This is a genomic window from Burkholderia sp. MS455, from assembly GCF_016899445.1.
Taxonomy (GTDB): Bacteria; Pseudomonadota; Gammaproteobacteria; order Burkholderiales; family Burkholderiaceae; genus Burkholderia; species Burkholderia pyrrocinia_C.
Map to the genome: position 1 here is coordinate 57672 of NZ_CP041780.1, position 56652 is coordinate 114323.

Sequence of the window (56652 nt, forward strand, 5' to 3'; positions counted from 1 at the left end):
GGCGCGACGCGCAGGCGCGCGCGACGGCTTCTGCGCGATCCGGTGTGGCCGACTGGTCGGCCACCGCGCCCATCACGTCCTGGCGCGACAGCGCGTGGCTTGCGCGCGTGACGCCCTCCGGGCTTGCCTTCGTCTCCTCAAGTCAGGCGACCTGGGCAGCAGCCAACCATGTCGACAAAGCGACGCGTCAAGCAACTGATGCGGCCCGCCGACAGGTGCGTGGAGACACGATGTGGGCGGCCAGCCGGGGCGCGTGCCTGACCTGGTCCGACGACGCTGGATGGCACGTGATCGACGCGATCGCGCCAGCCAATGGCGATCTGCGGCGGCGCAGACTATTGGGGCTGCCTGCTGGACGCCCTTGGTGCTGGCTCTATCGGGCCGCCGACGGTCGCTTTGTCGCGCGCGTGGAGGGTGCCCGGTTGCAGGTGCTGGCCGCCACGCCCGCCGCAGCGATCATGGCGCTCCGGCGTTGTGCGACGGTCTATCGCCGCGTCTGCCAGGTTGCGCTGCCGCCCGCGACGTCGGTACCGCTTGTTGTACCCGAGCCGCTCGCCGCACGATCGGCGGCGGATTATCGGTTTTTCGTGGCATGTGTGCGGGGCGAGCGAGGGTTCTGGGACGACGCGAGCAAGCTAGCCGAGGCGGCACGTTGCTATCGCCGCGCGCAGGCGCAGGTAGTACGTCCTGAACCGTGACGCGTAGCGGTTCCTGTTCCGTCACGGGAGAACCACTCCCCCACTCCAACAGTGTTTTGCCACGCATCTCCAGCCGAAAGACTGCCCACGGCGGCTCCGCGCCCTACCGATGACCGGTAGTAACAAAATTAGTTGAAAACTAGTAACAAATTTAGTTGTGTGAGCGGGAACCCGGCCGCGGCCGGGTTTTTGTGGCGCGCGGTCAATGCCGATAAGTCCTCTTATCGGCATTGCGTTTAATGGAACAAAACCCCCGTCGTGCGATTCGCAGCGCCATTTTCCCCTGTTCTGTACTGACATTGTCAGTACGAGGCGTGTATACTGAAGCCCTTGTTGACCGGAGAATCCTTCATGTCCGCGACCCACAGCCCCCCGACCAAGCGCGACACCCTGAACCTGCGCGTGCAACCCGACGAACGTGAGCTGATCGATCGTGCCGCTGCCGCGCGCGGGCAGAACCGCACCGACTTCATTCTGGCCGCCGCACGGGCCGCTGCTGAGGAGACGCTGCTCGAAGCCACGCTGGTGCGCGCCCGTCCCGAGGTCTATGCCGCGTTCGTCGCGCGGCTCGAGGCGCCGCCGGCGCCCAATCCCCCGTTGCGGCGCACGATGCAGACGCCCGCCCCCTGGGACGGCCCCGCGGGACCGGTTGCATGACATTGCGCGCACCCACACCGATTACGCCGGAACACGCGCAGGCCGGGGCGTTGGTAGCCTTCGACTCGGGGGAACCGAGCCTGGACGACTGGCTCAAGCGACGGGCGCTGCGCAATCACGCGAACGGTGGGTCGCGTACCTTCGTGGTCTGTGACGACCAGCGCGTCGTCGCGTACTACGCGCTCGCGTCCGGTGCGGTGGATGTCGCGGCCGCGCCCGGACGGTTTCGCCGCAACATGCCGGACCCGGTGCCGGTGGTGGTGCTCGCCCGGCTCGCGGTGGACCGTGTCTGGCAAGGGCACGGGCTGGGCCGAGCTCTGGTGCGCGACGCGGGACTGCGCGTGATGCAGGCAGCCGACACCATCGGGATTCGTGGGTTGCTTGCGCATGCGCTGTCGGCCGACGCGCAGCGCTTCTATCTGCAGGTGGGGTTTGAGCCATCACCGCTGAATCCGATGACGGTCATGATTACGCTGGCCGACTTGCGTGCGGCGTTGACATAACCCACTCGCGGAATGGCCAATTGTCCTCAGCAGCTGGCGCAGCTGCAACTGCGCACCTACAGCCGGACCGAGTTCACCGCGCTGCGCGCGCGCATGAAGGGCTGGCTGATCGAGACGATGCGGCGGCTGTCCTTCGATCCCGACCCGGAACCGCCGATCGACGGCGAACAGTGGGCCCGCGTGTGCGGCTACATCGCGCTCGGGCTCGCCTGGCACCACGGGCCTCGACCGATTGCCCCGCACGCGGTGGCGTCCGCGAACAGGTTGACGTGACCGGGGCAGGCAACGTTCGAAGACCGGTTGGCGCGCTGCGAGGCCGGGGGCCGCGTCGAACATACGATCGGAAACGGTGTGTTCGAGTACCGTGGCGTGTACCTGCGCACCAATCCGCGCATCACCTTATGGCAGATGAAGTTCTTCGGTGGGGTCGAGCTTGGCAGCCATCGCCAGCGTGGCGAGACGGCACGCAGCCGGTGCGTCGCGACCCACGACGCGCGGGATGGGATCGCGGCACGCAATACGCGCCGGGTGCCGGGGCGCGCACCGATAGGACTCGGTGCGGCCCACGGTGCACCGGCCGGACCAGCGTGATTTCGCTGCCAGGCCGCAACGATTGTGACCACGACGGCTTTCACCAACCCACCACGAGGAAACCCTCCATGATCGAAGTCCAGCGCCTGCAGGCCGGCGTCTCACTCGAAGGCCCGCATTACATGATCCAGCTGATCCCGGTCAGCTCGGCCGACGTGCTCGGTTCGCCGACCGTGATCGTGAGCGTGCTGGCGCGCCCCGCGCTGACTGGGGACGATCGGAATGTGCGCCTTGAGGCCTACGACGTTCGGCACGCGTGCCGGCTGGCCGACATCGCCGTCGACGCGCACGAAATGCGCTGCCTGCGCATCGCATATGACCGTGCGCCGCTGTTCCGCGAGGGCTTCACGCTGGCGCTCGAGGAAGGCATGGCCGAGCAGCTGGCGGCCTACCTGCCGCGCATCGACCTGATCAGCCTGGTCGCCACCGGCGTGAGCGAAGCCATCAAACCGAAGCTGGGCCGTGCGCCGGCACCGCACGAGCAGGCGGTGATCGCGGACGTCGTGGCCAGCACGGTGCTCGACCACAGCACCCCGGCGCAGGCGATGGCGTTCGCGATGGGTTGGGGCAGCGCATGCGTGTTTTCAGAGACGCGGGGCGACCATCCGGACTATGTCGCGCTCGGGGCGGCCCTGCGCACCCCGCTGTCGTCGCCATGCTTCAGGACGCCCAGCGAGGCCGGTGATGCGCGCCGCGCACCCCGTCGCAACGCCGTCGGCCGAACGGCGGCGGATCCAGCTCACACACCACGGCGCCGACGCGTGCCCGGTGCGTCTGCCACAGGAGCGGCAATCATGATGTCGTATCCGTAGTTCACGGAACTCGCCGAGTGGCAGATTCTCGGCGACCGCGCACGCTCCAATCCGGTGGGAGGAAACGCGGCGCTCGTGCCCGACCTCGCGCAGGCCATCGCACGTGGCGCGTTCAACCGGTGGCGGGCCAGTGCGCTGCAAGGATTGGCGGCCGCCGAGCGGCCAACCTATGACGTGGACGTGGCGCGCCTGGCCGCCGCGGTCGACGCGTCGTTTCTCGAACCACGTTGACTATGCGAAAAGCTTCTTCACGCGGCCGCCGGCCGCTGACCAAGGCGCAGCTGCTGCCGATTCCGGCCGGTGAACTGCGTCGGATCCAGCTGAAGTACCATGTTGCGCTGGCGGCACTGCGCGACGCGCACGACGACGTCGCGCAGCTGGCGACCCTGATGAACGCGATCACCCTCGCGTACTTCCTCGATCCCATCGATCCAGGACCGTATCGACGGGCCGAGGCGGCCCTCCGAGAGTGCGTCGGCAGAGCGGAGCGGGGCGAGTCGAGCGCGCTGACCGACCTCGAGCGTGCCACGGTCGAGCACGGGCTCGCACGCCTGGACGCGCAGCTGGCCGCGGTGCCGATGCACCGCTACGTCGCGGCATTCGAGCGGCTTCAACGCGTCACCGCGGCCGAGGTGGTCGTCTCCCCCCTTCCTGCGGGCTGAGCCATGGCAAACCGCCCCCAGCAACTGGCTCAGATGCCCTTGCGGAGCTACAGCCGCACTGAGTTCACGGCGCTGCGCGCACGCGTGAAAGGCCTGCCGATCGAGACGATCGAGCGGCTGTACTTCGATCGCGACGCCGCCGAGCCGGTCGATGTCGCGCAGCTGCTGCGCACGATGCGCGATGACCTGGTGGCAGCCGCACTGCGCGACGGGTCGCCGGTATTGCAATCGCACCTGCAGGCGGCGATCGCCAAATACGGCGAGCCGCGCCTGACCCCGGTGTCGCTGCAGCTGATCGAGCAGGTCGCCGCGCAGTGGGCGGTCGCGACGCCACGGGCCGAGCATTCGGTCGGCCGATGGTTCCGCTCGCTCGTCGCAGCACGCCTGGAAGGCGAGGGCATCCGCACGCTCGGCGAGCTCGTCGCGTTCGTGAACCGCCGCGGCGGGCAATGGTGGCGATCGGTGCCGCGCGTTGGCGTCGGTCGCGCCCGCGTGCTGGTCGCCTGGTTGAGACGTCACGAAGCGTCGATCGGTGTGACCGTCGAGGTCGACGTCGACGCCAGCGACGCACTCGCACCCACGGCGGCAGGCGTCACCGCCGGCGCCGGGCAGCTGGCCCCGCTCGAGCGTTTGACGCTGCCTGTCGAGCTGTCCGGTGCCCACGGGGCGAACCGCGCGCCCGTGTTCGCGTATCTCGGGGCTGCGCACGATCTCGATGCGGTGCGGGCGTACCTGCATCGATACGACGACCGGCCCGCGACGCAGCGGGTCTACAAGAAGGAACTCGAGCGCCTGGTGTTGTGGTGCGTGGCCGAGCGGGGCGTGGCGCTGTCGTCGATGCGGGTCGAGGATTGCGAGGCATACAAGGCGTTTCTCGCCGCGCCGGGCGAGCGCTTCACGGGGCCGCCGGTCGCGCGCACGAGTCGCCAGTGGCGGCCGTTTGCGCCGGGCGGCTTGGCGCCGGAAAGCCAGCGCTATGCGGTGCGCGCGATTCGCGCGGCATTCACGTGGCTGGTGGCGGTGCGGTATCTGGCCGGCAACCCGTGGGCGGCCGTTTCGGATCCCAGTGTCATCCGGCGCGTGCGCAAGCTGCAGGTCGAGCGGGCGTTATCGCTCGACCTCTGGACGCGAGTCCGCGCAACGCTGGCCGAACGCAGCGAGCTGCAGGGCCCGAGCGGGCCGCGCTGGCGCGCCGCGCGTGCGCTGCTCCTGATGATGGGGGATGGCGGTCTGCGGATCGCCGAGGCGGCCGCGGCGACGCGGGGCGCGCTGGTCTGGATGCCGGCGGAGGACGACACGCCGGCCAGCTGGTTGCTCGAGGTGATCGGCAAGGGCAACAAGCAACGCTACGTGCCGATCAGCGACGCGTGTGTCGACGCGCTACGCGCGCACTGGTGCGATCGCGGCCAGGATCTCGACGCTGCGGCCGCAAGTGAACCGCCCGGCTTGTCGCTGGTGGCGCCGCTGGTCATTCCGCCGACGCCGCGGGCCCGCGAGAAATTCGGCGAACCCGCCGATGCCGGCGAACCTACCCGCGGCACGACAATGGGCGGCTATTCGGTGCGTGGTGCGCGCGGACTCACGCAGTGGGCGACCAAGCAGCTGCTCGAGGTGATGCCGGACCTGAACGAGGCCGAGCGGCGCAAACTGGCCAGTTCGTCGCCGCACGCGTTCCGGCATACGGTCGGCACGCAAATGCTGGCCGCTGGCGTCGCACTCGAAGTCGTGCAGCGCACGCTCGGGCACGCGTCGCTCGGCACGACCTCGATCTATGTGTCGCCGGAAGAGGCACGGGTGCGGCGGGAGGCAGCGAAGTACCACGCACGCCTGGCGAGCCGGAGTGGCGAGTAGGGTACTGCTGCGCGCTTCGCTTTATCGCAAGCTGTCAAACGAAGAAAAGTTGATACGAATTTCCACTAAAGTTGAGACTTTCACGATCAAGCGACGAAAACCGGATGAGTGAGCCTTTTGTGGTAAGGGTTTTCGGTCGATTGAAGTAAAAATGCAACGTGCGACCTGAAAGTCGCTTGAGTTTCTGTTTCACGGGAGAATTGATGACTTGATGAAACCGGTTGTTCCATCAACCGTTCCCTACCTGGACATGCTGAGCCGGTAACAGTTCGGTGTGGAGCTTCAGGGACAATGTAACCACCGGGTTTCCGGCACACCGAACCGTGAGGGGAAGTGGAATCTGCCAGCACGAAGGCGGAGAGGTGCTAGGGATGGGCGGCTACGACCAACACATGTGAACTTCTGATAAACGTCGTTATTTACAACAAGCCAAACGTGCTGAAAGGCTTGAACCAAAACGGTATGCGGTATGGAGTGGCCACTGTTACATTGGCCACCATGGACGAAAGCCGCCGGCGAAAAGGAAGGGTCCGCCCCGCTCGGAAACTCATGCGGAACAGGGTAAGCCCATCGCGCTGCCGGCAACGGCAGGTGAACCGCAAGGAACACTGTTGGCGCGGTGGGTAAAGGATTGCGGAGAAAGCGAAGAGCTATCGTTGAAAGTGGTGTATGCGGCGTAGGGTTGAGGCAGGAGAAGGCGGTGGCGATTGAAGGAGAATGTTGCTTCTCACGGTAACACTTCCTCAATCGAACTCCACCACCATGGCGAAACTTACGCAGGATACGAGCGGCAGTCAAACAACAGAAGCAGACATCAAGGGTACGCCCGGCCTGGACGATCTGATCCAGCAAGGGGCGCGGCGGATCATCCAGCAGGCAATCGAGGCGGAACTGGCGGCAATGCTCGAACAGTATTCGAATGTGAAGACGATCGATGGCCGGCGCGCTGTCGTGCGCAACGGGTACCTGCCAGAGCGCGAGATCGTCACGGCAGTCGGTCCGGTGCCCGTTCAGGTGCCGAAGGTCCGCGATCGTTCGGGCTCCGGCATCAAGTTCAATTCGACGATCGTGCCGCCCTATGTGCGCAAGTCGCCGCGCGTGTCATCGTCGCTGCCGTGGCTGTACCTGCGAGGAGTCTCAACCGGCGACATGGGCGACGCACTGTCCGAGCTGCTCGGCGAACAGGCTAAAGGGCTGTCAGCGAGCGTCGTGAGCCGCCTGAAGGCCGCCTGGTCAGAAGAGTACGAGAAGTGGAACAAGCGCGACCTGTCCACCTCGCGCTGGGTCTACTGGTGGGCCGACGGCATCCATACGCAAGCCCGCGCAGAGGATTCGGACGGGCAGTGCCTGCTGGTGATCATCGGCGTGAAACCGGACGGCAGCAAGGAGCGCGTGGCGCTCAACGACGGCTATCGCGAATCGAAGGAATCCTGGAAAGAGCTGCTGCTCGATCTGAAGAAACGAGGTCTGCAGGCGCCGCCGCTGCTTGCCGTCGGCGATGGCGCGATGGGGCTGTGGGCGGCGCTTGAAGAGGTGTTCCCGCAGACACGGCACCAGCGCTGCTGGTTTCACAAGATCGGCAACATACTCAACGTCATGCCCAAATCGCAGCACGGCAAGGCCAAGGTTGCGCTCGCCGAGATCTGGAATGCCGCGACAAGAGCCGACGCAATCGCCGCGTTCAACCAGTTCGTCGACACGTACGCGGCCAAGTACCCAAAGGCCGTCGAGAAGCTCACGAAAGACCGCGACGCACTGCTCGCGTTCTACGACTTCCCGGCCGAACACTGGCAGCACGTGCGGACCACGAATCCGATTGAATCGACGTTCGCGACGGTGCGCCACCGCACGAGCCGCACGCGCAACTGTCTGTCGCGCTCGACCTTCCTCGCGATGGCGTTCAAGCTGATCGAAGCGGCCGAGCAGACCTGGAGGAAGATCCGCGGCGTCGACAGGATCGAACCGCTTCTGAAGGGCATTCCCTTCAAGGACGGCACCCCGGTGATGGAAAGCACACCGGCTCCTCAAGCGCTAGCCGCCTGATCATGCCGCCCGACCCGCGTACACCAGTCTTGACGATTGCTCAAAGCGAATGCCTGTCTGTAATGGACGGGATACGGGTTGCGACATTACCCGACGCGAAAGCGGGCAGACTTCCGCATGGTCATTCATGGCGAAAGAACTTTGACAAATCGTTATACGGGGGAAAGCAGATGACGGTGAGCGATGCGACAGCGTCCGGAACTGGTGCACCCTCGCGCGCTGCACCGATGTGGGATCAGGCAAACTGGCCGCACATCGAGGCAGAGGTGAAACGACTTCAGGTGCGCATCGCCAAGGCCGCTCAGGCCGGCCGGTGGGGCAAGGTGAAAGTCTTGCAACGCCTGCTGACCCGCTCGCACCACGGCAAGATGTTGGCCGTGAGACGAGTGACGGAAAATCGTGGTAAGAGGACGCCGGGGGTGGACGGCAGAATCTGGTCATCTCCGGCAGCCAAATGGAAAGGAGTGTTGTCGCTGCGCCATCGCGGTTATCGTGCGCTGCCGTTGCGACGTGTTTATATTCCAAAGAGTAATGGGAAAAAGCGTCCGTTAGGAATCCCGTGTATGCGGTGCCGGTCGATGCAAGCTTTGTGGAAGCTCGCCCTGGAACCCATCGCGGAGACCCTCGCTGATGCCAATTCCTACGGCTTTCGGCTCGAGCGCTCGGCCGCCGACGCCATCGCACAGTGCTTCATCACTCTGGCTAAGCGTAAGTCACCGGAGTGGGTTCTAGAGGGGGATATCCGAGGCTGTTTCGACAGCTTCAGTCATTCGTGGTTCCTCGAGCACATACCGATGGATAAGGAGATCCTGCGCAAATGGCTTGAAGCCGGATATATCGATGAGGGAACCCTGTTCGAATCACGGGCTGGTACACCCCAGGGGGGTATCATTTCGCCAGTGATCGCGAACATGGCGTTGGATGGGCTCGAAGCTGCAGTCTACGCAAGTGTGGGAACATCCACACGGGCCCGCCAAGCGGCCCAACTCAATGTCGTCCGCTATGCCGATGACTTTGTGGTGACTGGTGTATCGAAAGATGTGCTGGAACTCAAAGTGCTTCCCGCAGTCAGGCAGTTCATGGCTGCCCGAGGTCTGGAACTCTCGGAAGAGAAAACCAGAATCACACACATAGCGACGGGTTTCGATTTCCTCGGCCAGAATGTACGCAAGTACAACGGCAAACTGCTGATCAAGCCAGCGAAAAAGAGCATCAGGTCGCTGACTGAGAAGGTCGGGGCGATCATCAAGGACAACGCGAGCGTCACGCAGGAGGTGTTGATACACCAGCTTAACCCGGTTATCCGCGGATGGGCACAGTATCACCGCCACATCGTGTCGAAAGCGATCTTCTCCTCGATAGACTCGCACATTTGGCTACGGCTCTGGAATTGGGCGAAGCGTCGCCACCCCATGAAAGGAGCCCGGTGGGTTAAGCAACGGTACTTCCGGCACAACGGGAACCGGGACTGGATTTTTGCAACGAAGGGCCAAACCGCGGGTGTTCCCCACGGTCTGCAACTCTTCCGCGCAGCGACGGTTGCGATACAGCGACACGTCAAGATCCGTGGATCGGGCAATCCGTTTGACCCGGCATGGGACACGTACTTCGTCCGCCGTCGAACCACGAAACGCTCCGGTGAGTGGTCCGGTGCCCACAAAGGTGCTGACGGAATGGCTTGAGCCGTATGCGGGGTGATCCGCCCGTACGGTTCTTAGGGGGCGGCGGCGCAGCAATGCGCCGCTGCTACCCGACTCTTCGGATTGGCGATCGCGGCTGGGATTCGCTGTTTTCACCGGTCACGCGCCACAACACTTCTTGTGCTTCTTTCCCGATCCACATGGGCAGGGATCATTTCTGCCCACCTTCGGTTCGGCCTTGGCGGGCGCCACGAGGCGTTCGCCCATCGCCTTGACGAGTGTGTCTCGATGCGAGAGACGCTCAAGGTGTCGTGGATGTCGCAGACGGAACGCGTCCCAGAGTTGTTCGAGACGCGCGCGGTCGCGATCCGTCTCAGGCTCGAGCCGGATGTTGCCGCCAAGATGGACATTGACGTGCCCCGGCGAGGACGTTTCTCCGGGAAGGGTCGGCTCGAAGTGCAGGTTCACCTCCGCACAGTCGCAAGTGGGAATCGGGCAATGGAAATCCCAAGCCTCATAGACATGATCATCGAGCACGTACAGATCCTGCCTGACATCTTCGTACATCTCGTGCCAGGCCAGTTGCCCTCCGCGTTGCCAACCGTGAATCTTTCCAGGGGCGCTGAGCGCTGCCTCGACTGGGTCGGGCAGGCCCTTGCCGCGATACCAGAGGCGTCCGATGGCATCGAGCAGTTCACCGTCGATGTGGCCCACAATGGCGGCGACCTCGGGATGCTGCGCCAGATCCAGTCGTTCGTCGCTGTGCGGTTGCAGCGCTTGCGCGGTGTCGATATCCAGACCAAACACGACGAGATCCGCGCATGTCCGGGCCACCTCGCGATAATGTCTGCCCTCGGTCACCCATGCCTGCCAGACCGGCGCGCCTCGCGCTTCGAGCGTTTCTCGTCCTTCGTGCGTTGCTAGCACCAGCGCGCTGCGGCACGGGCATCGCGGCGTCGGACATGTATGCACCCATATCCAGGGCGAGTCGGTTCCAGCCAGCCTGAACAGGCCATCGTCGGGCGAGAGCCGGGTAGTTCTCTGATTCATGTTGGCATCTCAGTCAAGAATATCGAGTCCGTTGTCAGCGCACCATTGTCTCATCGCTTTTTCGACCGAGTCGGCTTCAAACGCATACCAGTGCTCCAGAACGCCCTCGCGCTCGAGTAAATCCTTGAAGCGTGCGTAGGCCCCTTGCCGCCGGAAAAATCCTTCGACCTGATCGTAACGCGTAGGCAACTGCTCGGTGGCAAAGCGCAGGGCGAGACTTGTGCCAAGATCGAGCTCGTTCTTATGCGGTATCGCGAGGTAGTGATTTGAAGTTTCGAGATCCTCAGGAAGGTCCTCATCGAACGCGTCACTGAAATCGGAAGCCCAATAGACTTGGCCCGTCTCGAGCGAGACATACGCGTGGTGCTCCATCGGCGCGCCATAGCTGACGAAGTCAAAGGCCGCGGAGAGATCATCGTATTTGACGGCAACCATGACGTCGCGCTCATTTGGACGTTTTGGATTTTTGCCGGGATGTTGGCGTCGCCCGCGAACGGGCGGGCGATTTTTGCGAGGCGGTCGAACGGGTCACCTTTGGCGTGTCCGCGCCTGCCTTGCCAGTGGGTTTTGCCGGAACGACGGACTTGACCGCTGCTCTGGGCGCCGCCGCTTTGCCTTTCGTGGTCGATTTCGCGCTCGCTACCGGTTTCGATCGGGGCGATGATGTGGGGGGGCGACTCGTTCGCGCAGCGGATTGCTTGCTTGCCCGTTCGCGGGCGGCAGGTGGTTCGGCGAGCGGCCCAGTGTCGATTTCGATACCGAATACGTCACCCAGAGCCGCGTGGTCGAGGAGCTTGCCCGATGCCGGTGCACTTCCGGTTCCGGACAACTCGGTCCCCTTGCTGTTGACGAGCTCGACGGGATCCACGCCCCGGAGCGTGAAGAGCAGCTCGGGCTGCTGGTCGAGCCGGGCACCGACACCATACAGCACCGCAGCGACATGCTTGCACATCGACGCCCAGTCCAGGCAATTGCAACCGAACTGGATATCCTTCGGTGACGGAAAGAGCCCCGTGCCCGGCTTGCAGATCCGTTCCATCACGGCGCTCGACAGCTTGCCTTGCAGCAGCTCGACCATCGAATCGATCGATGACGCACGGTCAGTGCTCAGCGCACGCCAGTGTTGAGTGGGACACGCCATGACGTCGATCTTGATGGTGTAGAGGCTCGACCCCATGACCTGCGCGTGGATTTTGCCCACCGTGATTTGTAGATCGATCACCGAACCGTTGCGCACGTAGGTGCGCCCGCGCGGCAAGCGACTGTCGTAGTCGCTGTAGCGCTCCAAGTTATCGCACCACGCCTTGCCCCAGAAGGTTTTCGCGATGGCGCCGCGATACGGCGGGATGGGCGACAGGGTCTTACCGGCCTTGATCGCCTTGGCGACCAGCTGTTCGGCTTGTCTCCGGCGTTCCGCCACCGGGACATAAGGTTTCCATCCACCGTAATAGCCCATCACATTCCCTGATCAGTTTTCCTGCGCGCAATGTATGTCGAGCTTGACGAGATCGAGCAACTCCCGATCGCTCATCTCAGTCAGCAGCAGCTCCGCGCCCCCTTCGAGTACATCTTTCACCAGTTGTTGCTTGGTTTCGATCAACTGGTCGATCCGATCCTCGACCGTGCCTCGGCAGACGAACTTGTGCACCAGAACGTTCTTGCGCTGGCCGATCCGAAAGGTCCGGTCCGTTGCCTGATTTTCCACGGCCGGATTCCACCAGCGATCGAAATGAATCACGTGGGAAGCGGCTGTGAGATTCAACCCCGCTCCGCCCGCCTTGAGCGACAGCACAAAGAACGGTGTCAATTCGTCTTCCTGAAATTGCTTGACCAGCTCGCGCCGTTTTCCGACCGGAGTGCCGCCATGCAGAATCAATCCCTCGCGGCCGAACAACGATCCGAGAAACGCTGCCAAGGGCTCGGTGGTTTCGCGAAACTGCGTGAAGATCAGCACTTTCTCCTGTTTCGCGGCAATCACTTCGACCAGTTCGCGTAGGCGCGCAAATTTGCCGCTGGCTTCGGGTTTCCATGCCGCGTCGCCGAGCCACTGGGACGGATGGTTGCATATTTGCTTGAAGCGCATCAAGTAGCTCAACACGATCCCTTTGCGCTCGATGCCTTGCGTACCGTCGAGCGCGGCGGCCAGGTCTTGGACCGCACGCTCGTACAGCGCGGCCTGGACGGGGCTCAGGTGGCACCAGGTCTTGAGCTCGGTTTTTTCCGGGAGATCGGCGATGACGTGTTTGTCTGTCTTCAGGCGGCGCAGAATATACGGTCGCACGAGCGCGCGAAGCGGACCGAAGTGCCCGGCTTTCGCGAGACGTTTGCTGAATCCGGCAAAATCCTTCGCCGAGCCCAACAATCCCGGATGCGTAAAATCGAAGAGGGACCACAAGTCTGCCAGACGGTTTTCCACCGGGGTGCCCGTCAGCGCGATGCGCGCCTGCGCCTGAAGCTTCTTGACCTGCTGGGTCTGTCTGGCACCGGAATTCTTGATCGCCTGCGCTTCGTCGACGATCGCGAGGCGCCAGCGGATCGTCGCCAGTGCGGGTTGACGAAGCAACGCGCCGAAACTGGTAATGACGAGATCGGTCTGGGCGAGCCCTGCCTCATCGAGGCCGCGCAGGTCCTCGGCCGGCGTGACAGAAGGGTGGGCGACTAGTATGCGCAGACTCGGCGCAAAACGTTCGGCCTCCGCGACCCAGTTGGCCAATAAGGACGCTGGCGCGACGAGCAGGCTCGGGCGGGGATCGGGTTGTTCGCGCTTCAGGATCAGGAGCAGTGCGAGGATCTGAATCGTTTTACCGAGCCCCATGTCGTCGGCCAGACAGGCGCCCAGCTCAAGTCGGCTCAGGAGGTAGAGCCACTGCACGCCAGCGTGCTGGTACGGTCGAAGCTGCGCGCGCAGCTCGGGGCCCGGTTCGACACGCGCCAACCCTTGCGGTTCGCGCAGGTTCTGAAGGGTCTCGGCCAGCCAGGGACCGGCCACGACCTGCGCCCAGTCGCGTTCTTCAGGCGCTTCAGCATCATCGCCCGACATGCCAGCCAGCAGGCGCAGCGCGTCGTTAAGCGGCAGCCCCGATTGCGCGGCTTGTTCGAGGTCTTCGAAGCGTTGCAGCAGGCGGCCAAGTTTTTGGGTATCGATCTCGATCCAGCGGCCACGGATCCACTGCAGGCCATCGGCGCCCTTGAGCAGACTTCGGACTTCGGCAGGGCTTAACGGTTCGCCTTCGAGCGAGACGGCCAGGTTGAAATCGAGCAACGCATCCTTGCCGACGAGCGACGGCGGTTTCGTGCCGACACTGGCCGTGACGCTCGGCCGGGCGGGACGGCCCGTCGTCCACGTACCGGGCAGCCGGACGATGATGCCCGCGGCCTCGAGCGCCGGTAAATCGTTGAGCAGGTGCCAGGCATCGGCCGGGGTCCAGCGCAGCGGATGATAGATCTCGCGCGATTCGAGCATGGAGCGCACCCAGTCGCAGCGCTCGGCTGCCCGCTGAACGGGGACCAGCAGCGACAGGAGCTGCGCCTTGTTGCGCGCGCCGGCGAATTCCTCGAGTGAGCGTGACAGGGGCTGATGCTGGGTCTTGCCATGCGCGGAGAGGCGTGCCGTATAGGTCGCCAGAAAGGCAAAGGGAGCGTCAGGGTCCTTTCGATTCTCGGCAAGGTTGAAGTGGACGCGCCCCACCAGATTCCAGGTGGGGTGACGTGACTTGAGAAAGGCCTGAAGCGAGCCCCCAGTCTCGTCCATCTCCTGCCGCAGGGCGGTCTCGATCTCGCCCCACAATGTCGCGAGCACTTCCGGCGTGAGATATTCGACGCCCGTCATGGGGGGCGCATCGTTGATCAGCCGTTCGAGGTCAATGGCGTTTGGTTCGGCGACGGCGATGTCTTCGTCGTCGGCCGTCGTGCATAACGCGGTGACGTAACGCACGGCAAAGTCGCGCCACCAGCCCCAAGCGGGCGGCAGTGCGCGTCCGATTGCCGTGCTGCCAAGATAGAGCAGGCCGGAGCCAGCGCCAGCGTGGAAGGCGTCGCCGAGCGTGAGACCCTCCGGCAGAGGGGGAGCATCGGTTTGCGGCACGGCGAGAAGATGGCCTGCCGGCGTGATGTTGGGCGCAAGACGATCCGTTTCGTTCAAATGCATGATGGTCGGGAAGTGTCACCAGGAGAGCGGAAAATCCTCATCAGCCGGGCCGCCGTGGCGCAGCGCGCGAACGGAACGCCGCGGCGATCTGGCGGTCGCGCTTGAGGTCGTCACCGTGCAGGTACATCGAGGTCGTTGCGATCGAGGCGTGGCGCAGGTTATCGCGCACGCTGGTAAGCTCCGCGCCATGTGCGAGGGCATGACTCGCATGCGTGTGCCGCATCCAGTGGGGGCTGGCGCGGCGCAACTTTTCCGCGAGGTCCGGATGATCGTCGTTCAGTACTTCGGCGGTCTTCAGGAAGAACCGACGCATCACGCGCCACAGGTGCGCGCCGGTAATGCCGACGCTCCCGTCATCGCCGAGACTGGCGAGGATCGGCGTGGTAGGGTTCCAGCGTTCCCGCGTGAGCGGCAGGCGCCGCTCGAGCAGATACTGGTCGAGCGCACTGGTGGCCAGCGGTGGCAGCGCCACCCTGCCGGGCGTGCCGCCTTTGCCAATGAGGTGGAGCCACGGTTCGCCGCGTTCGCCGGGGCGAATGTCGCGCAGCACGGCACCGACGAGCTCGCTTGCGCGCAGGCCCGTCGCGTAGCCGAAGTCCAGCAGGAAGCGCAGCCGCTGTGCGGCTGGCCCGGACCAGCCATACGACCATTCGAGCCCGTCCGCGACGGCCCGCAGCAGCAGCCACTCGCCTTCGGAGAAGCCGCGCGCGGTATCGAGCGCCGGGCGCATCACGTGGCCGCGCACCTTGATGCCGGCGAACGGGTTGGCTAGCACGTAGCGCTGCTCGATGAGCCAGCGCAACAGCGCCGAGAGGACTGTCAACGCGTACGCGGTCGAGCGTGCCGACAGGCCGCCCGTGAAGGGGCGCCATTCAACCGAGTCGCGTGGTCGCGGCGGACCCACCCAGCGCTCGCGCGGTGTGGGACGCCGCACGAAGGCACGGTACGCGATCGCATCGTCGGTCGTGAGCGACGACAGCGCGCGGCCACGCTCGACGATGGCCCAGAGGATCAGCCGCTCCGCCTCCTTGCGATAGGCGCGTTGCGTCGTCGCCGTCTCGTGCAGCGCGAGCCAGGCCTGTACCGCTTCGTAGTCGTTTGTTGCGTTGAGTGTGCACGCATCGCGCGGTGCCCGGAACGTGCCCTGTGAGCCGTTGACCTCGTGCGGCAGGCGCAACCGTTCCCACGGCACGATACCGACTGGCTGGGCAATCGCAATCAACGCACGGGCTCGTTCGGTCAAGGCAGGGCATGCGGCGAAAAAGGCTTCGATGGCTTGCGCGCCGGTCGCCCCGAGCCCCTTGATCCTGGTCCACCATTGGCGCCGGCGCGGAATGCGTACGGTCAGATCCGCGAGCGTGCGGATGCCGTGGACATGCAACGCGCTGACCGTGCGCGGCGCGAGCCACAGCGCGACATCGTCGGTGACCTGTGGCTGCGGCGCTGGCAGGGATTGCAGCGTCCTGATCGCCCGCTCAGCCGCGCCCGCACGGTCGTGTCGTTCCGCTATCGTGTGTTCGAAGACGGCGGCCAGATCGGGCCGATGGCGGCTGTGTGCAAAGGCAACCAGTTGCCGACGGATATTCCCGATGAGACCGCGCGAGGATTCACCGGCTGCCCTGCGCCCGGACAGGTAGCGGGCCACCGCGGCGCGCGAGGACAGGCCCGCATACCAGCCGCGCAGTGCGGCAAGCGAGTCAGCGTCGGGGAAACCCTGATCGACACAGCCCTCGGTTTGACGCGTTTTCATGACATGAACTTACGGATCCTGATATCAGTGATTCGATAATAATAATTATCTCACTGCTTCGAATTTTTCGACATTTCGCTGAGCGGAAAAGGCTGTGCACCGCTATGAAAAGGCGAGTGCAGGCGTGCCAGTTCGGCGGGCCGCACAAGTTGCGCATGAAACAGATATTTTCCACGGGCGCGCATGAACAGGACGATGCGCGACCATACCCAGGCTGATCTCGCCAGGTCTTCCGATAGCCAGACGAACATCTGGTCCCGCCAGCGATCAGGTGGAACATCAACGGGACGGTGTGGTGCGTGGGCCAGCCACCCGGTCAGGCCAACGGCTGGCATCGAAGGCGCGTCGACCGGTGAGTATATTCGGGAGAAGCCGTACCAGCTGATTGACCAGCCCAGTGCAGTGGCATGATCTGCGTCCATGTCCTGAGTGTGGACGACAACTTCATCGCAGCGATTCGCCCCGGGCAGACGTACGGGGAGAATTCCTCGGGTATCACCAAAGAGTGCGTGCCCGACATGCTTCAGAACCTGTTCGTACGCCAGAAAATCGTTGCCGAAATGTGGCCAGTCGTCACGGGCATAGGGCATCGTGCCGGTTTGCCTATCTTCGTCTGGCAACGAAAGAACCTGATTTCCCCACGTTATGGCGACTTCGCTGAAAGGTCGCTCCAGCAGTTCCATCGGTGACGGAGGAGGTACCTCGTAAAGTCGGTTCAAGAGCCGTATATGCCGGGCCCGGCATGCCATCCGGATTTCGATTCCTGCCGCCGGCGGAGAGACGAACCTACCCGTTACCTGATCACGTGGCTGGGACGGCGTGATCGCGACGGGCATCATCGTGTCAGCGACATGGACCTGCCAGCGTTTGAGGATCCGGGCCGCGCGGCCGGTGATCGGCACACAACGTCCGGCGTGAGTATTCCACACTCATCCGAGCGCAGATTCCACGAGCATCCGAGCGCACTTTCCACGCGTAAGCGAGCAGTAAGCAGACGAGATCCGACGCGGGATAACCCGTGGCACGCTGGACGATTTTTTGTCGAGCGTTCACATGAAAAGGTTATCTATGCGGCAAATCAGGGAAGTCCTTCGCCTCCAAGCCGGCGGGCGTAGTCATCGCGAGATCGCGGCGGCGCTGCGGCTGTCGCGCGCGACGGTCTGGGAATATCTCGAGCGCGTGCGGCGTGTGCAACTCTCAATCGAGCAGGCGCTCGCGATGAGCGACGACGCGCTCGATCGTCTGCTGTTCCCGCCGGTGCCGGGCTCGAACAACAAAAGTCGCCCGCTGCCGGACTGGTCACGACTTTTCTTCGTGGGACGGCCGTGGAGGTACTACGACCTTGGTCACGGGTTGTGCTCATATGAGTTCTTTGACCGATGTCCACATCGCATGGCGTGTGCGCGTTGCGACTTCTACATTCCGAAGGATTCATCCCAGGCCGACTTGCTCTCTTCGAAGGCGGGCATGATCAGGATGTTGCAGGAAATTCCACTCACCGATGACGAACGTGCGGCAATCGAAGGTGACCAAGAAGCTGTCGAACGTCTGCTTCGGCACCTCGAGGGGGTACCGGCACTCGACTGGCTCACCGTCCCAAAAAGGAAGAAACAAAGGTAGAAAAAACCCTCAATTCCATATAATGACGACCAACAAGCCGTTCAAGGAGTGGTCGGACGTGTTCTCGAACGCCGCCTGCGTGGTGTCACTGGTCGACCGCCTGGTGCATCGCGCCGAGGTGATCTCGATCGAGGGCGAATCATACCGGCTCAAGGAAGCGCGCGAGCGTAACGAGGCCCGGGCCCGGCAGCGCAGAACCCGCAGGCCTGCGGCGAAGAAGGTGGCAACATCATGAACCGCACGCCACTGTTGCCTTCGGGACGCCGGCGCGGTCTACCGTTCGTCGTGCCTGACGACTGGACGCCTGAGCAGGCGCTGGCCGTGTTCGAGCTGCTTGATGACCTGCTCGCGACGATTACCGATTTCTACGGTGATCAGCTCCACGAACAGTTGCGCGAACTGCGCGCGTCACGAAACGTTCGCACGCGAAAACGCGATCCGCCGTTCTGAACGGCACCGAGCGCATCACATCGAAGGGGCCGCGAGGGCCCCTTCGTACTTGAGCAAATTACTCGACATTGCGCCGCCGTTTAAGCGCGGTTCTAGACCGCCATCAACACTCCTCCAGGCTCCTTCATCGTTGGACAGTACTTGCTGACTACGCAATCCAAAATACAAGATATTTCCTATCCAAATTATTGCGACAATGTGATTGCATCTCACGATGCTCCGCAACATCTCTTTTTCGAGAAAGTATGAGCCGCTCAGTCGTCTGCTTCTTTTACTTCCAGGTTGCTACTGTTAATTCGGCATCCATATTTCTACTTGCAATGAACTCCACGGAAACGCTGATGTTGGAAACGAATTCTGTGCGTAGGCTTGGAATGGGGAAGTTGGGCTTCTCAGCCAAAGCCGTCTTCAGCCGCGGTTATCGTCCGGCCGGTGCCACGGAAACAATCGCGATCGCCGTCACCGACTACGAAATGCATTGTTGGGGCGCTCGTGTGGGAGAAACTGCCGTTCGCGAACTTACGAACGAAGACGAGGACGCGGGGAGCGCTCCCGCTATCAACCAGATGTGGAAAACCATCGAACCGAGGAGTAATTTTGATGTGTTTCGAGATAAAATCTGCCAATTCCCCTTACCTACAAAAACATCTTTTTTGACCAATCCGCTTACGCTGTATGTCAAAGGTAATCTTGGCAGTATTCTCCGCCTCTGCCGGAGTGTGCCTTTGCACTGGCTATTTGCGATAATGGCGATAGGCGATGTTGAGGAGTCTATAGGTCGAAATGCGCAAGCACAGGAAATGGCAAAATCTTCTGCCAATTATTTGAAGGGGAAAATCGATTTTCCTAATGTTGTTGCGAAATCGGCTATCTATCAGTTTCGTTATGGCAATGGACACGTTGATCTCGGTTGGCTTGGGACGATTGGATTGATGTCACGCCCTAGCGAGCGACTCGTCACTCTCGTTAATATTCAAGGAGTCGCACTTCAAGCGTGGCCGCCCCCAATTGGTGAGGTAGTAAACAATGGCGATCGGGAGTACATTATCAATCAGCTCAATTTTGCAGTGGACGATTTATATATCGGTACGCCCGCAATTGGACGAGTGCCTAACACGCTGACACTGCAATTTACCCGGAAAATTTTCGATCGGGATGATCGAGTGGCCGGTGCTGTTGTGTCGGAACCGACCGACTGTTACACGAGAAGCTTCGCGAATCAGACGAATCTTGGGGCCAATGGCCAACTACTTGCGTTCCGTATGGACGGCCGACTTCTCGTCCGCGCATCGTCAAATAGGCAGCCAACTTCAAGCGGAAAATCCCTTGACCAATATCCATTAGGCAAGCCACGGGGTGTATTTGCACGGGATCCACTTGATCATCGCCTGCGCCTCTATGTTCGTGAATCGCCTCCCGGTTATCCAATAACTGCAGCAGTAGCGTTATCGAAACAGGATATATGTGGCGACTACGAGCTAACGCTTTAGCAATTTCTATAACACTCGGTTTTGTTTACGTTGGGGATGGTATGGCGAAGGATCGCAAGAGCAAGGTCGAAGGATCAAAGGAATTTTGGATCAAGAAACTTGGCCTCGAAGCGCACCCCGAGGGCGGCTATTATCGGTTCGCATTCGGTTCAGACGTGGTTCGAAAGACAGCAAACGGCGCTGAAAGAAGGGATTACAGCGGAATCTATTATATGGTGACGCATGATAGTCCGTCACATTTTCATCAGATGAAGTCCGATGAAATCTGGTATTACCACTCCGGAGCTCCGTTGACGATGCACTTCCTCGATGGGGCCGGGAAGTACCATACCGCGCGACTCGGCCCCAATATCGAGCACGGCGAGGCTCTGTCCATTGTCATGCATGGAGGGTGGATTTTCGGTGCATCCGTCGATTCGGGCGATTTTACCTTGGTGAGCTGCGCGGTCGTTCCAGGGTTCGACGATGTGGATTACAAAATACTTACGCAGTCGAAACTGTTGGGAAAATATCCGGAATATCGGGATGTGATTTTGAAAATGGCATACCAAAGCCTACCCAGATGAACATGCTGGCGCCGCGTTAAGGTTGTAGGTAGTGTTTTTTGGTGTCGTTTGCGTGGATGGATTTCGGACGGGGCTGATCATGTCAACAGCGAACAGTATTCCAACCTGCCAAGTAGAGGCGGTTCTTCCAAAAGATGGCGGGAAACGGCTATCGATTGCAAGAGTGCGTGTAAATGAAACAGGCGTATCTTTGAAGCTTCCGGTTGCCGAGTTGCTTGAGGCCGACTGGATCGGAAAATTCTCGGTCAATGACGTTGCGCTACTCGCCACCGTAAACGCCAACGACGTGAATATAAAGAACATCACAGAACGGAAGCCCCATTTTCCGTACGCGATAATCTACCTCACCGCATTGTTTAGCATCATGCTGGTGACCACCAATCTGATTGGCGATAGCATTTCCACCTTCAGACTGCCATTTTTCCCTGAGTACAACGTGCTGTTTCCTACAGCCCTCGTTGTCTTTCCATTGACATATTGCTTTGGCGCATGTGTAACCGAGACGTATGGTTTTGTTGTAAGCAGACACGTGATTTGGGGCGCATTTCTGGTAAACATCCTTGTCGTTGCAATTATCTTGTCCCTTGAGAAGGCAGGGCTGCTTGGGGGAAGTATCCTCGGTGTATCGCAGCAAATGGCAAGGGCGTTAGGGGCGTCCGCGATTGGCTATTTTGCCGGGGAGCTTTCTAACTCGCTGGTGGTGTCTCGGTTGAAAATAACCTTGAAAGGCCGCGCACTGATCTTCCGCTTCATTGCGGCCAATGCGGTCGGCGCAATTTTGGACAGCATATTGTTTGGCACTCTTTTGTTTTATGGGGTTGTGCCACTTGAAGTGTTGATAAAAATTGTCATTGCGCAAATAACAATAAAAATGATATATGAAATGGTGTTTTCGGTCTTGTTCTCGAGAATCGTCGTTTGGATAAAGTCGCGAGATGGTGTCGATCACTACGATTACAAAGTGAACTTCATCAGAGGTTAGCGTCCAATTATGATTTCCAGAACTTTTCCAACAAGAAGTTGCTTTTGAATTACGACGGAGCGCCGCTTAGATGTCGACTCGATATCGAAACCGATCAGCGCCGCTCCGTCCGTTATTTTTATGATCGAGAATGTTTTTTCGTCGATTTCTACCAGCACCAAATCGCCTGAGTCAAGCGATTCATGGTCTCCGATGACCAAGATAGCGTTGGGCGGAAGGGGCTCGGTGCGGCTTTGCGGGGCGAGTGTAATGGCGAAACGGCTCGAATTGATGTTCGACACCTTCAACCAATGCTGATCATGCCGCGGGGCCGCAGCCAAGTGGGCCGCGCGGAGGCTGCGCTGCTCGTAGACCGGCACGAAGCCCCTATTCTCCTCGCCGAACAGCGTGGACATCGGAACCCCAAAGAACTTCGCGATCGCCGAGATCGTGCTCAGTCTCGGATCGGTTGTCTCCCCCGACAGAAGACGGCTTAACGTCCCGCGGTCTAGATTGATCGCGCGCGACAACTCCGCGTCGGTGACGCCAGCCTCCTGCTGCAGCTGCTTGACCGTAGCCACGAAGGTGGCCGCCAGGGTCGCTAGATCTTCCTTATTCTTCACTTGTTGTAACAGACCCTAAATTTCGGTTCGACAAAGTAGTTGAAAATTTTCAACAGCCTGTTAGAGTTGGTGACGCCGTCTACTGTTGGGGCAGCCGGCAATGGTCACGGTGAAGGGGTGATCATGGTCTGGTAGGAAGAATTGCAAAATGTATTGTTTTGCATTGCTATTTGTGTTGTAATGCACTGCGCATAGATAGGCAGTGCAAGAAATTGAACAGAACCATCCGAATCGGTAGCTATCGCTTTACTATCTTCCAGTTAAGCACATTGGAGGGTGGGTTGAGCAAGATCACTGAGGCGGAATTCAGGGATGCGGCGAAGAACAATGCCATCAAGCATGCGTCGGTGGTACGCACAGATGAGGGTTATCTCTTTGTCGTAGAGCTGTCTTGGAAAGAGGGCATGCACACACTGTATACGTTTCGGAATGAACCGAGAACGTGGGCAAGTCTGGACCGAATGATGAAGTATTTCGAGAAGCACGAGCTGAACGTGAACGTGATCAGCTTGCAGTGGAATCTGAAAAAAGGCGATAAGTAAGTAACACGCTGATAGTGATAAAGGCGGTCGGCACCAGTGCTACCAACACTGCGCCGACCTAGCCACAGCGGCGCTCGTACGAGAACGTAGTGAGTTCTGAGCGAGGCCCAATAAGTAATCGAGCGAGGCCCACCAATGGCTGGCTATATTGTATGCGATCTTGGACGCTACAGGGTTTTCCTGGTATCCGTAGTCGTCCTTAATTCGTTATTGTTCGTAACGAACACCCGTGCTGACTGCATTGACGACGCGGCGGCCTATCACCACATCAATCCGTCGCTCGCGCGCGCGATCGCAGCGGTCGAATCGAGCTTCTCGCCGGTTGCGTACCACCGCAACTCGAACGGCAGCGAAGACATCGGGCTGATGCAGATCAACTCCAGTTGGCTCCCGACACTGTCGCGCTTCGGCATCTCGCGCGCTTCGCTTTTCGATGCCTGCGTAAACGCCTACGTTGGCGCCTGGATCCTTTCGCAAAATATCTCGCGCCTCGGGCTGACTTGGGATGCTGTGGGCGCGTACAACGCCGCCTCACCGCGAAAGCGCGTCCAGTATGCGCGGCGCGTCTACGCCGAGCTTCTCCGCTTTGTATCAGGTTCACCGGCGACTCGCTCGGTTGCTTCGGTTGCGAGCACTGCGGTGCCGACAGCCGTCGACACGGCCCGCAGATTGGGACCCGAAGCGGAATAGGCGAGAGCGATGAAAGCAATCACGTCTGCGGGATTCAATCAATTCATAAGTATTACTAATCGATTGGACGAGTCGGGCGCATCCGAAGCACATCTCGCGCAGACCCATCGTCCGACATTGCGTGCCTCGTACCCCGTCAGTCCGACTCCCCTCACTGTAGGGCTTAACGGTGGCTTCGCCAGACCAGGTGCTTTCGGATTCGCGTCTGGCGCTTTTTATATCGCGCGCTACTTGCGATTTGTGCAGGTCGCGATCGCAAGCCGTTACCGATATCCCGGAGATCCGATGAAACGGTCACGCCTCTCGCGCATGTCGTTCGCTGGCGGTCTTGCTGCGTTCGCCATGATTGCCCTGTCCGGCTGCGCTGCCGGCGGTGACAGGGCGACGGCCGATTGGGCGCCCGCCGCTCGTCAGACCACTGGTCACTATCAGCGGGTCTGCTCGCTTCCCGCGAATACCGCGGCTCAAGCTCATGCGCCCGGACAGTCGCGCGGATCGCTTGCTACGCAGGTTGCGGCCGCACTCGCGCCCGCCGGGCCGGCCTTCGATCTGCGCGCGGACGACAAGACGCTGGCGATCTCGCTCGCGCGCTGGACAAGCATGACCGGTGTGGCGATGCGCTGGATGACGCCGCTGCAGGTGCCGGTAACGGCCGATAGCCGTGTCGCGGGTGATCTGCAGACCGCAATGAAGTCAATTTTCGCGGCGGTTACCGAGGCAGGCTATCCGCTCACGATCCTGCAGGTAGCCGACGGCAAAACTTGGATCGTCACGGACGCGAGCGAATTCAACGGCAAGCCTCTGTTCGGGAATCCGTCGACGAATCTGGCTCCGGTGCCGAAGGGGGCGAGCGATGCGAAAGCACATTAACGCGTCGGTGCGCAGCGCGGTTGTGGCCGCTGTCGCGCATGCGATGAGTCCAGCTGCGATCGCTGGGGATCTGCAAGCTCAACCCAATGCGCCGGCGATCCATCTCGCGCCCTATCTCGCGCGCTACAACGCGCCGGCACAGGTGGGGTCCGCCGGCACCGCCACAAGTCCGCTCGCGCTCGCGTCGTCGGGTACAGCGATTACCCCGCTGTCGTCGGATGCTCCGCTCCCTTCTGCCGCTGCGAGCAACGTAGCACCGGCAGCGTCGCTGTCGCTGTCCGAAACGGTTATTGCTGCGCCGGTCGTCGATGTACCGTCCAAGCCGCTCCACCATCTCGTTGGCGGAGTGTCACTCGAATCGCAACTGCGTCAGTGGGCTAAATCGGATGGATGGTCGCTGTCGTGGAACGTGGGGCCGGACTGGATCGTGCCGAATGACGCGGACTACGCCGGAGACTTTCCCGAGGCCGCGACCAAAGTACTTGAGGACCTGGCCGCGAATGGCGCTGACGTTCGCGGAGATGGTTACTTGGACAACCGGACATTCGTCGTCCATGAAGCGGGGAACGACTAAATGCGACCTTCCTTCTTGTCTCCCGCGTTTGCGCTTGTGCCGGCAGTAGCTTTGACGCTCACCGCATGCGCGATTCGCGACATCCGTACGGAACAGCAAGCGGCGACGGACCAGGCCCGCGCTCAGATCGCTCAAGCGCCGGCGAGTCGCGCCGTCGTCAAGATGCATAAGCGTGCATGGCTGATGGGCGAACAGATCGTCGCGGGCAAGCCGCAACCGGCTATCTACGACAAGGCAGCGTCGTACACGTATCCCGCTGGCTCGCTTGCCGAGGTTGCGCAGTGGATTACGCGCACCACCGGCGTGCCCACCGAGCTTGACTCGTCTGTCACGAGCTCGACAGCGACGCCGTCGGCATTTCCTGCATCGAGTGGGGGTGCGATGCCGTCGCCGTTGCCCCCGGGCATGCCTGGTGTTCCGGCGGGCCAGCCCATCATGACGGCCGCGGCTGCTTCGGCGAACATCGACTCTGCGCGTGTGCTTACCTACAAGGGAACGTTCAAGGGGTTCCTCGATCAGCAGCAGGCTCGGTTTGGCGTATGGCATCGCTACCGCGACGGCGTCATCACGTTCTTCAAGCGCGAAACTCGGGTGTTCTCGTTGCCGGCGCTTTCGGAAACGTCGGGAATGGAAAGTTCGATTACGACCAGTTCGAACTCGTCGAACGGCGCAAACGGCTCTAGCGGTGGCAATTCGGGCAGTACGTCCGGTGGGAATTCGCAGCTCTCGACGCTGAAAGTCACGATTGCGCCGTGGAAACAATTGCAAGCCACTGCCTCGGCCATCGCCGGCACCGGTGCGACGGTGACAGCGGATCCCGACCTCGGGGTGCTGGTCGTGAACGGCACGCCAGCGCAATGCGACGCGGTTGACGGGTGGATGAAGTCGCTGACCGCGATGTACAGCAAGACGATCGCGGTGGACATTCATCTGTATTCGGTGCAGGCGGACCAGAACGAAAACTACGGTGTGGACCTCGCACTCGGCTACAAGAGTGCGACGGGCCACACTTCGGTCGGCATCACCGGTGCGGCCGTGCCTACGATCAGCGGCGGCGGCTCCGGCATGAGCTTCGGCGCGAGCATCCTTTCCGGCCCGTTCTCTGGCACCAAGGGCGCTATTAAGGCCCTGTCGAGCCTCGGCAACGTGACCACGCTGCTGTCGAATGCTGGCGTCACGCAAAACGGCAAGAAAGTCACGCTGCAGGACGGCGAACAAATCCCGTACTTGCCGCAGACTCAGAGCACGCTGGCCGCGAACGTCGGATCGTCGTCGTCTGCGACCGGGCAGTTCCAACCGGTCGGCTTCACCGGCCAATTCCTGCCCAAACTCGTCAACGGCACGATCGTGATGGATTTCTCGCTCACGCTGAGCCGCCTGATCGAAATGGTATCGCTGCCGCCGGGATGCTCCTCGAACAGCACGCAGTCGTGCCTGACGATGCCGCATCTGAAGAACTACGACCTGCAACAGATTGTGCCATTGAAGTCAGGTGAATCGCTCGTGCTCGTCGGCATGCAACGCTCGGATAACAGCACGCAGGACAACGGCGTAGGTTCACCCTTCAATCCCATCCTCGGTGGCGGCGTCGACGCTCGTCAGCAGCGCACGCTGCTTGCGATCGTGATCACCGCGCGACTGTTGTGAGGCATCGAATGAACATTCGCTCGCATTTTTATCCGACATCCGTTCGCGTGCCCGTGCTGACCGGTTCGGTGCTTGCGTTTGCGTTGCTGCTCGCTGTCCATCCGAGAGCGATCGGCGCGCCGGCGCTGCCGGTGCCCGCCGGCGCAGTGCCGGCATCGCAAGCCAGCAGTACCATCGCCGCAGCTGTCCACGCGTCGACGCCTACTGCAGCCATCACCACGACCGACAGTGACGAGCTTGCCTTACTGCAGTCGCGCTTGCAGGTTTTGCGCGTCAAGAAGGAGATCGCCGAGGTCGAAGCGGCGATCGACAAGGCAAAACAACCGGCGTCGAGCGGTATACCACCCGCATTGAGCGGCCCATTGCCGGCCGCGGGTTCGCCCATCCCAGGCACGCCACCCACCGACATTCGGATGTCGGCGGGCAGCGATATGACGCTTGTCGGGACGGGTTCGTATGATGGCCGGTCAATGGCGACGCTGGTGATCGGCGGCGTTGCGCGCGATGTCCGGGTTGGCGACACGCTCGACGATGGCTGGAATGTCGCGCGAATTGAAGGCAACCGCGTGCAGCTGACGCGCGCGGGCCGCGTACGGTGGGTGAGGCTTTGACGATGCTCACGATCGTGACGCTTCCCGAATTGTCCGCGCGCTTTGCGCTCGGCCTCACATGGGAGCATGAGCCAGTCAAGCCGAAGCCCGCATCGGTACGCGAGCGAGCAAAGCGGCTCGGCCGTTTCGGTGTTGTGCGCCACACGGCAACCGGCGTGTACCAGGTCGGCTATGGCGAACTGCCGCCCGGCACGAAACGCGCGAGCCGCATTCGGGCGCTCGCGAGTCTCGCGGCCGAGCAGTATCCGTCGCCGTGGATGGGCGTGTTCAAATTGACCGACGACGCGTATTGGCTGATCGCTGTTCGCGACGGTGAAATCGTCCCTGGTGGCGATCACTTCGGCGATCGGGACGATGTAATCGCCGCCCGCAATGCTCTTCGGGCGCAAGAAAGCTGGCACGAGCGCGATGGTACCGTCCTGCAGCTGGCAGAGATCGTCGGGCTTGCGACCCCTGAGCGCGGATTGCGCGATCTTCAGGCGGCGGTGCCGCAGGTCGTCTGGGCTGTATCAGCGGCGGTGGCCGCCACGGTCGTCGGTGTGGCGGTCGCTCTGTGGTTCGCGCACCAACAGGAGCAGCAGCGACTCGCGGAGTTGCAGCGGAAGGCCGACGCCCGGCGTGCGCAGCGCGAGGCCGAAGCGGCGATTCTGCCGTGGACGAAGCTGCCTGCACCGTCGGCGCTGCTGAGTGCCTGTGCAAGCGCTTGGCACGATCAAAAGCTCGCGCGTCGCGGTTGGACGATCGCCGCCTGGCGCTGCGAGCAACAAGGTGAGACGCTGGCGCTCACCGTAAATTGGACCCGCGCGGGCGGGACTGCGCTCGACGCGCCCGGTGTGCTGGTGGATGCTGACCATTCGCAGGAGTCAGAGACGCGACTTGCGGCCTGGTCGTCGTCATCGGCACCAGCCGTCCTTGCCGATCTCGCCCGCCGCACGATCTTGACGTTCTCGCAAACGCGCGACGTGGTGCTCACGCTGGAACCTCCGCCGAAGCCTGATACGAATGGGAAAGCGGGCGACGTGGAAGTGTTGCCCTGGCAAGCGCGTGACGCGGCTTTTACCTCTGATGCACCGCTTTGGGTCCGACGCAGCGCGGACCTTGATGCGGTGCCCGGCCTGCGGCTTGCGTCGGTCGGATACGACGTTGCCAAGTCCGCGTGGACCGCCAAGGGCACTTTGTACGCGTGGACGAAGCTCCCTGCGGTATCTGCCGCGCCGCAGCCGTTGCCGGTTCCTGCAGGAGCAAAGACATGAAGTCGCCACGGACGCTGATGGCAGCGGATACGATGGCGCTGATCGCGCCGGACGTCTCCGCGTCATCGCCAGTGAACCTCGCGCAGGAGCACGGCACCCGGCCCGATCGGGTCGACGTGCCTGAGCATCTGCAGGCGAGTGTTGTCGTTGCGATCCCGAGCGACGCGGATCGGGCTGAATCCGTAGTGATGTTGCAGATCGACCATCGTGTCAAGAGTTCCGCCGCTGTTCGAACCTGGCTGAAACGCCTCGACGAGCTGGCTATCAGCTATAGGACTGAGTTCGTTACGGTCGACGCGCTCGAGCGGGCGCGTCGTGAACACGTGAGCGTGCGGCGCAGCGACCCGACGCAAACCACGCAGGCCAGAGCGCTTTCGCTGTTGTCGCTGGCCGCGGCCGCCGGCGCCAGTGACGTCCACATCTTCGTCCGTCGCTGGCATACGGATGTGCAGGTGCGAATCAATGGCGACCTGTACACATCCGATGAATTCTCGATGCACGCGGAGGAAGGCCGACGACTGCGTGGTGCGATTTTTCAGGGCCTTGCGACGAACAAACCGCCAGAACTGAAACCGCTCGATTTTCAGGATGCGCAGATCGACGGCGAGAAACTCGCGGGCACCGGGCTATCCACGGTTCGAATCATCCGCGGGCCGTGCGTGCCAATTGAGCACGGCGGCGAATTCCTTGTGGCTCGCCTGCAACGCCGCCCGGGCTTGGGCACGACCATGTCGCGCCGGGACGCACTTCGAGCATTGCGGCTCCGAACCCCGACACGCCCCGAGCAACCAGAGAATGACCCCGCTTGGAAGGGGTTCGCGCCGGCACAAATTGACCGGTTGCGGCGGATCGCGCACCGGCCGAACGGGCTGGTCGCGCTGACAGGCCCAACCGGCAGCGGCAAGACGCAGGCGATCTTTCATATGGAGCGCTACTTGGCCCAGCGCTTCCCGGAACGTCGGCAGATCGCGATCGAAGACCCGCCCGAGTTCGAGAAGGAATGGGGCGGGCAACTAGTGGTTGGCGTGCATTCGTATATGGATTTGCTGCGCGAGACGCTGCGTATGGATCCGAACACGCTGATGATCGGCGAGCTGCGCGCGCCGGATGAGGCGCACACGGCGCTTGAAGCGGCGCTAACGGGCCGTCTCGTGCTGACCACGCTGCACGTCATCGACCCGTATTACTTCTTCGAGCGCCTCGAGGACATGGATCCGGAACGTCTATCGCGCCGCAATGCGTGCAACCCGGAAAAGGTAATCGCCGTGATCGGCATGAGGTTGCTACCGCGGTTGTGCGAGCACTGTCGCGTTCCGCTCGTCGACGCCGCAGATGATGCGGTGCCGGACGAAGTGCTCCGTGCACTCAACACGTGGGGCGACACGTTGAACGTCCATGTGCGCGGGCCCGGGTGCGAGCACTGCGATGGCCTGGGGACGGTCGGACGCGTGGTCGCTGCCGAGATAATCGAGATGGACGTCGCCTCGATGGCGAACCTCCGTACGCTGCCGGTCGACGAGGTGAAGCGTCGGCACCGGGCTCGGCCGGACGCTGACTATTCGATGCTGGCCTATGCGGTCGCGAACGTGCTGGCCGGGCGTGTCGATCCGAACGCAGCGCAATCTCAATTGAGCGTTGAGGCGCGCAACGGCGAACGACTGCCTACGTTCGAGGAGCTTGCATCGTGAATTGGTTCTCTTTTCCGCCGTTCGGATTCCTGTCACATCACCGCCCACGTCGAGAAAAGCCATTGTCGTGGGCGCTGCGGCTCCGAATTTACGAAGATGCGATTCAGTTGTTGCCGCAGGGACAGTCGCCTTCGCAGGTGCTGGCGCTGGTGCGTCTAAGCCTCCTGCATCGAAAGAAACGGGCAGCTGCCCAGCAGGTCCACCGCGTGTTCCTTGCCCTCGCCGACGGGGCGTCATTCGCGCAGGCGCTAGGCGTCGGATTGCCTGACATGGAGCGCAACGTGCTGGAGATCGGTGAGCGATCGAGCGAAGGCGGCCTACCGAAAGCGATGCAACAAATCATCGATACGCGCGCACGAATCCTCCGGATTCAGACCGTCGCCTGGTCGAGCATCGTCGATCCGATCGTGTACGTCATCTGCATGTACGGATTCTTCTATGTGGTCGGCGATCAGGTGACGCCGTCGATCGAACTGATGTTGCCTCGAGAGAAATGGACAGGTTGGACAGCACTGCTGGGCTGGTTCGGTGACCTCGGGCAAGGATTCGCGCCGGCCATCGCGGCGCTGCTGGCTGCAATGTTCGTGGCCGTGACAGTGAAGGCGTTACCGCGTTGGATTGCACGCGCACGGGTTTGGGTCGAGGAAGTGTACTTCGTGTTCACGGTGTACCGGGAGTTCGAAGGCACGCGCTGGATGCTGAATTTTGTCACCCAGGTCAAGGGTGGCGTGCCGCAGGCAGATGCGATTGCACAGCAGGTTCGCCGCGCGTCGCCCTGGCTCGCGTCGCGGTTGCGGCCGGTTTATCGCTCGCTCGTTGAGGGCCACCAGTTGGGCGATTCACTGCGGAGCTCGGGACTCGGCTTTCCATCGCCAGATCTGATCGAGCGAATCGCGACGTTGGATGGCGCCGAGGGTGGCGCTGATGCACTGGAGGCGCTTGCGCACTCTCATGCTGACATGCTCGAGAAGCGCATGCGCCGAATTTCGAAGACTGTCGGCGCTCTCTGTCTGATTGTGATTTTTATCATCATCGGCCTCGTGCAGGCCGCCAGTAACGGGATGATCGGGAACATGGCCGGCTCGATCGGGATGTAGGCACGGCGGTCGTCAATTTTGGGTAACGCGAGCGAAGCGTAGGAGAAAGGACATGGGTGACTTACTGGCGACCTGGTATGGGAAGTTGCTGGTGCTGTTGGGTATCGCAGCTGCTGCGGGCGTGATGTATGCCGCATCGGGGGGCAACAAGGTGTCGGCGCAGATCAGCGACATCACGATGCTGCAAGGTAGCGCGAGACAGCAGTTGGGCGAGACGCCCAACGGCTATATGAATTTCACGACGGGGAACGCGGCATACCTAATTCAGAACGGCATTGTGCCGCCTGGGATGGTGCGCAGCGGGAACCTGGTTGACAAGTGGGGCGGCGCAATCACGCTTGCACCGGCAAATAACAACGGGCACGCCGTGATCACGCTAGCCGGCATCAACAACCAGAAGGATTGCGGGCAGCTGCTGACGACCCTGCGCGACTACGACACGCTCGTGGTCGGGGGGACGACGTTTACGCGAAATGCATTGCCGGACGGCGTTTCCGCCGCGCAGGTGTGCAGTAACAACACCACGGTCGTGATCACGTTCAGCTGACGGAAGGCAGATTGGTCTTGCACGACGCAGTCGGTGCAAGACCAATCTGGGACTGCGGAATTGGAGAAATAGCGATGCTGTCGAATGACGCAGAGTTTGGGAAAACTGACCGGCGCGAGTGGACCGAAGGGGCCGGAGACGGCACGCTCACGGCGCTGAGTTTTTCGGACCTGTACCTTGAGGCCGGGGATTCAGCTTGGTTCAAGACCTACGCGAACGATCCGGTTCGCCACGAGATCGGGTACGACCAACGCGACGCAGTTGCAGAACTGAAGCGCCACCTTGAAACGACGGTCAAAAAGAACGACTTCAGACTGCATTGGGACGGCATGTCGATGCGCGGCGCGCGCTTTGAGACGGTCGCGGGCCCGCTGTACGTACTGCGCCGTCATGCGCCTGCGGCATTCCCGTTCGACACGCTCGGCTACGGCAAGCGTGTGGAAGATGCGTTGTTGGCGCCGGCGATGCGAGGTCGCGTCATCTTGATCTCGGGCGGGACGTCGAGCGGCAAGACGGTGGGGGCCACGTCACTGACGGTCGAGTGGATGAAGCGGTATGGCGGTGTGGGCTACACGATCGAGAACCCGATCGAAATGGACATCGAGGGTGTGTATCGAGGGGACCACGCGACCGGCACGCTGTATCAGAACGAGGTCGATGACGACACCGAGTTTGGCCCGGAAATTCGCCGCCGCCAGCGCGGAGCGCCCAACGTAATCATGGTTGGAGAGCTTCGTACTGCCGATGCGGTTGTACAGGCGTTCCTTGCAGCGGCATCAGGCGTCCTGGTGATCGCGACGTATCACGCGGCTGATCAGGTCACCGGTCTGCAGCGCCTCGCGAACATGGTACGAGACGCCGGCGCAGATTCTGGTCTGTTCGCACACGCGATCGGCGCCGTGATTCATCAGCAGCTGCAGCTGTCTGAGCGCGACGGCGAAACACATCGCGAATTGCACGTCACGCCGCTGATCGTCGCCGGTTCGCGCAACGAGAAAGGTATCCGGTCGCAGCTGCAAGGCACGGATTACAGGCAGCTGCCGACAGAGGCAGATCGTCAGAGGCGCGTGATGAACAGCGCGTCATCGGACGTGGAGTTCTAAATGGGCAAGCTGATGCCGTTCGTCGTGGTGATGGTCGCGATGGGGCTGATTGCCGAGGCGCAGCGCGAGGTCAGTCGCGTCGCTGGATCTGACGCGCGCGCAGAAAGCGTCGCCCAGACGCGTGCCGTGCAGGCGGAGGTGTTTGCCACCGCCTGCGTGGCGAGTGCCCAAGGCCAACCTGGCGTGGTGAGCGACGCAATGGCTGTGACCTGGCCGACAGGAATGACGGCGGTCAACGGCTCGATCTGCGCGACGAGCCGGGACGGCACGGGCCGGATGGTGTATGCGGGACTACCGACGAAGCCGGGGGCGGCCGGTGTCCTTATGGAGCGCCTGGACAACCCGGCGTTTTGGTATGCCGTGCCGGTCAGTGGTACTGCGAAGGCGCTGTCGAGTGGGCAGACGATCAATGTGCCGACGTTGTTCCCGGCCGGAACGCTGCTTTTTCAAGGAAGGGTGACGCCGTGACCAGGAAACTGGAGAAGGAGTCGGCAGCTATCGTACCGACGCACTTGGAACGGATCCTTTTGGGGAGCGTGCTGCTGGCGCTCAGATTCGCCACGATGGCCTTTCTCTACCAATGGGCGTTTGCGCCGGCGATCGCGGAGGTTTCGGAGGCGCCGTCTGGTGCGATCGCGGTTCGAATCATGCCGGCGCTTGTCGTTGCGATGGTCGCCGTGTTTGGCGTGGTTCAGCTTTGCGACTGCGTTGGCTGGCTTGTCCGCGGCTTAGCCGAATACGTAGTCGCGCGGCGTACACGCGTCGGACGGCAGGGGTAAGCAATGGGCGAAATCCTTGGTAGTTTGGCCGGTACGCTGATGTGGCTCACGATGGCCTCGGCGCTGTTCGTGTGGCTGCAGCATGCCGCCGACGCGATTCAGGTTGCTGGTGCGGCGACTCAGTCTCAGGTCATGGCAGCGGCCCTTGGCCGCTACGTCAAGGATCACGGCGCTGAGCTCGCCGCGCTTGCGACACCAGCACAACCGGCAAACGTGACAGTTTCCGACTTGACGGCTGGCGGCTACCTTCCGTCTGGCATGAGTACGGCGAACGTGTTCCGCCAGCAATGGTTGGCGCAGGTTCTTCAGCCGCAGCCCGGCAAGCTGCAAACGATGTTGTTTACGACGGGCGGGACCGCCATTCCGCCGAGCAAACTGGTACCGCTCGCGTCGCAGTCGAGTGGACGCGGCAACCTTGGCGGGTTCGTTCCGTATGCGAACCAGGCGGGTGACGCGACGATGCAGCCGACCGTGGCGATCGGCACTGGCGGGTCATTCCGCCAGGCGCTCGCTGGTTACTCAAATCCCGGGAGCGGTCATCTCGCGATGATGGTCGGCGTCGGCGACGCGCCGAGCGACAACGGATACCTATATCGGGTCGACATGAAGCCGGGGCGGCCCGACCTGAATGCGATGCAGACGGATTTGAGCATGACGGACATGGGCGGAGCGCAGCACAGCATCAACGGCGCGGACGTGGTCAACGCAAACGCATTTCGCCTCGCGAACGGCGCGGGAATGAATGGCGACCAGGGTGGGTCGCTCGAGCTGGGCGACATGAGTGGCACACATCCGGGCCAAGCGCCCTACGTCGATTTCCATTACGGCGGTAAGGGTGCGCAGGATTTCAACATGCGCGTGATGAATGACGGCGACAACCATCTGATGGTCAGCGGTGCCAACGGGAAGGGGTCGCTCGGCGTCCAGGGTACGTTGCAGGCGGGAAATATTGCGGACGCTGGTGCGGCGTGTCCGTCGAACGGGGCGATTGCAGCGAATAGCGACGGGTCAGGGCAGATTCTGTCCTGCCAGTTCCACGTCTGGATGCCGATCGGCGGCCGCTGGTTACGTTACGGCTATTACACCGTCTACGACGCGTGGTGGGTGCCGGCACCGACCTGTCCGAACGGCGGATCAATGCAGATTCAAGTGACGCCGCAGAACTTAAGGGTGAACGAAACCAGCGTCGTAAATGCAGGGCCGGCGACGTGGACAGGCAATGGGTGGCAGGTCCACTTGACTGATGGTGTCGGAAACGGGATTCCCGGAGCGCAGGGAATCGCCGCGACGTACTGCGCGTACTGACGAACGAGGACTGAATCATGTTATTGATCAGAAATATTTGATCTTGAATCAAGCTGCATAGCGGATGGGTTTATGCATGAAATAACGAGTAACCCGTTGCGGCGACTTCTGAAGCCGTCGCAAATGGCTGATAGCGGCTTTCTTCAGATGCCCCTTGGTCCGAGCGGGAGCCTGGCGTGTGATGCTGGCCTTCAAATCGGCGTTGAGCATCTCGTCGGGATTGAGCTCCGGGCTGTACGAGGGCAGGTAGAACACTTCGATCTTGTCGGCATGTTCAGCCAGCCACGCCTTGACCAGCTTGGCGTGATGAACCTTCAGGTTGTCGAGGATCAGAAACACCTTTTTGCTCCGCATGTCTTTGATCAGTCGCTTCAAGAAGTCGATCAGGATGTCGGCGTTCATCGCGCCTTCGAACACTTTCCAGCGCACCTGGCCGCGGTTCGTCACGGTCGACATGATCGACAGCCCTTCGCGTTTGCTCATGACACGCCGCTCGGGTGTCTTGCCGATCGGCGCGTAGGAGCGCCCGCGCACATCGTCGGAACGCAAGCCCGTCTCGTCGCCCCACTGGATTTCCGCACCTTCGGTCTGCGCACGGCGCGCAATCTCCGGATACGTCTCGTTCAACCACGTCTGAACCGCCTGCGGCTTTTGTTCGTACGCCCGCTTCAGCGGCTTTTGCGGCGTAAAGCCCCAGCGTGCCAAGTACAGACCGACGCCCTGCAGCGTGAGCGTGCGACCCGTACGTTGTCGAATCAACTCCCGCACGGCGTGGCGGGTCCACAGCGCAAACGGCATCTTCAACTGATCCGGCATTTGATCGCGCATCAACACACGCACCTCGATCTCCTGTTGCTCCGTCAGGGCGCGCTTCTGGGTGACGGCACGCCCGCTCGGCTTGTCACGCAAGGCTGCCGTGCCTTCCTGCACGTAACGCTTGCATATATCGAACACACCCGTTCGCGACAGATCGGTAAGTTGGGCGATCTCGTCGTAGGTCATCCCGCCTTCCCGGAGGGCGATCACCTGTCGACGCCGTTCTTCGCGCGCTTCGCGTGGAAGCGATCTCATGTCTCGTTTTTCCATGCTCAAAACGTGAGGGCTTATTTTCCAATTTCAAGATCAAATGTTTCGAATCAATACGCAACGATAGCAACGAAGCCCGCCGAGATGCGAGTCCCGGACTCGGGCGTCTCGCGCGGCCGCTGCTCGCGCTGATCACGATCTCGGTCGCGGCTGGTCTGTGGACGCTGCACGCGCGCGCCACGCCAGTCGTGTGCTCATCGGGTTACCAGGACAACACGTGCCTCACACCGATCCGGCACGATCCGATCCCCGCCCCGCAGTGTGCACAGGGTCCCGGATGGGTCACAACAGGTAGCGCCGTTTGGCAGGGTTCGCACTGGAGTCAGCCGCAGTGCAGCTATCAGGCACCGCCGAGCTGTCCTGCCGGCATGTTGCAGACGGCAGCGCCGGCGCGGACCGGTTCGCAATGGACGCAGCCCGGTTGCCAGTCTGTTCCGCCGCCGGTGGTCGATCCGATCGCCCAATGCGCACAGGCCATCGCGCAACGCCAAAGCGCGTACGGAATCTCGGATGCGAATGCCGCGACGGATCCCCCTGTCCTCGAGGCCAACAACACGATGCGTTGGCATTACTGGACCGCGAACAACTACAGCGATTGGAAGATCACCTGGAACGGCGTGTACGCGCCCGCGAAGCAAAGCGGGAATCTGTTTTCGTTCACGACGAATGGGCACTTCGTGGTTGTTAAGGGAGCGCGTCTCGATTACGGCGTCGACCCGAGCTCGGGCATGGAACAGCAGAATTTTGTGGCGGCTGTTTGTGAAGCCGATCCGAATACAGGGGCGGTTATTGGGATCCATCAAGCGTTCGGCTTTGCACGATGCGGTGGCAAGCAACCGGAAAGCTGGACCGGTCCGTGTGGAGGGTGACCAGTTGGTCATCGCAGTGAGGTTGTAGTGGGTTGAATGCAGCAAACGATCTTTAACGTTAAGTAAAAAACTCAATCGAGGGGCTTTTATGAATACCGAAACGAACGTCATCAAGTTGGCCGTGATCGCTGTTGCTGCAGCTTTTGCATTGTCCGCATGCGGTGGTGGTGGCGGCGACGGTGGTAGTAGCGGCTCGACCGGCGGTGGCTCGCAACCGACAACTCCGGCCGGGCCGTCGGCACCAGGTGGCCCGACATCGGTACCGCCGCAGACCAGCGTGCCTGCTCCGACGTATGGCAGCGATTCGGCCAGCGCGACGATCTTCGGCCAGCTGAATTCCTATCGTCAGGCGATGGGCGTCGGCCTGATGAAACAGGACGCGGTGCTGGATAAGGCAGCCATCGCGCATGCAAACTATGGGCTGCAAAACGTTCCGAATCGCGCGATTTCGGTTCTGGGCCACGACGAAAACACGTCCCTTCCGGGCTATACCGGAGCGTCGCCGGTTCAACGGGCGCAAGCGGCCGGCGCACCGTCGACGGAATGGGTCGGTGAAGTCGCTTTCAGCGGCTACGGGCCGGTCGTTCAAACGACAGGCGCAGATTGCGCCAATACTTGGCTCAACAGCGTCTATCACCTGCAGGGCGTGACCGCGAACTCGGAAAGTATGGGTGTGGGTGTTGCAACGAAGGTGACGACGCCGTCGGCCGGGCAGCAGCCGGCAATGTGGGCGTTCTGCGTCCTCGACATGGGGACGACGACGGGTGTTCCTGGCGCGCCGAATCTCAGTGTGCCGACGCAAACGAACTCGATTCCTTCGAGCGGTGGACAGCAGTTCGCGACGAACCTGATTGCTCACGCGCCGTACAGCGACGAGACGGGTGTGGCGACAGCGCTGACGCTTGGCGAAGTCCCGAACCCGGCACCAGATCTGGGTGCGCCTGGTCGGCCCATCATGGTCCGCGTGAACGCGGCCGCCGGAAACACGCTTACGGTTTCGAACTTCCAGCTTGTCGACAACACTGGCGCGGCCGTGTCCGCTCGCATTCTCGTTCCGCAAGGTGCGGTGGCGGGGTCGACCGCGTCTGTTACGGCTGACCCGAACAACGGACTTTCGCCTGGGGTTGCCTTTCTGCTGCCGCTCGCGCAGCTGAAGGCCAATACGAAGTACACGGTGACGTTTTCTGGTGCCCGCGACGGCACGCCGATGTCAACGTCCTGGTCCTTCACTACCGGCGCGCAATAAGGAGCGGTGTGATGCCACGGCCCATTCGATCCGATCAGGCACGAACTCCTGCTCGTGCCAAAGAAGCATCGGCCGATACTCCGATCACGCTGCTTCAGGTAGAGGCGGCGATCAATCGGCTGCGCCGGCGTCCTCCGGAGGTTCGTACTGCCGGTTATGCCTACGACCTGCATGAACATCAGCGCAAGCAGCTCGAAGAACTGTACCGGCGCATGGTCTCGTCTCGCACCCATGTGGTTCCGCTTATGCAGGTGCCGGCGTCGGCCAGAGGTTGTTTCCATGCATGGCCTGATGCATCGGCCGCGGGAGCGCGGACATGAAGAAATCTTGCTTGAAACACGCGGCCGTGCTCACTGCAGCCGCGCTCGTCACGCTCTTTCCGGCACGAATGGCCCTGGCTGACGGATGGGGGTGTCAGGTATTGCTTTGCCTTTCTGACCCGCGCGGACCCGAGTCGGAGAAGGAGTGCGTCCCGCCGATAGAGAAACTGTGGGACGCGCTGCGGCACGGCAACCCGTTTCCGACCTGCGACCTCGTTGCGTCACTCGCGAGCCTCCCTGCGGACCTTATCGATGCATTTGAGCCGGGAACGCTGGAGAGTTACGGAAAGGGATCCGTGGCGGCGAACACTTGGGCCAGCGGTGGATATTGCCGCAAGGATCTGGTGGGCTGGGGCGGACACGAGCAGAGTGAACTTGTCTGCCATGCGTCCGGTGCGATAAACGTAATGATCAACGGACAGTTGCATACGCGTGTGTGGTGGGGTGTGAACGGTGGCGGACTGATCGGAAACGTTCCGGGTACCGCGCACACCATCACCGAGACCTACACGGGCCCGACGCCGTATCCAGCGTATGACCCAACAAAGGCTGGCGCGGAGTTCCTGAAGGAATACCAGCAACGTTCGGATCAGGGGTTCTTTGGCGCAGGCGGGAGGCACTGACCATGATGCCGATCGATCTTCCCGTACTCGCGTCGACGTGCGCGCCGGCTGTCCACCCGGTGACGATCGCAGCCGTCGTGCGCAACGAATCAGCTGCCAACCCGTTTGCGATCGGGGTCGTCGGCGGCCACCTCGCGCGCCAACCGCGCACGAGGGCAGAAGCGGAAGCGACCGCTGCGGCGCTCGAGCGAGCTGGCTGGAACTACAGCGTCGGTCTCGCGCAGGTGAACCGGGCGAACTTTGCCCGATACGGCCTGGCTGGCGGCGCTGCATTCGATCCGTGCGCGAATCTGCGCGCGGGAAGCGAGATCCTCGCCGACTGTTACCGACGTGCGTCGATCGAAGCGGGCCCTGGGCAGCGGGCGTTGCGCCATGCCCTGTCCTGTTACTACAGCGGCAACACGCGGCGCGGATTCAAGATCGAGGCTGATGGCACGAGTTACGTGCAGCGTGTCGTCGCGCAGGCGCAACCGCCGGCGCAACAAGGTGCGGCGGAGAAACCGCCGGCTGCACCAGTCACGACGAGCGGCTCAGCGACGGCGGATGGACCTGCGGCCACCGTGCCCGCCATCGCGGTGGTGCCGGATGGGTCGCCAATACGACGAGTGAAACGCGTGTCGAAGGGCGACGCATCGGCGAACACACCGGCGAAGCGGTCGGGGTGGGATGTATTCGGGGATTTTGGAACAACCAAGGAGAACCAGGAATGAACTATTTGAAGAAACTCTTTGCGCCGGTCGACCGGCGATGGGTGCGGGACACGCTGCTGGCGCTTGCCTTGACAGGCGTCGCCGTCGTCGCCCAGGCGGGCGGCATGGATGCAGGCACGCAAGGTCTCTCGACCTTGCAGGTCTGGTTGTATTCGTGTGCAGCGATTGTCGCGGCGTGCTACCTGATTTACTCGGGCGTCCAGTGTTTTGAAGGCGGCGGAAACTGGGTGAAAGATTTCGGGACCTCGTGCATCAAAGTGTTTGTTTGCGGCGCGGCCGTGGTGCTGGCCGGCTATCTGTTCTCGGCCGGCGGGAGCTGATTGGCGATGAGCACCGAGAAGACCCTGTACCCGTCCTATGCAGGTTTGAACCGAACCGCGATGCAGTGGGGCATTCCGCTGCTGCCCGGCCTCGCCGTGTTCGTCGTAAGCCTGTTCGCCTCTCTGATCGGTGCCGCCTTCATGGGCCCCGGGGGATTCGTCCTTGGTCTGCCGGGTGTGCCGATCATCTTGTATTTCAAGCATGTATGCACCACCGACGATCAGGCGTTGCGAATTACGTGGTTCGAGCTTCTCTGCGTGCTCCGTCGTAAGCATGTATCGCTGTTCGGCAAGACGTACACGCTCGTACCAATGCGTTACGGCCGTACGTATCGTCAGATTCGCCAACAGTTGGCTCGACCGCTCGCGCTCGAGCTTCAAGAGCGATTCGTCGAGCGGTTCAAAGCGGAGCTCGAAGCCGAGCGGCGGGCATTGGAAGCGGAGGAAGTGCAGTGATGAAGCGCGAGATCTATTTGAACCGTCAGGTCCGGGGCTCGGGAGGTGTGACGTGCTGATGAGTGAAGTGATGAAGAATCAGCCGGCTATCGAGGAGTTGATGCCCAAGATCGGGCGACCGATCTCGGAGATCGTCACCAGCTACGAGGATGATCGCGCTGCGATCGTCGTCCGCCTGGCGGGGATCCCATTCGAGTCGGTGCCGACCGTGGAAATCGAATCCCATTTCGAAGCGCTGAACCGCTTTCTGGCAGCGCTCGTCATGGACAAGGGTAACCGTCTTGGGATGTGGTGCACATTCACGCGCCGGCGGGTGACCTTCGACGACGAATACGCGTTTTCGTCGCGTTTCATGCAACGTCTGGCGGACAAGTATCTGAAGCGGTTTCAAAACGGCAACTACTTCGAGAACGCGTTCTACATTACGTTCATCCTCAAGGGTGACGATCTGCGGGAGCTGATCCCGGAACTGCACGAGATGGCCGAGACGATCGACAAGGCGTTGGCGATCTACGATCCGGCCTTCCTGCGCGTGGTCGAGCGGCACGGGGTCATGTTCAGCGAGCCTCTCGCGTTCTTTGCAGAACTGCTGAACGGTGTCGATGAGCCGATTCCTGTCACCGCGTCGACCGGTCGCGAGATTATCCCCTCGGCCATGCACCATTTTCACTACGACGTGCTGGAGGTTCGAGCCGCGCACAAGACACGGTATGCCATGTGCTATGACTTGAAGGATCTCCCGCGGATGGGCTGGGGCCATCTGAACCCGATGTTGACCCTGCCGGTCGAGTTTACGCTCACGATATCGTTCATCGGCATGGGGAACTACGAGGCGCTGTCGAAAATCGCCGACCAGGCCAACAAGCTCAGTTCGGTGGAAGACAAAGCGGTGCATCAACGCGACGAGCTTGAAGAAGCGCAAGCCTTGATCGCTGGCCGGGATTTGGCGTTCGGCGAATACCACGCTGCGCTCGTGGTGTATGGAGATACCGCCAAGAAAGCGATCGACAACGGCGCGTTCGCTTCGAGCAAATCCCTGAACGAATGCGGCCTGCGGTGGATCAAGGCCACCCTTTCCGCGCCGATCACGTTCATGAGCCAAATTCCGGGAGCGAAAGACAAGCCGCGCCCGATGCCGAAATCGACACGCAACCTCGCGTCTACGTTCAGCCTCCACAATTACTCGACCGGCAAGGCACGTGGCAATCCCATCGGCGACGGCACGGCCGTGATACCCCTGCAGACCGAAGCGAAGGGGCTGTACAGCTTCAACTTCCACGTTACGAAGAACGACGAGAACAACACGGGCGAGAAGATCGCCGGCCATACAGTTGCGATCGGCGATACCGGCGAGGGCAAGACAACGCTTCAGGAAATGCTCGTCGGCTTCCTGGACCGCTTCAATACGAAGATGTTCGCGCTCGACATGGATCGCAGCATGCAGATCTTCATGGAGGAGCTCGGAGGCGTCTACTTCCCGCTGCGTGCGGGCGAACGCACCGGCTTGGCGCCCTTCGCGCTGCCAAAGACTGCGCGCAACCTCGAATTTCTTTACGACCTGGTCGGATCCTGCGGCCGGGATGAATACGGCCGTTTGAGCGTTGAAGATACGCGTGCGATCAAACTGGCCGTCGACGCCGTGTATTCGCTCACGAACGTGCGCGATCGGCGCTTCTCGCGGCTTCTTGAGAGCATTCCCGATACTGGCGAGGGGTGCCTGGCTCGGCGTCTCGGGGTTTGGTGCGAATCGCAAGGTGGGCGCTTCGCCTGGGCGCTCGACAATGCGTCGGACACCGAGATCGACATGGCGCAGTTCCATCGTATCGGGTTCGATGTCACGGACTTCCTGAAGAAAGATTACGCGCCAACCGAACCTGTATTGGCGTTCCTGCTGTATCTGAAGAGCCTGATGCAGGTGCGCGGTGGGTTGCTCGCCACGATTATCGAAGAGTTCTGGTTGCCGCTGTCGTATCCGACGACGCAGAAGATGATCGAACGCAGCCTGCGGGTGGGCCGACGCGCGGACGAGTTCGTGATCCTCGTGTCGCAGACGCCTGACGAAGTGCTGAAGAGCCCGATTTGCGGCGCCATCATGCAACTCACGGCGACGAAGATCTTCCTGCCGAACCCGAGCGCGACGCGCGCAAGCTACGGCGAGCTCATGACCGACCGCGAATTCACCGAATTCAAACGCATCTGTACGAAGGGCTCGCATACGTTCCTGATCAAGCAAGGCAACCAGTCGGCGTTCGCGACGCTCGACCTGCGCGGTTTTTCTGACGAGCTCTCCGTCCTCTCGGCGAACCTCGAGAACGTCGCGATCTGGGAGGAGGCAGGCCTCGAAGCCGACGGCGATCCGGAACTGCGAATGGAGTTGTTCCAGGCACGCCGGAAGGGCAAGCGCGACCGGAAACCGATGTCAGCGGACAACGGGCAGACAGCAGTCACGGAAGGTGCGGGATGAACGGCAACTGCAGGAATTCGATCTGACGTTGATGTAGCGGATGGAATGAAACGGATCATGCCGATGGGGTGTCGGCGAGGAGAACCAGCATGAGCACGATGAATATCAAGAAAGGGGTTGTTGCTGCCGTGATCACTGCAGCAATGATCGGCGCTATGCCGTCGATCGCGTCGGCACAGACCGGGCCGGGGATTCCGACGTTTGACCTTGCGAGCGTCGCCCAGGCGATCGCTACGGTCAAGCAGCTGAAGATGCAGTACGACCAGGTCGTGAATCAAATCAACATGATCAAGGGCAATCGCGGACTTGGGATGATTTTCAACAACCCGGCGCTGCGCAACTACCTGCCCGACAACTGGAAGTCGATTTACGACCTCGCGAATGCGGGCCGGCTGAACGGAATCTCGGGCGTGGCCGACGAGATCATGCGGCAGGAAGGCATGACGGTGAACGCGTCGATGGCGCCTGGCGTGTCGCGCTACATCACTACGCTCGCGACCAACAAGGCGATCACGCAGAAGGCGTACGACGCGGTGATCGAGCGCCTGCAGAACATCCAGTCGCTTATGCAGCAGTCGGATACGACGCAGGACCCGGCGGCAAAGGCAGATCTCGCGAACCGGTTCGCCGCCGAAAACGCACAGATCCAGTCCGAACAGACGCGCCTGAATCTCGTACAGCAGTTGCAGGCCGTCGAAGAGAAGCTTGCTGCGCGCCAGGCGAATCAGGCCGTCATGAACAAGATGACCGCCGACGAGTGAGCAACGGCTAACCTGAACAGGTGACGATCATGGCAATCGACGTTTTCACTACGATGGAGCAGGGGTTCGACGAATCGATCCTGCAAACCATTAACAGCGGCTCGTCGCAGATTATCTCGATGATCTCCCCGCTCGTGTCGGCGGGCTTTGGGATCTATGTCCTTCTGGTGATGGTTTCGTACATGCGCGGTCACGAGGAGCTCCCGATCGTCGATTTCCTGTTGAAGGCGTGCGGCTGGCTGGTCGTCCTCGTGTGCGGGATGAACATCCAGTACTACAGCCAGTACATCGTGCCGTTCTTCAATGGCTTTGGCGACGATATCGCGAAGGCGATCACGCACGGGAATTCCGGCATGTCGGCGCTAGACAACCTGCTGAATCTCTACGTGACGGCGATACAGAACGGGTTCAAGCAGATGAATCCCGGCATCTTCGAGGTCGGGGTCTGGATCGAGCTGATCTCGCTTTCGTTTGCGCTGCTATTCGTCGGAACGATTTTTCTGGGAATCGCTTGTGCGTTCATCATTCTCGCGAAGTTTGCATTGGGTCTGCTTCTCGCGTTGGGGCCGATGTTCGTTGCCTGTGCACTATTCCCGCCGACGCGCCGGTTCTTCGATGCTTGGGTCGGACAGTGTGTGAACTACGGAATCCTGGTCGCCCTATTCGCAGCAGCCGGTGCAGTCGAAGTGAACTATGCAACGAGCCATCTGCCGACGAGCTTCTCGGCGAGCGACTACATGCTGACGTGGGTGACGATCGCGAAGATCTGGGCGAGCGGAATCGTGTTCATCGTCGTGTCGCTCAACCTACCGTCGCTCGCCTCGCAATTGGCCGGTGGCGTTGGCATTTCGTCGATGGTTGGGAACATGAGCGGTGTAGCACGAGGCTTGGCGTCCGCGGCTAAGAAGTTGGGCGGAGCGGGCGGCGGAGGGCGCTCCGGTGGATCTATCGGCGCTCGGGCATGAAACAACGGGAGATTCAGATGAGAGTCCGCACTTTTACCCTCGCCGCGACGATAGCCGCCGTTGCCTTCGTCGCCGGTTGTCAGCCACGCAAGGGAGAGGAGTTCCAGGGTCGCTGGAAGCAGTTGCATCCGGATCAACGGTTCGGTGCCGATCTCGTGATCGAACGCGGCGATGATGGGTTCATCGTCACCAGCTGCCGGTTCGACGCAAAGAATCAGTGCGACCCGGCTGCGGCGTCGAGCCGCGTCCCGGCGATGCTCGTCAGCGGCATGCTGCAGATCAACATGGGTATTGGCGCCATCACCATCAGCTACTACCCGAAGACACAGCATTTGCAATACCGGGGCGACGAAAATGCGCGCGTCGCCGACAAGTGAAGCGGAGCCGATCATGCGCCATTGGATAGTCCGCCTGCTTACAGTCGTGCTGGTCAGCACGCTCGGAGCTTGCGCGTCGTCCTCGCACGAGCTTCCGTCGCCGAAGGGTGCGTGGGAGCCGGTGAACTGCGTGCCGGCAGTACAAGGAGAAAGTTGATGTTTGGATCGAAACGTTCGTCGGCCAGCGCCGGTGCCGCTCCGCGAGGCCTCGCGCGAGTCGTGGGAGGCGGGGGGCGCACGCCGTCGTCGGCGAAGCCGGTAAATCCGGGCGCCGCTTCACCCGTGCGCACAGCAGAAGACGAGGCCAAGGAGGCAAAGTCTCGCCTGTCGGCCGAAGCGCGCTGGTATCTCGAACGCGCGCTCGACTTCGAGCAGTCGAAGCAGGCCGAACGCGAGAAGTTCACCCGTTTCGCAATTCGTGTAGCGATCGGGGGCGGTCTGCTCGGATTGGTCGGCTTTTTAGGCGGTGCTGCCTTAGTACAACTAAAAAGACCTAACCCGCCCGCATTGATCCGGACCAACGACACGAGTGGAACGACGAGCGTGATCGGTGTCATTCGCGACGGCGAAATGCCATTCGGACAGGTTCAGGATCGTGCAGATCTGCGCCGGTACGTGACGATGCGCGAAGGGTATGACTGGGAAACCATTCAAGACATGTACGACACGGTCAAGCTGATGACGGCGGACAAGGAAAAGGAAATCTACGTCGCGTTCTACGACCGCCCAGACGCGCCGCAGAAGGTTCTGAAAAACCAGTTCCGAATCGTCGCGAAGGTGGGCGCAATCACGTTTGTCGGGTCAACCGCGCAAGTGTTCTTCTCGAGAACGTTGATTCCGTTGGCCTCAGTGCAGAACCCGCAGAACGCGCTGAACGATCCGAAGACCGAATATTGGGTGGCGACGATTTCGTACCGGCACGACAACCTGCCGGAATCAGGCGAGGAGCTCGAGCGCGATCCCACCGGCTTCCGCGTCACGAGCTACACCGTCGACCGAGACTGGACACGCACGGACTCGACGCCGTCTATCCCATCGCTGCCCGGCAAAAGAGGGGGGGCATGATGAACCGACATATCAAACGCGGTGGCCATACCGTGCCTCGCCCCGGCCGCCGATCACTGGCTGTCGCATTTGCACTGGCCACCGTGTTCTCAAGCACGCCGGTGTGGTCCGAAACGACCCCGGGCGCGTGCGGCTCCGACGAACACATGCGATGTGCGGAGTACGACGCGACCACGTCCTACCGAATCCCGTACCGGCTCGGCGAAGCAATTGTGATCCAGTTCGAGGCCGGTGAGGTGGTCGATGGCCCGAAGAGCGGCCTGGGCACTGGTGAAGCCAAGGGCTGGTCGATCGGCGGTGCGGCGAATTGGTTCATGTTCAAGCCGATCGTGAAGAAGCCGAATACGAATGTGGTGGTCGTGACCGACAGACGGCGCTACGTCTTTCAGTTCGTCGAAGCCGCACGCAACGAGCCGGCGACCTGGGCGTTGTCGTTCGACTATCCGGATACGCGTGCGAAAGCGGAGTCGGCTGCGAAGGCCAAGGCCGCGAAAGCGCAGGCCATCGAGCAAGCGAGCGCGGAGACTTCCGAGCGGCGCAACGACGACTACGACATGAAAGGCGACGTCGCGATCGCGCCGACGTCGGTGTGGGACGACGGTCGCTTTACGTATTTCCAGTACGACACGTCGCGCAAGGTGCCGGAGATTTACGAAATTCAGGTAGACGGAACCGAAGCCGCGCCCAAACGGCACGTCGATGGCGACACGATCGTCGTCGAGAGTATGGCAACCGGCTTCGTGCTGCGTCTGGGTAAGGCGGTGATGGCCATTCGAAACAATGCGTACTCGCCTGACGGCGCGTTCAACCGGACCGGTACGACGGTGCCCGGCTGGGTCCGTATCACGAAGGACGCCAATCATGGTTGATAGGCATGAGGATTCAGGCGTGGACCCGGACGTGAATTCGATGGCCGATATGAGCGGCGCGACGCCGTCCGCCACCACCGGCCGCGGCAAGCCGGACCCGGACGTGGTTCCGCCGACAGGAATGGATCCGCGCGGCATTCCTGGCCTGCAGCGAGGTAAGCGAAACACGAGCGTTCGCGGTGTCGGGATCGTGCTCGTGATCGTAATTATCGTGATCGTGATCGCGGGCAGCGTTGCGGTTTTCGCGAAGCGCTTTGGCGACGCCTATCTGGAGCATAAGCGGGCAAAGCGCGACGCCCCAGTCCAGGCGGTCGTCACCGATCCGGACTTCCAGGGCAACAAGCATCACGTCGAAGCGGCGGAAGCGGCCAGCGCGGCGGAGGCGGCGTCGGCCGCCGCCGCTAGCCTACCCGAGCCGTCGGGCGCACGCGGAGCGGGGAATGTCAGCAATGGCGGCACGGCGACGAGCCACGTCACCACGACGGCCAGTACGGTGTCCGGCGGGCCAGTCGCCGTACCTGCACCAGGCGATCCGCGCCTGGAGGGAGACGTGCTCGTGAAGTTCGGCAAATCGGACGACGGGCTCGCGGCGCTGTCGCAGGCAACGGCGGGATCGAGCCCGCCGGCGCGTCAATATGCGCGTGACGGGCTGGACGACAGCCTCGCACCGTCACGCCTCACGCCGGTCAAGGCCAGCTTCCTGCCGAACCTCAGTTTGCTGCTCAAACGTGGCGCAATGATCCCGTGCGGACAGTTCACCGACATTGTGTCGACGCATCCGGGAATCGCAACCTGCCACGTCTCGGAGGACGTGTATTCCGCTGACGGCAAGACGCTGCTCCTCGAGCGCGGCAGCGAGGCGACCGGCGAGCAACGAAAAGCGGTCCTGGAGGGACAGGCGAGCATCTTTGTGGTGTGGACGCGCATCGATACGCCGTCGGGCGTAACGGTCGATCTCGATTCGCCGGCGACGAATGCTCTCGGCGCGACCGGTATCGATGCTGATGTCGATACGCACTTCTGGTTGAGGTTCAGGGGGGCGTTGATGCTGTCGGTGATCGGGGACGCCGGCCAGGCGCTGGCCAATCTTGCCCAGAGTGGCAACGGCAACCGCATCCAATTCTCGAATACGTCGTCGCAAAGCCAGCAACTCGCGGCGGACACGCTGAAGAACACCATCAACATTCCGCCGACCGCTACTTCGCGGCACGGATCGACCATCAATATTTTTGTCGCGCGCGACGTCGATTTTGGGAGCGTCTATGAACTTGTCAAACGTTGAACCGTACGACAGCAGCGTTACGGTCCGCAATCTGATGGAGTCGACCGGGATCGCGGAGCTGCGTGCACTTTCCGGAAACACCGAGATTGCGATTAACCGGCCGGGTGAAGGTTGGACCGAGACGCGCGATGGTTGGGTGCGGTACGAGCTGCCGGGCGCGTCTCTTACCGCGTTGACCCAGCTTGCCAACGCACTCGCAATCTACAACAAGTCGACCCCGCCGCTGTCGGTCGACGATCCGGAAAAGCCGGTGAGGTTACCGAATGGCGAGCGCGGGCAGATCGTGATTCCGCCCGCCTGCGAACCGAATACGGTGTCGATGACGATTCGCATCCCGAGTGCGACACGCTTGTCGGTCGGCGAGCTCACGCGCGGCAATTTTCTGAACGACTTTCGAATCGTTGGCGCCCAAGACCCCGCGGCTCTGTCGGCAAGCCCGCGTGGACCGTCGTTCGGCGATTTGAGCGTGAGCAGTTCCGTCGACGTAATCGACTCCCGACGGCAACTCGCTTCGCCGGCGGCGGTCACGCTGCAGCAGTTCGAACTTGACATGCTCGATGCGCTCGCGCAGCGCGATGTTGGGCAGTTTTTGACGCTCGCCATGCTTCACCGGATGAACGTCGTGCTAGTTGGCGGCGTTGGTTCGGGAAAGACGACCTTGATGAAAGCACTGGCCGATGTGGTGCCGGCCACGACGCGGGTCGCGACGATCGAGGACACGCACGAAGTGCCGTTGCCGAATCAGCCGAATCACGTGCACCTGTTCTTCAGCGAATCGTTGCCGGCGCGCCGGATCGTCAAGGCGACGCTGCGAATGAAGTTCGACCGCGTGTATCTGGCCGAGCTGCGTGGCGATGAGACTTGGGACTACCTCGTCCTGCTCAACACCGGCCACCAGGGCGGCATTACGACGGTGCATGCGAACGACGCGATATCAGCGCTGGCCCGGATCGCGACCCTCGTGAAGCAAAGTCCAGTCGGCCAGACGTTGACGTGGGAATTCATCCTCCGCGAGGTCAAGAGCACGATCGACGTGGTGTTGTTCATGGAGAACAAGTGTCTGAAGGAGGTCTACTTCGACCCGGTTGGCAAGTGGAAGTTACAGCGAGGTCTGGCATGAGCGAACAAAAAATCAAGCGGCGAAACTTGCATCCGGTGCTGTGTGCGCCTCCGACGCAGGCCGAGCTCGATGCGGACCGCCGTCGGGCGTTGATGTGGTGGTTCGGTGGCTGGGGCGTGTTCGTTGCGGTGGAACTCGGCATTTTCTTCTGGCTGACGTGGCCCAGTTTCCTTGGGGCGACTGTCATGTGCGTGCTGGCTGTTCTGGCGGTACTGGTTTGGGGCGGGAGCAGCCCGTTTTCTGCCGACACCAACTGGTCACCGGTAACGGCTGACGATCTGCCGGCACTGAAAGAGGTCTTTGCGCGCGGCGCCCTCGATGCCGAGTCGGTCGAGCGATACCGGCGGGAGGTGGCGACGCTTGGGCGACCGCTCGTGCGGCGCGACCTGCAGGTAATTGCAGCGCATCGCGAGGCGGTGCGCACGTGGATCGCGCAAGAGGGGGACGCGAGGGAACTCGCGGCGTTCAGCGAGCCAGGTGAGATGTCCCGTTAAACAGGAGGTGCGCAATGAGAAAGGCCATTTTGAAATGGTGGGCCGGTCAGCAGCAGCGCCGTGTGCGAAAGGCCGCCCGCGAAGCGTGGCGAGCCGCCTTCAACGTGACAGACGGAACGGAGTGGGCCGTCTACATGAACGGTGTGCGTGCCGGCTACGTCAGCGAACAGAGCATCCGCCGTATCGAGCGTCTGTTGCAAGACGACAAACGGTTGCGCGACTGGCATATCGGACGCGTCGGTGGAGCGCTCGCGGCGTCATTGGCGATTTTGGTTGAGCTGATTCAGTTCCTCGTCGTCGGGTTCGGCATCGTGTCCGGGCTGGTCGTGTTTGCCGTGCTGTGTTCGTCAACGGAGTTCGCGCGATGGCTGCAGCTGGCCGCCACGCAGCCAGCAGACACCGCCAGGACGTTGAGCACTGCTGCCACGGGCATCACTCTCGTGATGATGGCCTTGACGATCGCTTACTTGTTGCGGCGCATCGACGCGCCATCGGCGGACTCGGACCCGTATCGCGACGCCTGGATCGACCGGGTGAGGATCGCCGCGCAAGTCGTGCCGCTCGGCTACATCTCCTGCGAACTGCCGGTGGAGAACGGACATTTGGTCCGCCTGCCGAACGGCCGAGTCTTTCTGCGTCGTGGCGATCAGACGTCGCTTGTAACTGGAGATGCGTGATGGAGAACGAAATTTCTCGCCTGAGGCAGATGGAAGAAGAAGCGTTGGCCGAGGTGATTTCAGTTCAACGGCGGCTTGCGCGTCGGTCGCCGGGCATCACGTTCAACGCGCTCCGACAATGCAAGGCGCGCCTCGACGCGATCCAGGAGGAGCTGTTGTTCAAGGGCGAGCTGCCCGGGTTGTTTTTGCGTCGCTACTTCTACCTGATAGATCGCGCGACCGTGGAGAGATCACCTGCTGGGGTCTGTGTCGCGTTCCCGGTGATTCCCGCAGTTGCGGATTTCCGCGATGGGCCGCTCGACGAGCGGTTCCTGTTCGACATCGAACGATCGCTCGACGCAGTGTGCGCGTCCAGCGGTGCGGCCCGACTGCGGACGATGCAGGTGACGGAACGCGCCGAGGATCACTCATGAAAAGCGCGATTTGGATCGGCGCGGCTGCCGCGCTGTTGTCCAGCGGTATGCCGGAGTCGGCGCTGGGCTTCAGTCTCGAGCTTCCGAGCAACGTTTCTCGCTTGTTCGAGTCAGCCGCCTCGAGCACTACTGCGCCCGGCGGGTCGTGCGTGCCGGAGGTCGGATTCTCTCCCGAGGGTAGTGGTGCCGCGCTGGTGTTGAAGACGATCGCGAGCGCCAAGAGAACGATTCGCGTGTCGGCATACGCATTTACCTCGCGTGACGTCGCGCGCGCACTGGTACAGGCAAAGGCACGTGGCGTGGACGTTGCGGTTGCCGTGGACGCTCGCCAAAACCTAACCGGGACGTCCCGCGGAGCCAGTGCGGCCGCACTGAGCATGCTGCTGCACGCTGGCATTCCGGTGCGGACGATCGGCTCGTTCGCAATCCACCATGACAAGACCGTCACGGTCGACGCGGAAACGGTGCAGACGGGGAGTTTCAATTTCAGCGCTGCGGCCGCTCGCAAGAACAGCGAGGACGTGCTGGTGTTGTGGAATTGCCCAGCGATTGCGCAAGCCTATAACGCGCACTGGCAGAGCCGGTGGGTTCAGGGCACGCCGTATCGCCAGCGGGGAGAAAGCTGATGAGCGGAATGGACGTGAAGTGCAGGTATTACGTCGACGTGCGTCGCCAAGGCCTGACCGGGGGCATCGTATGAAAACTCTCGGCAGCTGGTTGCTCGGCGTGTTCGCGGGGTTGGTCATGTTGACCGCCCTCGTCGTCGCCGGTCAGTACGTCGGTGCGAAGCTGTTTGTGCAGCTGCAGGATCTGCCTGACTCGGTGGTGGGCGTGTGGACGCTGTTCGATTACTGGCAGGCATACGGGCATGTCGGGAAGGTCCGGCTCGCGCTCGTGCCCGCATCATTTGTGGCGGCGGTCGTGCCTATGTTGCCGCTCGTCGTGGTCGTGCTGTCGCTCGCGGTGAAAAGACCGAAGCGGGAACTGCACGGCAGCGCGCGCTTCGCCAAACGCCACGAGATCCGTAAGGCAGGTTTGCTCGATGAGGCCGAGGGGCGAGTACGAAACGGGCGCCGTTCTTACCCGTCGATCATCGTCGGGCGGTTGCGTAGTGGCAAGCCGGGCAGCCCAAACTACAGCCCCCGCTATCTGACGTTCATTGGGCAACAGTTTGTGATGCTGGCCGCCCCGACCCGTAGCGGCAAGGGGGTCGCCGTCGTGATCCCGAATTTACTCACCTATCCGGACTCGGTCGTAGTGCTCGACATCAAGGGCGAGAACTTCGACATCACGTCGCAGTATCGGAAGAACTGTGGGCAGGCAGTGTATCGCTGGGCGCCGTTCGACGAAAGCGGGTTCACGCACGCGTGGAACCCGCTTATCAAGATCGGGAAGCTTCCGCCCCACATCCGTATCGGCCGCCTACAGATGATCGCTGCGCGCCTGTTTCACTCCCCTGACGCACGCAACAAATTCTTCTACGACAGTGCCGCCGATCTGTTTCTCGGCGTCGCACTCTACTTGATCGAAACGCGCAAGGAAGACGCCTGGACGTTCGGCGAGATTCTGCGTGCGGGCGTGTCGATTCGCCCGGACGTGACGCTGCGTGCCCACGTGATCGACATGATGGAACGCGATCGCGACGGCGAGCCGCTGTCGGGTGATTGCCTGGGCGCGCTCGCGCGCCTGTTGTCGGCGCCTGACGACACGATGGGCAACATCTCAAAGACCTTCATCGCCGGCTTGACGCTGTTCGCGAATCCGATCGTCGATGCGGCGACCAGCCGATGCGATTTTGATGTCGCCGACGTGCGCCGCAAGCCGATGTCGATCTATCTGGTGCTGCCGGCCGGGAAGCTGGCGATCGCAGGGCTGCTCGCCAATCTCTTTTTCACGCAGTGGATCGAGGACAACCTTGACGAACTGCCGGAAGCAAACCCGGATCTCCAGTATCAGTGCCTCGGCTTTCTCGATGAAGCGACCGCGGTTGGCAAGATCGAGATCCTCGACAAAGCAAGCGCCTTCATCGCCGGCTTCAACATCCGGTTGTTGACGATCCTCCAGTCGAAGTCTCAGGGCGAAGACCCGAATGTGTACGGGACCCATGGGATGCGCACGCTCGTGACCAATCATGCACTGAAGGTTGTCTACCCTCCGCGCGACACGACCGATGCCAAGGAGATGTCCGAAACCCTCGGATACCTCACCGAAAAGGCCAAGTCGACGAGCCGCACGCGCGGGCGTAGTTCGTCGTCCGGTGAGAACACCTCTGACCAGAAGCGCAACCTGATGTATGCGCAGGAGCTTGAAATCATGCCGCAGTCCGAGGAAATCATTCTCGGCATGGGGCTGCCGATCCACTGCGAGAAGGCGTTCTATTACGAGGATCGCATGTTCATCGATCGGCTGCGCTCGGTCTGTTCGTTGCTGGGTGAAGTGGGTGACAAGCGGCTGCCGACCGAGGTCGAGTTGACCGAGGCTCGGGTGTCCGGACAACTGCGCTACCAAGGCATCGAAATCATCAAGATCGCCGAGATCCACGCAGAGCGATCGGCGCGGATCGCAGCTGCCGTTCGTGCGTCGCGCCAGGCGGGCGCAAAGCCCGTTTCCGCGAAAGAGCGGCTCGCTCTCGAGCAGGCGATTCCATCGGGGTTTTCATTGCAGAAGGTACGCGAACAAATGCTGGAAAGCTTGTTCGCGATCGGCGAGCCGATCGACGACGATCTGCGGCGGATGTTTGCAAGTGCAATCGCAGGGAACGCCGGCATCGAGCTCGGCGAGGGGTTGGTCGATCCACCTTCTTCAGGTGACGACGCGCGGGCCGGACAGGCAGGAAACCAAGGGACGCAGGGCAACGTAACGGAACACGCGCCGGCTGGCGCACCGATGACGACGGAGGCATATCACCATGAGTGACGAACGGCAGGGTAACAAGCGCGATGCCATCTTGCGCGAATTCGAGGCAGCGGCGCGCGAGCGCGGTCTGATACTGAACGGACCGCCCGAAGCGGACGGCGAGTTCCATCGCGTCTCGGTCAAGGGTGACAAACCCGGCAAGGAGAGCGGATCGTATCGCCTTTCTCTTGACGGGGCGCCGCGTGGGTTTATCCAGAACTACCGTGAAGGTGGGGGGGTGAATTGGCGGCCGAGCGACGTGGACAGTTTCACGTTGACGGCCGAAGAGCGTTCTGCGGACGCGCAACGTCAGCGCGATCGTATGGCCGAGCGAGCGGCTAAGCAGGAGGAGCGCGCGGCGTGGGTGTCGGAAGAATGGCGCAGACTGCCCGTCGCGTCGGACGATCATGCCTATCTGGCCCGCAAGGGCGTCGTCAGTCATGGGTTGAAGGTCGATCGGCACGGCAATCTCGTGATGCCGCTGATCGATATCGAAGGCAAGCTCTGGAGCGTGCAGCGCATCAGCGCGGACGGCAACAAGCTCTTTACCAAGGACGGTCGCACGCTCGCGTGTTTCAGTCCCGTGGGAGCAGACGATCCAAAAAAACCGATCGTAGTCGCGGAAGGATATGCGACGTCGGCAAGCATTTACGAGATCACCGGCCTGCCGGTGGTATGCGCGCTGAACGCCGGCAACCTGCGGCCGGTGGCCGAAGCATTCCGTCAAAAATTTCCTGATCGCCCGATCCTGATCGCTGGCGATAACGATCACATGAAGGAGGCGGCCGGCAAGCCGAACGTCGGCAAGGAAGCGTCACTTGCCACTGCTGAAGCTGTCGGTGGCCACGTGCTGCTGCCCACGTTCGCGTCGGACGATGCTGGCACCGACTGGAACGACTTGGCGGCATCCCGCGGGCGCGACACGGTGCGCGAGCAAGTCGACGCGCTGTTGTCGACGCTTTCCATCGCGATGCCCGCCGCGCCGGATCTGTCCTCACGCCCGGCACCGTTCGAACCCTCCGGGGCAACAGTGTCCGGCGTGCAGGACGGCCGCACGTACCTGGTCGTCCCGTACAGGGACCGCGAAGATGCGAACGCCTTGGGCGCGAAGTGGGACCGTGCGCGCAAGCAGTGGTACGTGCCGCGCGGCGTCGATCTTGCCGCGTTCGAGCGGTGGCCACGGGCGGATGTTGCTGTAACGGTTGCCCAGAATAGCGCGGCGCCGGCGACTACACCGAGCGTGGCCACCGGCCCGATATCGTCCGCCCCTGCGCAACGGGTCCAGCCGAATCCTCCGCTGCCGCCGCGCGACGAGCAACTCGGCCGCGCGTTTCGAGCTGCGCTGCAGTCCATCGCTGCATCCACGAACGTCCGCGGAGATGAGGTCACGCGTACGATCGCCCTGGACACGAAGGTCGAGGCCGTCTATCACGATGCGTGGCGTCGCACGGGCTCGGCCGGCGCGGGCGATCGCGCGGTCGGCGAGATGATTCGCACGGGACAGGGTTTTGCGGGCGAGGCGATGCCGGCGCAGGCCGCTGCGGCGCTCGAGAAGATTCGCGCCGAGTTCGGCTTGCCGCTGCCGGCACCGGAGCCTGCTGCTGAACCGGCCGCACCAGTCGGTGCGGAGTCCACGCCGGCAGCCGGCGACGCGACGATCGGCGACGAGCCCGGAACGCCGGCGCCGGACTCGGCGTACGTCATGCCGGAGTGGGCGGCCGATCAGATGCAGTTCTGGCGCGACCTTGCCGATCGCCGTGGTTTGACCGAGCGTATCGAGCGGGAATTCGCTGACGGCAAGACGCTTGCCGAAGTACAGCGGTCGCTCGGCGACGCGATCAGCTTCGTGTCGGCGGAGGAGCGTGGCGTCATGTTGGCCAATGTTCGCTTGTCGCTTGGTATCCCGTCGCGAATGTCCGAGGAAGGCGCGCAGGAATTCATCGCGTGGAAGCAGGCATACGACGCGCGGCAAGCTGAGCCCCGCGATTCGGCGGCCGACGGCGAGCAGCCGATCGTCCCTACGGCGAACGACGACACGCGGGTCGAAGCAACCATGTGGGATGTGGCCGCCGATTTTGCCGCCGACGGCGAAATGATCGGCGAGCCGCGCCCGGCAACCGAAGAACAGATCAGTGACGATGTGGTCGCCGCCACCACGATCGGCCGGGCGGTCGGGCAGACCCGGCTCGATCATGCGCGTCGGGAACAAGCGGCTGCAGAGAATGATCTCCCGCTGTCGGCCGACGATTTCGACCTGGCGTCCGACGGCGACGCACGGCTAGGCACCTCCGAGCTGTTCGAGCGCCTCGGCGTTCGACACGATCCGCGTATGCCGCTCACGATGGCCCTTGTGGACGCCGAGTGGCGAATCCGTAGTGCGCTGACAGGGCAGGATGCGCCGCTCGACGCCGAAACGCACGCGCAGGCGGTCAACTGGGTCAAGTGGCTGGCCGAGAATCGTGATTCGCGTGTGCGCGATAGTGCGTTGGGTGTAGCGCTCGCGCTGGGCCGGCATGACGACGTTTTCGGCGAAACGGGGCTGCCCAATCCGTTTGAAGGCACAGCGCTCGCGAGCGCGTATCACCTCGGGCGTGAGCGGGAAGTGCTCGGGGCTGACCAAGCGGCACCGGATCGCCCCGTGAATCGCCAGCGTTTCGAGCCGATGTTCGAAACGCTGAGCGTGAACGGTGAGCCGGGCCGCCCGATGATCGACGTGCTCGCGCAACTGCAACGACGGGTGGAAGTCGGCGCAGAACGTTGGCCGCTCGACGAGGCAGCTCGGGAGCAACTTGCCGCCTGGCTCACGTGGGTGAACCGCTC

The 56652-nt window shown here is 61.9% G+C and carries 57 protein-coding genes and 2 pseudogenes (2 of these 59 running past the window's edge); 51 read left to right on the forward strand and 8 right to left on the reverse strand.

Annotated features, from left to right (window positions below; all coding sequences use genetic code 11):
• From FPJ27_RS35590 to ltrA, 10 genes are all read left to right on the forward strand, one after another.
• Positions 1-698 carry the end of a hypothetical protein gene (locus tag FPJ27_RS35590; protein WP_204426457.1) on the forward strand. 1165 nt of this gene lie to the left of the window's left edge, so the window shows 698 of its 1863 coding nt (coding positions 1166-1863); the start codon falls outside the window, past its left edge; it ends in the stop codon at positions 696-698.
• 351 nt (positions 699-1049) lie between these two features.
• Positions 1050-1355, forward strand: a complete 306-nt coding sequence (locus FPJ27_RS35595; RefSeq protein ID WP_204426458.1) for a DUF1778 domain-containing protein — start codon at positions 1050-1052, stop codon at positions 1353-1355.
• Entirely contained in the window at positions 1352-1858 is a 507-nt protein-coding gene (locus tag FPJ27_RS35600; protein WP_204426459.1) for a GNAT family N-acetyltransferase, read from the forward strand. Before FPJ27_RS35595 ends, FPJ27_RS35600 begins: the two co-directional genes overlap by 4 nt.
• 12 nt (positions 1859-1870) lie before the next feature.
• Entirely contained in the window at positions 1871-2131 is a 261-nt protein-coding gene (locus FPJ27_RS35605) for a hypothetical protein (protein WP_204426460.1), read from the forward strand.
• A gap of 386 nt (positions 2132-2517) precedes the next feature.
• On the forward strand, positions 2518-3261 hold the full coding sequence (locus FPJ27_RS35610) for a hypothetical protein (protein ID WP_204426461.1): 744 nt from the start codon (positions 2518-2520) through the stop codon (positions 3259-3261).
• Between the two features lie 75 nt (positions 3262-3336).
• The gene (locus FPJ27_RS35615; protein WP_204426462.1) at positions 3337-3492 is read left to right on the forward strand and encodes a hypothetical protein; all 156 of its coding nucleotides are present in this window, start codon (positions 3337-3339) and stop codon (positions 3490-3492) included.
• A 2-nt stretch (positions 3493-3494) separates the two neighbouring features.
• A complete protein-coding gene (locus FPJ27_RS35620) occupies positions 3495-3923 on the forward strand; it encodes a hypothetical protein (protein WP_204426463.1) in 429 nt (142 codons plus the stop codon).
• A 3-nt stretch (positions 3924-3926) separates the two neighbouring features.
• Positions 3927-5774: a site-specific integrase gene (locus FPJ27_RS35625; RefSeq protein ID WP_204426464.1), complete on the forward strand. Its 1848-nt coding sequence runs from the start codon at positions 3927-3929 to the stop codon at positions 5772-5774.
• A 717-nt stretch (positions 5775-6491) separates the two neighbouring features.
• Entirely contained in the window at positions 6492-7817 is a 1326-nt protein-coding gene (locus FPJ27_RS35630; RefSeq protein WP_239483157.1) for an IS256 family transposase, read from the forward strand.
• Positions 7818-7987: 170 nt separating this feature from the next.
• Positions 7988-9499, forward strand: coding sequence for a group II intron reverse transcriptase/maturase (gene ltrA / locus FPJ27_RS35635; RefSeq protein ID WP_204426495.1), 1512 nt, complete (start codon positions 7988-7990; stop codon positions 9497-9499).
• 117 nt (positions 9500-9616) lie between these two features.
• On the opposite strand, the gene FPJ27_RS36880 is transcribed toward ltrA, so the two are convergent.
• The 6 genes from FPJ27_RS36880 to FPJ27_RS35665 are packed head-to-tail and all read right to left on the reverse strand — an operon-like array spanning position 9617 to position 17087.
• On the reverse strand, positions 9617-10507 hold the full coding sequence (locus FPJ27_RS36880) for an SEC-C metal-binding domain-containing protein (protein WP_275557408.1): 891 nt from the start codon (positions 10505-10507) through the stop codon (positions 9617-9619).
• A 9-nt stretch (positions 10508-10516) separates the two neighbouring features.
• Positions 10517-10942, reverse strand: coding sequence for a hypothetical protein (locus FPJ27_RS35645; protein WP_204426465.1), 426 nt, complete (start codon positions 10940-10942; stop codon positions 10517-10519).
• A 10-nt stretch (positions 10943-10952) separates the two neighbouring features.
• On the reverse strand, positions 10953-11963 hold the full coding sequence (locus tag FPJ27_RS35650; protein WP_204426466.1) for a hypothetical protein: 1011 nt from the start codon (positions 11961-11963) through the stop codon (positions 10953-10955).
• Positions 11964-11975: 12 nt separating this feature from the next.
• Positions 11976-14654 carry a DEAD/DEAH box helicase gene (locus FPJ27_RS35655; protein WP_204426467.1) on the reverse strand — a complete coding sequence of 893 codons (2679 nt, stop codon included), beginning with the start codon at positions 14652-14654 and terminating at the stop codon, positions 11976-11978.
• 40 nt (positions 14655-14694) lie between these two features.
• The gene (locus tag FPJ27_RS35660) at positions 14695-16404 is read right to left on the reverse strand and encodes a phage integrase family protein (RefSeq protein WP_204426468.1); all 1710 of its coding nucleotides are present in this window, start codon (positions 16402-16404) and stop codon (positions 14695-14697) included.
• A gap of 50 nt (positions 16405-16454) precedes the next feature.
• Complete coding sequence (locus FPJ27_RS35665) at positions 16455-17087, reverse strand: hypothetical protein (protein ID WP_204426469.1); 633 nt, start codon at positions 17085-17087, stop codon at positions 16455-16457.
• Positions 17088-17457: 370 nt separating this feature from the next.
• Between FPJ27_RS35665 and FPJ27_RS36730 the strand changes: the two are divergent.
• From FPJ27_RS36730 to FPJ27_RS35695, 6 genes and pseudogenes are all read left to right on the forward strand, one after another.
• A pseudogene (locus FPJ27_RS36730) lies at positions 17458-17589 on the forward strand (LuxR C-terminal-related transcriptional regulator); the annotation flags it as partial.
• A gap of 454 nt (positions 17590-18043) precedes the next feature.
• Positions 18044-18259: pseudogene (locus FPJ27_RS35675) on the forward strand (ATP-binding protein); the annotation flags it as partial.
• Positions 18256-18474 carry a hypothetical protein gene (locus tag FPJ27_RS35680; RefSeq protein ID WP_204426470.1) on the forward strand — a complete coding sequence of 73 codons (219 nt, stop codon included), beginning with the start codon at positions 18256-18258 and terminating at the stop codon, positions 18472-18474. The pseudogene FPJ27_RS35675 and the gene FPJ27_RS35680, both read left to right, overlap by 4 nt.
• Before the next feature lie 245 nt (positions 18475-18719).
• A complete protein-coding gene (locus FPJ27_RS35685) occupies positions 18720-19964 on the forward strand; it encodes a hypothetical protein (protein WP_204426471.1) in 1245 nt (414 codons plus the stop codon).
• 41 nt (positions 19965-20005) lie between these two features.
• A complete protein-coding gene (locus tag FPJ27_RS35690) occupies positions 20006-20530 on the forward strand; it encodes a cupin domain-containing protein (RefSeq protein WP_204426472.1) in 525 nt (174 codons plus the stop codon).
• A gap of 79 nt (positions 20531-20609) precedes the next feature.
• A complete protein-coding gene (locus FPJ27_RS35695; protein WP_239483410.1) occupies positions 20610-21512 on the forward strand; it encodes a VUT family protein in 903 nt (300 codons plus the stop codon).
• Here FPJ27_RS35695 and FPJ27_RS35700 read toward each other — a convergent pair.
• Positions 21509-22114, reverse strand: a complete 606-nt coding sequence (locus FPJ27_RS35700) for a helix-turn-helix transcriptional regulator (protein ID WP_204426473.1) — start codon at positions 22112-22114, stop codon at positions 21509-21511. The two genes, FPJ27_RS35695 and FPJ27_RS35700, sit on opposite strands and share 4 nt — an antisense overlap.
• Positions 22115-22395: 281 nt before the next feature.
• Here FPJ27_RS35700 and FPJ27_RS35705 point away from each other — a divergent pair, with 281 nt between their 5' ends.
• From FPJ27_RS35705 to pilV, 14 genes are all read left to right on the forward strand, one after another.
• Positions 22396-22656 (forward strand): hypothetical protein, encoded by a 261-nt coding sequence (locus tag FPJ27_RS35705; RefSeq protein ID WP_204426474.1) that lies wholly within the window; start codon positions 22396-22398, stop codon positions 22654-22656.
• Between the two features lie 135 nt (positions 22657-22791).
• On the forward strand, positions 22792-23346 hold the full coding sequence (locus FPJ27_RS35710; RefSeq protein ID WP_204426475.1) for a lytic transglycosylase domain-containing protein: 555 nt from the start codon (positions 22792-22794) through the stop codon (positions 23344-23346).
• Between the two features lie 285 nt (positions 23347-23631).
• Entirely contained in the window at positions 23632-24216 is a 585-nt protein-coding gene (locus tag FPJ27_RS35715; RefSeq protein WP_204426476.1) for a TcpQ domain-containing protein, read from the forward strand.
• The gene (locus FPJ27_RS35720) at positions 24200-24790 is read left to right on the forward strand and encodes a toxin co-regulated pilus biosynthesis Q family protein (RefSeq protein WP_204426477.1); all 591 of its coding nucleotides are present in this window, start codon (positions 24200-24202) and stop codon (positions 24788-24790) included. Before FPJ27_RS35715 ends, FPJ27_RS35720 begins: the two co-directional genes overlap by 17 nt.
• Positions 24791-26437, forward strand: coding sequence for a pilus assembly protein PilN (locus tag FPJ27_RS35725; protein ID WP_204426478.1), 1647 nt, complete (start codon positions 24791-24793; stop codon positions 26435-26437). It begins immediately after the preceding gene.
• Positions 26438-26445: 8 nt separating this feature from the next.
• Entirely contained in the window at positions 26446-27048 is a 603-nt protein-coding gene (gene pilP, locus FPJ27_RS35730; protein ID WP_204426479.1) for a type IV pilus biogenesis protein PilP, read from the forward strand.
• A gap of 2 nt (positions 27049-27050) precedes the next feature.
• Entirely contained in the window at positions 27051-28301 is a 1251-nt protein-coding gene (gene pilO2 / locus FPJ27_RS35735) for a type 4b pilus protein PilO2 (protein ID WP_204426480.1), read from the forward strand.
• Positions 28298-29989, forward strand: a complete 1692-nt coding sequence (locus tag FPJ27_RS35740) for an ATPase, T2SS/T4P/T4SS family (protein ID WP_204426481.1) — start codon at positions 28298-28300, stop codon at positions 29987-29989. Before pilO2 ends, FPJ27_RS35740 begins: the two co-directional genes overlap by 4 nt.
• The gene (locus FPJ27_RS35745) at positions 29986-31086 is read left to right on the forward strand and encodes a type II secretion system F family protein (protein WP_204426482.1); all 1101 of its coding nucleotides are present in this window, start codon (positions 29986-29988) and stop codon (positions 31084-31086) included. The genes FPJ27_RS35740 and FPJ27_RS35745 overlap by 4 nt, the downstream gene beginning before the upstream one ends.
• 52 nt (positions 31087-31138) lie before the next feature.
• A complete protein-coding gene (locus tag FPJ27_RS35750; protein ID WP_204426483.1) occupies positions 31139-31633 on the forward strand; it encodes a type 4 pilus major pilin in 495 nt (164 codons plus the stop codon).
• Positions 31634-31707: 74 nt separating this feature from the next.
• Entirely contained in the window at positions 31708-32736 is a 1029-nt protein-coding gene (locus tag FPJ27_RS35755) for an ATPase, T2SS/T4P/T4SS family (protein ID WP_204426484.1), read from the forward strand.
• Complete coding sequence (locus FPJ27_RS35760) at positions 32737-33204, forward strand: hypothetical protein (protein ID WP_204426485.1); 468 nt, start codon at positions 32737-32739, stop codon at positions 33202-33204.
• On the forward strand, positions 33201-33515 hold the full coding sequence (locus FPJ27_RS35765; protein ID WP_204426486.1) for a hypothetical protein: 315 nt from the start codon (positions 33201-33203) through the stop codon (positions 33513-33515). The genes FPJ27_RS35760 and FPJ27_RS35765 overlap by 4 nt, the downstream gene beginning before the upstream one ends.
• A gap of 3 nt (positions 33516-33518) precedes the next feature.
• Positions 33519-34820 (forward strand): shufflon system plasmid conjugative transfer pilus tip adhesin PilV, encoded by a 1302-nt coding sequence (gene pilV, locus FPJ27_RS35770; protein ID WP_204426487.1) that lies wholly within the window; start codon positions 33519-33521, stop codon positions 34818-34820.
• A 48-nt stretch (positions 34821-34868) separates the two neighbouring features.
• Here pilV and FPJ27_RS35775 read toward each other — a convergent pair whose 3' ends face one another.
• Positions 34869-35906 carry an IS630 family transposase gene (locus FPJ27_RS35775; protein ID WP_204421199.1) on the reverse strand — a complete coding sequence of 346 codons (1038 nt, stop codon included), beginning with the start codon at positions 35904-35906 and terminating at the stop codon, positions 34869-34871.
• Here FPJ27_RS35775 and FPJ27_RS35780 point away from each other — a divergent pair.
• The 21 genes from FPJ27_RS35780 to FPJ27_RS35880 form a co-directional block, all read left to right on the forward strand.
• Complete coding sequence (locus tag FPJ27_RS35780) at positions 35876-36775, forward strand: hypothetical protein (RefSeq protein WP_204426503.1); 900 nt, start codon at positions 35876-35878, stop codon at positions 36773-36775. The genes FPJ27_RS35775 and FPJ27_RS35780 overlap by 31 nt on opposite strands.
• Before the next feature lie 88 nt (positions 36776-36863).
• Positions 36864-38021, forward strand: coding sequence for a CAP domain-containing protein (locus tag FPJ27_RS35785; protein ID WP_204426488.1), 1158 nt, complete (start codon positions 36864-36866; stop codon positions 38019-38021).
• Between the two features lie 11 nt (positions 38022-38032).
• Positions 38033-38341, forward strand: a complete 309-nt coding sequence (locus FPJ27_RS35790) for a DUF3717 domain-containing protein (protein ID WP_204426489.1) — start codon at positions 38033-38035, stop codon at positions 38339-38341.
• Positions 38338-38964, forward strand: coding sequence for a hypothetical protein (locus tag FPJ27_RS35795; protein ID WP_204426490.1), 627 nt, complete (start codon positions 38338-38340; stop codon positions 38962-38964). Before FPJ27_RS35790 ends, FPJ27_RS35795 begins: the two co-directional genes overlap by 4 nt.
• 2 nt (positions 38965-38966) lie before the next feature.
• Positions 38967-39674 carry a lytic transglycosylase domain-containing protein gene (locus FPJ27_RS35800; protein WP_204426491.1) on the forward strand — a complete coding sequence of 236 codons (708 nt, stop codon included), beginning with the start codon at positions 38967-38969 and terminating at the stop codon, positions 39672-39674.
• Positions 39671-39994 (forward strand): hypothetical protein, encoded by a 324-nt coding sequence (locus tag FPJ27_RS35805; RefSeq protein WP_204426492.1) that lies wholly within the window; start codon positions 39671-39673, stop codon positions 39992-39994. Before FPJ27_RS35800 ends, FPJ27_RS35805 begins: the two co-directional genes overlap by 4 nt.
• 6 nt (positions 39995-40000) lie before the next feature.
• Entirely contained in the window at positions 40001-40450 is a 450-nt protein-coding gene (locus FPJ27_RS35810) for a VirB3 family type IV secretion system protein (protein WP_204426493.1), read from the forward strand.
• A gap of 58 nt (positions 40451-40508) precedes the next feature.
• Entirely contained in the window at positions 40509-42914 is a 2406-nt protein-coding gene (locus tag FPJ27_RS35815) for a transporter (protein ID WP_204426494.1), read from the forward strand.
• An 89-nt stretch (positions 42915-43003) separates the two neighbouring features.
• The gene (virB5, locus tag FPJ27_RS35820; RefSeq protein WP_239483402.1) at positions 43004-43675 is read left to right on the forward strand and encodes a P-type DNA transfer protein VirB5; all 672 of its coding nucleotides are present in this window, start codon (positions 43004-43006) and stop codon (positions 43673-43675) included.
• Between the two features lie 29 nt (positions 43676-43704).
• Complete coding sequence (locus FPJ27_RS35825) at positions 43705-44640, forward strand: type IV secretion system protein (protein WP_204426395.1); 936 nt, start codon at positions 43705-43707, stop codon at positions 44638-44640.
• A gap of 17 nt (positions 44641-44657) precedes the next feature.
• Positions 44658-45017 (forward strand): hypothetical protein, encoded by a 360-nt coding sequence (locus tag FPJ27_RS35830; protein ID WP_204426396.1) that lies wholly within the window; start codon positions 44658-44660, stop codon positions 45015-45017.
• A 156-nt stretch (positions 45018-45173) separates the two neighbouring features.
• Entirely contained in the window at positions 45174-46082 is a 909-nt protein-coding gene (locus FPJ27_RS35835; RefSeq protein WP_204426397.1) for a type IV secretion system protein, read from the forward strand.
• A complete protein-coding gene (locus FPJ27_RS35840) occupies positions 46079-46951 on the forward strand; it encodes a TrbG/VirB9 family P-type conjugative transfer protein (protein ID WP_239483403.1) in 873 nt (290 codons plus the stop codon). Before FPJ27_RS35835 ends, FPJ27_RS35840 begins: the two co-directional genes overlap by 4 nt.
• 19 nt (positions 46952-46970) lie before the next feature.
• On the forward strand, positions 46971-48233 hold the full coding sequence (virB10, locus tag FPJ27_RS35845; RefSeq protein ID WP_239483404.1) for a type IV secretion system protein VirB10: 1263 nt from the start codon (positions 46971-46973) through the stop codon (positions 48231-48233).
• Positions 48214-49353: an ATPase, T2SS/T4P/T4SS family gene (locus FPJ27_RS35850; RefSeq protein ID WP_204426398.1), complete on the forward strand. Its 1140-nt coding sequence runs from the start codon at positions 48214-48216 to the stop codon at positions 49351-49353. The genes virB10 and FPJ27_RS35850 overlap by 20 nt, the downstream gene beginning before the upstream one ends.
• A complete protein-coding gene (locus tag FPJ27_RS35855; protein WP_204426399.1) occupies positions 49350-49847 on the forward strand; it encodes a hypothetical protein in 498 nt (165 codons plus the stop codon). The genes FPJ27_RS35850 and FPJ27_RS35855 overlap by 4 nt, the downstream gene beginning before the upstream one ends.
• A gap of 14 nt (positions 49848-49861) precedes the next feature.
• Entirely contained in the window at positions 49862-50524 is a 663-nt protein-coding gene (locus tag FPJ27_RS35860) for a hypothetical protein (protein ID WP_204426400.1), read from the forward strand.
• The gene (locus FPJ27_RS35865) at positions 50524-50937 is read left to right on the forward strand and encodes a hypothetical protein (protein WP_204426401.1); all 414 of its coding nucleotides are present in this window, start codon (positions 50524-50526) and stop codon (positions 50935-50937) included. Before FPJ27_RS35860 ends, FPJ27_RS35865 begins: the two co-directional genes overlap by 1 nt.
• Positions 50934-51563, forward strand: a complete 630-nt coding sequence (locus tag FPJ27_RS35870) for a phospholipase D family protein (protein WP_204426402.1) — start codon at positions 50934-50936, stop codon at positions 51561-51563. The genes FPJ27_RS35865 and FPJ27_RS35870 overlap by 4 nt, the downstream gene beginning before the upstream one ends.
• Before the next feature lie 70 nt (positions 51564-51633).
• Positions 51634-53853: a type IV secretory system conjugative DNA transfer family protein gene (locus FPJ27_RS35875; protein ID WP_204426403.1), complete on the forward strand. Its 2220-nt coding sequence runs from the start codon at positions 51634-51636 to the stop codon at positions 53851-53853.
• Positions 53846-56652 carry the 5' portion of an LPD7 domain-containing protein gene (locus tag FPJ27_RS35880; RefSeq protein WP_204426404.1) on the forward strand. Its footprint extends 1810 nt past the window's final position, so the window shows 2807 of its 4617 coding nt (coding positions 1-2807); the start codon lies at positions 53846-53848; its stop codon lies off the right edge, out of view. Before FPJ27_RS35875 ends, FPJ27_RS35880 begins: the two co-directional genes overlap by 8 nt.

Excerpts from the sequence above, each read along its gene's own strand:
- FPJ27_RS35595 (WP_204426458.1), top strand. The coding sequence starts at position 1,050 with ATGTCCGCGACCCACAGCCCCCCGACCAAGCGCGACACCCTGAACCTG.
- FPJ27_RS35600 (WP_204426459.1), top strand. The coding sequence starts at position 1,352 with ATGACATTGCGCGCACCCACACCGATTACGCCGGAACACGCGCAGGCC.
- FPJ27_RS35605 (WP_204426460.1), top strand. The coding sequence starts at position 1,871 with ATGGCCAATTGTCCTCAGCAGCTGGCGCAGCTGCAACTGCGCACCTAC.
- FPJ27_RS35610 (WP_204426461.1), top strand. The coding sequence starts at position 2,518 with ATGATCGAAGTCCAGCGCCTGCAGGCCGGCGTCTCACTCGAAGGCCCG.
- FPJ27_RS35620 (WP_204426463.1), top strand. The coding sequence starts at position 3,495 with ATGCGAAAAGCTTCTTCACGCGGCCGCCGGCCGCTGACCAAGGCGCAG.
- FPJ27_RS35625 (WP_204426464.1), top strand. The coding sequence starts at position 3,927 with ATGGCAAACCGCCCCCAGCAACTGGCTCAGATGCCCTTGCGGAGCTAC.
- FPJ27_RS35630 (WP_239483157.1), top strand. The coding sequence starts at position 6,492 with ATGTTGCTTCTCACGGTAACACTTCCTCAATCGAACTCCACCACCATG.
- ltrA (WP_204426495.1), top strand. The coding sequence starts at position 7,988 with ATGACGGTGAGCGATGCGACAGCGTCCGGAACTGGTGCACCCTCGCGC.
- FPJ27_RS36880 (WP_275557408.1), bottom strand. The coding sequence starts at position 10,507 with ATGAATCAGAGAACTACCCGGCTCTCGCCCGACGATGGCCTGTTCAGG.
- FPJ27_RS35645 (WP_204426465.1), bottom strand. The coding sequence starts at position 10,942 with ATGGTTGCCGTCAAATACGATGATCTCTCCGCGGCCTTTGACTTCGTC.
- FPJ27_RS35650 (WP_204426466.1), bottom strand. The coding sequence starts at position 11,963 with ATGGGCTATTACGGTGGATGGAAACCTTATGTCCCGGTGGCGGAACGC.
- FPJ27_RS35655 (WP_204426467.1), bottom strand. The coding sequence starts at position 14,654 with ATGCATTTGAACGAAACGGATCGTCTTGCGCCCAACATCACGCCGGCA.
- FPJ27_RS35660 (WP_204426468.1), bottom strand. The coding sequence starts at position 16,404 with ATGAAAACGCGTCAAACCGAGGGCTGTGTCGATCAGGGTTTCCCCGAC.
- FPJ27_RS35665 (WP_204426469.1), bottom strand. The coding sequence starts at position 17,087 with ATGGAACTGCTGGAGCGACCTTTCAGCGAAGTCGCCATAACGTGGGGA.
- FPJ27_RS35680 (WP_204426470.1), top strand. The coding sequence starts at position 18,256 with ATGAACCGCACGCCACTGTTGCCTTCGGGACGCCGGCGCGGTCTACCG.
- FPJ27_RS35685 (WP_204426471.1), top strand. The coding sequence starts at position 18,720 with ATGAGCCGCTCAGTCGTCTGCTTCTTTTACTTCCAGGTTGCTACTGTT.
- FPJ27_RS35690 (WP_204426472.1), top strand. The coding sequence starts at position 20,006 with ATGGCGAAGGATCGCAAGAGCAAGGTCGAAGGATCAAAGGAATTTTGG.
- FPJ27_RS35695 (WP_239483410.1), top strand. The coding sequence starts at position 20,610 with ATGTCAACAGCGAACAGTATTCCAACCTGCCAAGTAGAGGCGGTTCTT.
- FPJ27_RS35710 (WP_204426475.1), top strand. The coding sequence starts at position 22,792 with ATGGCTGGCTATATTGTATGCGATCTTGGACGCTACAGGGTTTTCCTG.
- FPJ27_RS35715 (WP_204426476.1), top strand. The coding sequence starts at position 23,632 with ATGAAACGGTCACGCCTCTCGCGCATGTCGTTCGCTGGCGGTCTTGCT.
- FPJ27_RS35720 (WP_204426477.1), top strand. The coding sequence starts at position 24,200 with ATGCGAAAGCACATTAACGCGTCGGTGCGCAGCGCGGTTGTGGCCGCT.
- FPJ27_RS35725 (WP_204426478.1), top strand. The coding sequence starts at position 24,791 with ATGCGACCTTCCTTCTTGTCTCCCGCGTTTGCGCTTGTGCCGGCAGTA.
- pilP (WP_204426479.1), top strand. The coding sequence starts at position 26,446 with ATGAACATTCGCTCGCATTTTTATCCGACATCCGTTCGCGTGCCCGTG.
- pilO2 (WP_204426480.1), top strand. The coding sequence starts at position 27,051 with ATGCTCACGATCGTGACGCTTCCCGAATTGTCCGCGCGCTTTGCGCTC.
- FPJ27_RS35740 (WP_204426481.1), top strand. The coding sequence starts at position 28,298 with ATGAAGTCGCCACGGACGCTGATGGCAGCGGATACGATGGCGCTGATC.
- FPJ27_RS35750 (WP_204426483.1), top strand. The coding sequence starts at position 31,139 with ATGGGTGACTTACTGGCGACCTGGTATGGGAAGTTGCTGGTGCTGTTG.
- FPJ27_RS35755 (WP_204426484.1), top strand. The coding sequence starts at position 31,708 with ATGCTGTCGAATGACGCAGAGTTTGGGAAAACTGACCGGCGCGAGTGG.
- FPJ27_RS35760 (WP_204426485.1), top strand. The coding sequence starts at position 32,737 with ATGGGCAAGCTGATGCCGTTCGTCGTGGTGATGGTCGCGATGGGGCTG.
- pilV (WP_204426487.1), top strand. The coding sequence starts at position 33,519 with ATGGGCGAAATCCTTGGTAGTTTGGCCGGTACGCTGATGTGGCTCACG.
- FPJ27_RS35775 (WP_204421199.1), bottom strand. The coding sequence starts at position 35,906 with ATGGAAAAACGAGACATGAGATCGCTTCCACGCGAAGCGCGCGAAGAA.
- FPJ27_RS35785 (WP_204426488.1), top strand. The coding sequence starts at position 36,864 with ATGAATACCGAAACGAACGTCATCAAGTTGGCCGTGATCGCTGTTGCT.
- FPJ27_RS35790 (WP_204426489.1), top strand. The coding sequence starts at position 38,033 with ATGCCACGGCCCATTCGATCCGATCAGGCACGAACTCCTGCTCGTGCC.
- FPJ27_RS35795 (WP_204426490.1), top strand. The coding sequence starts at position 38,338 with ATGAAGAAATCTTGCTTGAAACACGCGGCCGTGCTCACTGCAGCCGCG.
- FPJ27_RS35800 (WP_204426491.1), top strand. The coding sequence starts at position 38,967 with ATGATGCCGATCGATCTTCCCGTACTCGCGTCGACGTGCGCGCCGGCT.
- FPJ27_RS35805 (WP_204426492.1), top strand. The coding sequence starts at position 39,671 with ATGAACTATTTGAAGAAACTCTTTGCGCCGGTCGACCGGCGATGGGTG.
- FPJ27_RS35810 (WP_204426493.1), top strand. The coding sequence starts at position 40,001 with ATGAGCACCGAGAAGACCCTGTACCCGTCCTATGCAGGTTTGAACCGA.
- FPJ27_RS35815 (WP_204426494.1), top strand. The coding sequence starts at position 40,509 with ATGAGTGAAGTGATGAAGAATCAGCCGGCTATCGAGGAGTTGATGCCC.
- virB5 (WP_239483402.1), top strand. The coding sequence starts at position 43,004 with ATGAGCACGATGAATATCAAGAAAGGGGTTGTTGCTGCCGTGATCACT.
- FPJ27_RS35825 (WP_204426395.1), top strand. The coding sequence starts at position 43,705 with ATGGCAATCGACGTTTTCACTACGATGGAGCAGGGGTTCGACGAATCG.
- FPJ27_RS35830 (WP_204426396.1), top strand. The coding sequence starts at position 44,658 with ATGAGAGTCCGCACTTTTACCCTCGCCGCGACGATAGCCGCCGTTGCC.
- FPJ27_RS35835 (WP_204426397.1), top strand. The coding sequence starts at position 45,174 with ATGTTTGGATCGAAACGTTCGTCGGCCAGCGCCGGTGCCGCTCCGCGA.
- FPJ27_RS35840 (WP_239483403.1), top strand. The coding sequence starts at position 46,079 with ATGATGAACCGACATATCAAACGCGGTGGCCATACCGTGCCTCGCCCC.
- FPJ27_RS35850 (WP_204426398.1), top strand. The coding sequence starts at position 48,214 with ATGAACTTGTCAAACGTTGAACCGTACGACAGCAGCGTTACGGTCCGC.
- FPJ27_RS35855 (WP_204426399.1), top strand. The coding sequence starts at position 49,350 with ATGAGCGAACAAAAAATCAAGCGGCGAAACTTGCATCCGGTGCTGTGT.
- FPJ27_RS35860 (WP_204426400.1), top strand. The coding sequence starts at position 49,862 with ATGAGAAAGGCCATTTTGAAATGGTGGGCCGGTCAGCAGCAGCGCCGT.
- FPJ27_RS35865 (WP_204426401.1), top strand. The coding sequence starts at position 50,524 with ATGGAGAACGAAATTTCTCGCCTGAGGCAGATGGAAGAAGAAGCGTTG.
- FPJ27_RS35870 (WP_204426402.1), top strand. The coding sequence starts at position 50,934 with ATGAAAAGCGCGATTTGGATCGGCGCGGCTGCCGCGCTGTTGTCCAGC.
- FPJ27_RS35875 (WP_204426403.1), top strand. The coding sequence starts at position 51,634 with ATGAAAACTCTCGGCAGCTGGTTGCTCGGCGTGTTCGCGGGGTTGGTC.